Origin of the sequence: Streptosporangium sp. NPDC004379, from assembly GCF_042873875.1 — a bacterium.
GTDB lineage: Bacteria > Actinomycetota > Actinomycetes > Streptosporangiales > Streptosporangiaceae > Streptosporangium.
The window spans coordinates 1-54,495 of sequence record NZ_JBIAMC010000018.1; the positions used below are offsets into that span (position 1 = coordinate 1).

General features: G+C 72.0%; 60 protein-coding genes and 1 pseudogene (1 of these 61 only partly in view). 28 read left to right on the top strand and 33 right to left on the bottom strand.

Annotated elements, in window-relative coordinates:
• Positions 1–255: 255 nt before the first annotated feature.
• Positions 256–651, bottom strand: coding sequence for an NUDIX domain-containing protein (locus ACFYSC_RS30220; RefSeq protein ID WP_389968431.1), 396 nt, complete (start codon positions 649–651; stop codon positions 256–258).
• Positions 652–715: 64 nt separating this feature from the next.
• Here ACFYSC_RS30220 and ACFYSC_RS30225 point away from each other — a divergent pair, with 64 nt between their 5' ends.
• The 4 genes from ACFYSC_RS30225 to ACFYSC_RS30240 all read left to right on the top strand — a co-directional run bounded on the left by ACFYSC_RS30225 (position 716) and on the right by ACFYSC_RS30240 (position 3,525).
• On the top strand, positions 716–1,000 hold the full coding sequence (locus ACFYSC_RS30225; RefSeq protein ID WP_389968433.1) for a hypothetical protein: 285 nt from the start codon (positions 716–718) through the stop codon (positions 998–1,000).
• On the top strand, positions 988–1,536 hold the full coding sequence (locus ACFYSC_RS30230; RefSeq protein WP_389968435.1) for a GNAT family N-acetyltransferase: 549 nt from the start codon (positions 988–990) through the stop codon (positions 1,534–1,536). The genes ACFYSC_RS30225 and ACFYSC_RS30230 overlap by 13 nt, the downstream gene beginning before the upstream one ends.
• Positions 1,537–1,684: 148 nt before the next feature.
• Positions 1,685–2,572, top strand: a complete 888-nt coding sequence (locus ACFYSC_RS30235) for a hypothetical protein (RefSeq protein WP_389968437.1) — start codon at positions 1,685–1,687, stop codon at positions 2,570–2,572.
• 104 nt (positions 2,573–2,676) lie between these two features.
• The gene (locus ACFYSC_RS30240; RefSeq protein WP_389968439.1) at positions 2,677–3,525 is read left to right on the top strand and encodes a TIGR02569 family protein; all 849 of its coding nucleotides are present in this window, start codon (positions 2,677–2,679) and stop codon (positions 3,523–3,525) included.
• 86 nt (positions 3,526–3,611) lie between these two features.
• On the opposite strand, the gene ACFYSC_RS30245 is transcribed toward ACFYSC_RS30240, so the two are convergent.
• The 6 genes from ACFYSC_RS30245 to ACFYSC_RS30270 form a co-directional block, all read right to left on the bottom strand.
• A complete protein-coding gene (locus ACFYSC_RS30245) occupies positions 3,612–4,241 on the bottom strand; it encodes a TetR/AcrR family transcriptional regulator (RefSeq protein ID WP_389968441.1) in 630 nt (209 codons plus the stop codon).
• 91 nt (positions 4,242–4,332) lie between these two features.
• On the bottom strand, positions 4,333–4,548 hold the full coding sequence (locus tag ACFYSC_RS30250) for a (4Fe-4S)-binding protein (protein ID WP_362944429.1): 216 nt from the start codon (positions 4,546–4,548) through the stop codon (positions 4,333–4,335).
• Positions 4,545–5,741 (bottom strand): cytochrome P450, encoded by a 1,197-nt coding sequence (locus tag ACFYSC_RS30255; RefSeq protein ID WP_389968443.1) that lies wholly within the window; start codon positions 5,739–5,741, stop codon positions 4,545–4,547. The genes ACFYSC_RS30250 and ACFYSC_RS30255 overlap by 4 nt, the downstream gene beginning before the upstream one ends.
• A 233-nt stretch (positions 5,742–5,974) precedes the next feature.
• On the bottom strand, positions 5,975–7,135 hold the full coding sequence (locus ACFYSC_RS30260) for an epoxide hydrolase family protein (RefSeq protein ID WP_389968445.1): 1,161 nt from the start codon (positions 7,133–7,135) through the stop codon (positions 5,975–5,977).
• Positions 7,132–7,341, bottom strand: coding sequence for a hypothetical protein (locus ACFYSC_RS30265; RefSeq protein WP_389968447.1), 210 nt, complete (start codon positions 7,339–7,341; stop codon positions 7,132–7,134). The genes ACFYSC_RS30260 and ACFYSC_RS30265 overlap by 4 nt, the downstream gene beginning before the upstream one ends.
• Before the next feature lie 292 nt (positions 7,342–7,633).
• Entirely contained in the window at positions 7,634–8,440 is an 807-nt protein-coding gene (locus ACFYSC_RS30270; protein ID WP_389968449.1) for a putative protein N(5)-glutamine methyltransferase, read from the bottom strand.
• A gap of 99 nt (positions 8,441–8,539) precedes the next feature.
• Here ACFYSC_RS30270 and ACFYSC_RS30275 point away from each other — a divergent pair, with 99 nt between their 5' ends.
• The 8 genes from ACFYSC_RS30275 (at position 8,540) to ACFYSC_RS30310 (ending at position 15,626) form a co-directional block, all read left to right on the top strand.
• Entirely contained in the window at positions 8,540–8,941 is a 402-nt protein-coding gene (locus ACFYSC_RS30275) for a hypothetical protein (RefSeq protein ID WP_389968451.1), read from the top strand.
• On the top strand, positions 8,938–10,143 hold the full coding sequence (locus tag ACFYSC_RS30280; protein WP_389968453.1) for an epoxide hydrolase family protein: 1,206 nt from the start codon (positions 8,938–8,940) through the stop codon (positions 10,141–10,143). Before ACFYSC_RS30275 ends, ACFYSC_RS30280 begins: the two co-directional genes overlap by 4 nt.
• A 227-nt stretch (positions 10,144–10,370) precedes the next feature.
• Positions 10,371–11,597 (top strand): cation:proton antiporter, encoded by a 1,227-nt coding sequence (locus ACFYSC_RS30285; protein ID WP_389968455.1) that lies wholly within the window; start codon positions 10,371–10,373, stop codon positions 11,595–11,597.
• Positions 11,594–12,952, top strand: coding sequence for a TrkH family potassium uptake protein (locus ACFYSC_RS30290; RefSeq protein ID WP_389968457.1), 1,359 nt, complete (start codon positions 11,594–11,596; stop codon positions 12,950–12,952). The genes ACFYSC_RS30285 and ACFYSC_RS30290 overlap by 4 nt, the downstream gene beginning before the upstream one ends.
• Complete coding sequence (locus tag ACFYSC_RS30295; RefSeq protein ID WP_362944454.1) at positions 12,945–13,607, top strand: TrkA family potassium uptake protein; 663 nt, start codon at positions 12,945–12,947, stop codon at positions 13,605–13,607. The genes ACFYSC_RS30290 and ACFYSC_RS30295 overlap by 8 nt, the downstream gene beginning before the upstream one ends.
• Positions 13,608–13,749: 142 nt before the next feature.
• Positions 13,750–14,046 (top strand): type II toxin-antitoxin system Phd/YefM family antitoxin, encoded by a 297-nt coding sequence (locus tag ACFYSC_RS30300; protein ID WP_389968458.1) that lies wholly within the window; start codon positions 13,750–13,752, stop codon positions 14,044–14,046.
• On the top strand, positions 14,043–14,282 hold the full coding sequence (locus ACFYSC_RS30305) for a type II toxin-antitoxin system RelE/ParE family toxin (protein ID WP_389968460.1): 240 nt from the start codon (positions 14,043–14,045) through the stop codon (positions 14,280–14,282). The genes ACFYSC_RS30300 and ACFYSC_RS30305 overlap by 4 nt, the downstream gene beginning before the upstream one ends.
• 162 nt (positions 14,283–14,444) lie before the next feature.
• Complete coding sequence (locus tag ACFYSC_RS30310; protein WP_389968462.1) at positions 14,445–15,626, top strand: site-specific integrase; 1,182 nt, start codon at positions 14,445–14,447, stop codon at positions 15,624–15,626.
• 251 nt (positions 15,627–15,877) lie between these two features.
• On the opposite strand, the gene ACFYSC_RS30315 is transcribed toward ACFYSC_RS30310, so the two are convergent.
• Entirely contained in the window at positions 15,878–16,240 is a 363-nt protein-coding gene (locus ACFYSC_RS30315; protein WP_389968464.1) for a nuclear transport factor 2 family protein, read from the bottom strand.
• Positions 16,241–16,520: 280 nt separating this feature from the next.
• On the opposite strand from ACFYSC_RS30315, the gene ACFYSC_RS30320 reads away from it, so the two are divergent.
• The 3 genes from ACFYSC_RS30320 (at position 16,521) to ACFYSC_RS30330 (ending at position 18,311) form a co-directional block, all read left to right on the top strand.
• Complete coding sequence (locus ACFYSC_RS30320) at positions 16,521–16,976, top strand: Hsp20/alpha crystallin family protein (protein WP_389968466.1); 456 nt, start codon at positions 16,521–16,523, stop codon at positions 16,974–16,976.
• A gap of 239 nt (positions 16,977–17,215) precedes the next feature.
• Positions 17,216–17,887 (top strand): helix-turn-helix domain-containing protein, encoded by a 672-nt coding sequence (locus ACFYSC_RS30325; RefSeq protein ID WP_389968468.1) that lies wholly within the window; start codon positions 17,216–17,218, stop codon positions 17,885–17,887.
• 148 nt (positions 17,888–18,035) lie between these two features.
• Positions 18,036–18,311, top strand: coding sequence for a helix-turn-helix transcriptional regulator (locus ACFYSC_RS30330; protein WP_362944467.1), 276 nt, complete (start codon positions 18,036–18,038; stop codon positions 18,309–18,311).
• 107 nt (positions 18,312–18,418) lie between these two features.
• On the opposite strand, the gene ACFYSC_RS30335 is transcribed toward ACFYSC_RS30330, so the two are convergent.
• From ACFYSC_RS30335 to ACFYSC_RS30345, 3 genes are all read right to left on the bottom strand, one after another.
• Positions 18,419–19,654: an RNA polymerase sigma factor gene (locus tag ACFYSC_RS30335; protein WP_389968470.1), complete on the bottom strand. Its 1,236-nt coding sequence runs from the start codon at positions 19,652–19,654 to the stop codon at positions 18,419–18,421.
• A 6-nt stretch (positions 19,655–19,660) separates the two neighbouring features.
• Positions 19,661–20,011 (bottom strand): YciI family protein, encoded by a 351-nt coding sequence (locus ACFYSC_RS30340; protein ID WP_362944471.1) that lies wholly within the window; start codon positions 20,009–20,011, stop codon positions 19,661–19,663.
• A 110-nt stretch (positions 20,012–20,121) separates the two neighbouring features.
• Positions 20,122–21,036, bottom strand: a complete 915-nt coding sequence (locus ACFYSC_RS30345) for an aldo/keto reductase (RefSeq protein WP_389968472.1) — start codon at positions 21,034–21,036, stop codon at positions 20,122–20,124.
• A 63-nt stretch (positions 21,037–21,099) separates the two neighbouring features.
• Here ACFYSC_RS30345 and ACFYSC_RS30350 point away from each other — a divergent pair, with 63 nt between their 5' ends.
• On the top strand, positions 21,100–22,089 hold the full coding sequence (locus tag ACFYSC_RS30350; protein ID WP_389968474.1) for a winged helix-turn-helix transcriptional regulator: 990 nt from the start codon (positions 21,100–21,102) through the stop codon (positions 22,087–22,089).
• A gap of 105 nt (positions 22,090–22,194) precedes the next feature.
• On the opposite strand, the gene ACFYSC_RS30355 is transcribed toward ACFYSC_RS30350, so the two are convergent.
• From ACFYSC_RS30355 to ACFYSC_RS30400, 10 genes are all read right to left on the bottom strand, one after another.
• Positions 22,195–23,787, bottom strand: coding sequence for an MFS transporter (locus ACFYSC_RS30355; RefSeq protein WP_389968476.1), 1,593 nt, complete (start codon positions 23,785–23,787; stop codon positions 22,195–22,197).
• The gene (locus ACFYSC_RS30360; protein ID WP_389968478.1) at positions 23,784–24,299 is read right to left on the bottom strand and encodes an SRPBCC domain-containing protein; all 516 of its coding nucleotides are present in this window, start codon (positions 24,297–24,299) and stop codon (positions 23,784–23,786) included. The genes ACFYSC_RS30355 and ACFYSC_RS30360 overlap by 4 nt, the downstream gene beginning before the upstream one ends.
• A gap of 530 nt (positions 24,300–24,829) precedes the next feature.
• Complete coding sequence (locus ACFYSC_RS30365) at positions 24,830–25,543, bottom strand: M24 family metallopeptidase (RefSeq protein WP_389968480.1); 714 nt, start codon at positions 25,541–25,543, stop codon at positions 24,830–24,832.
• Positions 25,536–26,309 carry a BtpA/SgcQ family protein gene (locus ACFYSC_RS30370; RefSeq protein ID WP_389968482.1) on the bottom strand — a complete coding sequence of 258 codons (774 nt, stop codon included), beginning with the start codon at positions 26,307–26,309 and terminating at the stop codon, positions 25,536–25,538. The genes ACFYSC_RS30365 and ACFYSC_RS30370 overlap by 8 nt, the downstream gene beginning before the upstream one ends.
• Positions 26,310–26,353: 44 nt before the next feature.
• Positions 26,354–27,148 (bottom strand): energy-coupling factor ABC transporter ATP-binding protein, encoded by a 795-nt coding sequence (locus tag ACFYSC_RS30375; RefSeq protein ID WP_389968484.1) that lies wholly within the window; start codon positions 27,146–27,148, stop codon positions 26,354–26,356.
• Complete coding sequence (locus tag ACFYSC_RS30380) at positions 27,129–28,004, bottom strand: energy-coupling factor ABC transporter ATP-binding protein (RefSeq protein WP_389968486.1); 876 nt, start codon at positions 28,002–28,004, stop codon at positions 27,129–27,131. The genes ACFYSC_RS30375 and ACFYSC_RS30380 overlap by 20 nt, the downstream gene beginning before the upstream one ends.
• Positions 27,995–28,807 (bottom strand): energy-coupling factor transporter transmembrane component T, encoded by an 813-nt coding sequence (locus tag ACFYSC_RS30385; protein WP_389968488.1) that lies wholly within the window; start codon positions 28,805–28,807, stop codon positions 27,995–27,997. Before ACFYSC_RS30385 ends, ACFYSC_RS30380 begins: the two co-directional genes overlap by 10 nt.
• Positions 28,804–29,457, bottom strand: a complete 654-nt coding sequence (locus tag ACFYSC_RS30390) for a hypothetical protein (protein ID WP_389968490.1) — start codon at positions 29,455–29,457, stop codon at positions 28,804–28,806. The genes ACFYSC_RS30385 and ACFYSC_RS30390 overlap by 4 nt, the downstream gene beginning before the upstream one ends.
• Positions 29,458–29,469: 12 nt before the next feature.
• On the bottom strand, positions 29,470–30,402 hold the full coding sequence (locus tag ACFYSC_RS30395) for a carbohydrate kinase family protein (RefSeq protein WP_389968492.1): 933 nt from the start codon (positions 30,400–30,402) through the stop codon (positions 29,470–29,472).
• A gap of 92 nt (positions 30,403–30,494) precedes the next feature.
• Entirely contained in the window at positions 30,495–31,511 is a 1,017-nt protein-coding gene (locus tag ACFYSC_RS30400) for a LacI family DNA-binding transcriptional regulator (RefSeq protein ID WP_389968494.1), read from the bottom strand.
• A gap of 310 nt (positions 31,512–31,821) precedes the next feature.
• Between ACFYSC_RS30400 and ACFYSC_RS30405 the strand changes: the two genes are divergently transcribed.
• On the top strand, positions 31,822–32,136 hold the full coding sequence (locus tag ACFYSC_RS30405) for a hypothetical protein (protein ID WP_389968496.1): 315 nt from the start codon (positions 31,822–31,824) through the stop codon (positions 32,134–32,136).
• Here the strand turns inward: ACFYSC_RS30405 and ACFYSC_RS30410 are convergent.
• Positions 32,124–33,422 (bottom strand): MFS transporter, encoded by a 1,299-nt coding sequence (locus ACFYSC_RS30410; protein ID WP_389968498.1) that lies wholly within the window; start codon positions 33,420–33,422, stop codon positions 32,124–32,126. The two genes, ACFYSC_RS30405 and ACFYSC_RS30410, sit on opposite strands and share 13 nt — an antisense overlap.
• Entirely contained in the window at positions 33,419–33,907 is a 489-nt protein-coding gene (locus ACFYSC_RS30415; protein WP_389968500.1) for a MarR family winged helix-turn-helix transcriptional regulator, read from the bottom strand. Before ACFYSC_RS30415 ends, ACFYSC_RS30410 begins: the two co-directional genes overlap by 4 nt.
• Before the next feature lie 427 nt (positions 33,908–34,334).
• Here ACFYSC_RS30415 and ACFYSC_RS30420 point away from each other — a divergent pair, with 427 nt between their 5' ends.
• On the top strand, positions 34,335–37,136 hold the full coding sequence (locus tag ACFYSC_RS30420) for a cation-translocating P-type ATPase (protein WP_389968502.1): 2,802 nt from the start codon (positions 34,335–34,337) through the stop codon (positions 37,134–37,136).
• Positions 37,137–37,168: 32 nt separating this feature from the next.
• On the opposite strand, the gene ACFYSC_RS30425 is transcribed toward ACFYSC_RS30420, so the two are convergent.
• A complete protein-coding gene (locus tag ACFYSC_RS30425; RefSeq protein WP_389968504.1) occupies positions 37,169–38,083 on the bottom strand; it encodes an alpha/beta fold hydrolase in 915 nt (304 codons plus the stop codon).
• A 161-nt stretch (positions 38,084–38,244) separates the two neighbouring features.
• On the opposite strand from ACFYSC_RS30425, the pseudogene ACFYSC_RS30430 reads away from it, so the two are divergent.
• Positions 38,245–39,436 (top strand): annotated as a pseudogene (locus ACFYSC_RS30430) (sensor histidine kinase).
• Positions 39,433–40,092 carry a response regulator gene (locus ACFYSC_RS30435; RefSeq protein ID WP_389968506.1) on the top strand — a complete coding sequence of 220 codons (660 nt, stop codon included), beginning with the start codon at positions 39,433–39,435 and terminating at the stop codon, positions 40,090–40,092. The pseudogene ACFYSC_RS30430 and the gene ACFYSC_RS30435 overlap by 4 nt, the downstream one beginning before the upstream one ends.
• A gap of 39 nt (positions 40,093–40,131) precedes the next feature.
• On the opposite strand, the gene ACFYSC_RS30440 is transcribed toward ACFYSC_RS30435, so the two are convergent.
• The 3 genes from ACFYSC_RS30440 to ACFYSC_RS30450 form a co-directional block, all read right to left on the bottom strand.
• Positions 40,132–41,268, bottom strand: coding sequence for a M50 family metallopeptidase (locus ACFYSC_RS30440; RefSeq protein WP_389968508.1), 1,137 nt, complete (start codon positions 41,266–41,268; stop codon positions 40,132–40,134).
• A 181-nt stretch (positions 41,269–41,449) separates the two neighbouring features.
• Positions 41,450–41,665, bottom strand: a complete 216-nt coding sequence (locus tag ACFYSC_RS30445) for a DUF1918 domain-containing protein (RefSeq protein ID WP_362944498.1) — start codon at positions 41,663–41,665, stop codon at positions 41,450–41,452.
• 99 nt (positions 41,666–41,764) lie between these two features.
• Entirely contained in the window at positions 41,765–42,334 is a 570-nt protein-coding gene (locus tag ACFYSC_RS30450) for a hypothetical protein (protein WP_389968510.1), read from the bottom strand.
• A 224-nt stretch (positions 42,335–42,558) separates the two neighbouring features.
• Here ACFYSC_RS30450 and ACFYSC_RS30455 point away from each other — a divergent pair, with 224 nt between their 5' ends.
• The 4 genes from ACFYSC_RS30455 (at position 42,559) to ACFYSC_RS30470 (ending at position 45,252) form a co-directional block, all read left to right on the top strand.
• Complete coding sequence (locus ACFYSC_RS30455) at positions 42,559–43,200, top strand: response regulator transcription factor (protein WP_179828590.1); 642 nt, start codon at positions 42,559–42,561, stop codon at positions 43,198–43,200.
• A 52-nt stretch (positions 43,201–43,252) separates the two neighbouring features.
• Positions 43,253–43,660 (top strand): pyridoxamine 5'-phosphate oxidase family protein, encoded by a 408-nt coding sequence (locus ACFYSC_RS30460; protein ID WP_389968512.1) that lies wholly within the window; start codon positions 43,253–43,255, stop codon positions 43,658–43,660.
• 84 nt (positions 43,661–43,744) lie between these two features.
• Positions 43,745–44,605: a universal stress protein gene (locus ACFYSC_RS30465; RefSeq protein WP_389968514.1), complete on the top strand. Its 861-nt coding sequence runs from the start codon at positions 43,745–43,747 to the stop codon at positions 44,603–44,605.
• Between the two features lie 161 nt (positions 44,606–44,766).
• Positions 44,767–45,252: an anthrone oxygenase family protein gene (locus ACFYSC_RS30470; RefSeq protein ID WP_389968516.1), complete on the top strand. Its 486-nt coding sequence runs from the start codon at positions 44,767–44,769 to the stop codon at positions 45,250–45,252.
• 208 nt (positions 45,253–45,460) lie between these two features.
• Here the strand turns inward: ACFYSC_RS30470 and ACFYSC_RS30475 are convergent, their stop codons facing one another.
• From ACFYSC_RS30475 to ACFYSC_RS30495, 5 genes are all read right to left on the bottom strand, one after another.
• Positions 45,461–46,099, bottom strand: coding sequence for a LysE family translocator (locus ACFYSC_RS30475; protein WP_389968517.1), 639 nt, complete (start codon positions 46,097–46,099; stop codon positions 45,461–45,463).
• A gap of 60 nt (positions 46,100–46,159) precedes the next feature.
• Positions 46,160–46,399, bottom strand: coding sequence for a hypothetical protein (locus ACFYSC_RS30480; RefSeq protein ID WP_389968518.1), 240 nt, complete (start codon positions 46,397–46,399; stop codon positions 46,160–46,162).
• Positions 46,396–47,538: an anion permease gene (locus tag ACFYSC_RS30485; protein ID WP_389968519.1), complete on the bottom strand. Its 1,143-nt coding sequence runs from the start codon at positions 47,536–47,538 to the stop codon at positions 46,396–46,398. Before ACFYSC_RS30485 ends, ACFYSC_RS30480 begins: the two co-directional genes overlap by 4 nt.
• Before the next feature lie 96 nt (positions 47,539–47,634).
• Positions 47,635–48,216 (bottom strand): DsbA family protein, encoded by a 582-nt coding sequence (locus ACFYSC_RS30490; protein ID WP_389968520.1) that lies wholly within the window; start codon positions 48,214–48,216, stop codon positions 47,635–47,637.
• A gap of 278 nt (positions 48,217–48,494) precedes the next feature.
• The gene (locus ACFYSC_RS30495; protein WP_389968522.1) at positions 48,495–49,586 is read right to left on the bottom strand and encodes a hypothetical protein; all 1,092 of its coding nucleotides are present in this window, start codon (positions 49,584–49,586) and stop codon (positions 48,495–48,497) included.
• 398 nt (positions 49,587–49,984) lie between these two features.
• On the opposite strand from ACFYSC_RS30495, the gene trxA reads away from it, so the two are divergent.
• From trxA to ACFYSC_RS30515, 4 genes are all read left to right on the top strand, one after another.
• On the top strand, positions 49,985–50,428 hold the full coding sequence (trxA, locus tag ACFYSC_RS30500; RefSeq protein WP_389968524.1) for a thioredoxin: 444 nt from the start codon (positions 49,985–49,987) through the stop codon (positions 50,426–50,428).
• Positions 50,412–52,082, top strand: coding sequence for an FAD-dependent oxidoreductase (locus ACFYSC_RS30505; RefSeq protein WP_389968526.1), 1,671 nt, complete (start codon positions 50,412–50,414; stop codon positions 52,080–52,082). Before trxA ends, ACFYSC_RS30505 begins: the two co-directional genes overlap by 17 nt.
• Positions 52,083–52,398: 316 nt before the next feature.
• A complete protein-coding gene (locus tag ACFYSC_RS30510) occupies positions 52,399–53,559 on the top strand; it encodes a glutathione-independent formaldehyde dehydrogenase (RefSeq protein WP_389968528.1) in 1,161 nt (386 codons plus the stop codon).
• A 1-nt stretch (position 53,560) separates the two neighbouring features.
• Positions 53,561–54,133 (top strand): type 1 glutamine amidotransferase domain-containing protein, encoded by a 573-nt coding sequence (locus ACFYSC_RS30515; RefSeq protein WP_389968530.1) that lies wholly within the window; start codon positions 53,561–53,563, stop codon positions 54,131–54,133.
• 281 nt (positions 54,134–54,414) lie between these two features.
• Here the strand turns inward: ACFYSC_RS30515 and ACFYSC_RS30520 are convergent, their stop codons facing one another.
• Positions 54,415–54,495, bottom strand: partial view of a helix-turn-helix transcriptional regulator gene (locus ACFYSC_RS30520; RefSeq protein WP_389968532.1) — the 3' end only. Its footprint extends 903 nt past the window's final position; 81 of the gene's 984 nt are visible here — the last part of the coding sequence; its start codon lies off the right edge, out of view; it ends in the stop codon at positions 54,415–54,417.

Below are 54,495 nucleotides of genomic sequence, written 5' to 3' on the forward strand. Positions count from 1 at the left end.
CCTCAAGGAGCTGCAGGCCCTGCTGGCAGCCTGGACAGGCCGATGCCCGACCTGCCGCAGACGGCCGCCCTAACCACCTAACAAAGCACTACTAGCCCGGTTGGCGCCGTATCTGACGACGAATCCGCGTGATCATGAGCTTTGGCGACGCTCCGCGATGCCAGACTTACGGGACCGGTACCGGCGGAGCGCCTCCTGCCCGTCCGGAATGAACCGATGCCACCTCACGGCTTCGCTCAACTCGGCGGTCGTCAGTCAGCCTGCCCAACTCACCGCATGGGGATCGGGAGAGACGTCGCCGGTGATGACCGCTTCGTGCACCCCGAGCCAGTACGAGGCGATCTCGCCATGGCACAGGAACCTGACCACTTCACGCACCGGTACGTCGACGCCTAATTCCTCCGCGATCTCGCGCGCGGCCGCCGCCTGATAAGACTCCCCCACCCCGACGGCTCCGCCGAAGGTTACTTCGTAGTAGCCGGGATATCTGGACAATCCCTCAGCCCGCCGGCACACCAGGAACCTTCCCGGCTCATCACGGCAGACAGTGGTGGCGATGCGGTGCAGCCAGCCATGACGGACCGCATCATCCCGGCTGACGACGCCCAGCACACGGTCCTGATCGTCGACATGTTCCACCGGTTCGGTCACAGCGGCATGATCTCAGCTCCGGACCGAAGCCCGGAGCCCCCGGGCAGCCTGTAGCCGCGCCGGGATGAGGCCCATCGCCATGTCGGCTGAAGGGCCGGCCGACCTGTCGCCGCCGGGCGGGCCGGTCCTCGTCGTCGGTTCGACCGTTGAGGTCGAGGCGGAGCGGTACCCGCTCGGAAGAAGAAGTGGCGAGTTCGCGGCAATGGTCGCAGGGCAGAAAGCCCGCAGTCCGGTAGCGGCGACCGATCTCGGCCAGCCGCTCTTCAACGGCCGGCCGAGATCGACGGCCTACCCTCGACCGCGCCGATGCACGACCTGGATCGGTATCGTCGCCATGTGCCCGAGCTGATCGCGCCCACCACCCGGCTCCACGCCGCCTGGCTTGAGGCGCATACCGAATGGGGCCCCGGCGTCCACGAGGACGGTTTCGGACTTCTGCCGGCCGACGAGGTCGGTTCCCCGGCCGGGTTCGCGGCCTGGGTGGCGCGGCTGACCGGTGAGTCGGACCAGGCGGATGCCGGCGGGGTGGCCTGCGCGTACCGGTGGATCATCGAAGGCGACCGGGTGCTCGGCGGGATCGCGTTGCGGCACGGGGACGGCGAGGTGGTGCGACGGCTCGGCCACATCGGCTACGGCATCCGCCCGTCGGCGCGCCGGCGCGGGCTGGCCACCTGGGCGCTGGGCAGGATGCTCGATGAGGCGCGAACGCTCGGCATAGGCGAGGTGCTCATCGTCTGCGCGGCCGGCAACGCCGCCTCGGCGAGGACGATCGAGCGCTGCGGCGGCGTCCTCGAAGGCGTCCGGGACACCGAACTCGGCGCCGTGCGGCGTTACCGGATCGACCTCCAGCGGTCCCCCGGGGCGCCTTCCCCCACGGAGGCCTGAGTCGTCCCGAGCAAAGACGCCCCGAGAGCGGTCTTCACGTACAGGCGCGGGCGACCAGTCCGCGACCAGTGCGGAGCAATGAGCCGATCGTGTGCCGTACGTAGTTCTGCCGAGTGAACCGGGCCGCCCGCCGGCACGTCTACTGATCATGAGGGTGCTTGCGGCCGCGGTGCTTGTCCTGCTCGCGACGGCCTGTGGGGCCGCGCGGGCACCGGTCACCGCCGAGGAGTTCACCGACCGCGCCCGTGAGGTCGCCGACCACTGGCGGCGTTCGGCGGAGCGCGGGCCCTGGACCGCGGGGTTCGTCCCGCTGCGGAACCTGACCCTGGAGCCCGACTGGGAGCACACGCCCCGCTGGGTCGGGCGGAGCGCTATCAACAGCGCCTGGAGGCTGGAGACCGTGCTCCCGGTCGAGGCGCCCGCCCCGGCCGAGCTGCGCTGGGCCGACGGGGGCACGCTGAGCGTGCCGGTCCTGACGGCCGCGGTCGCCTACGCCGGGCTCAGCAAGCCCAAGTCCTTCGCCGACGAGAAGTGCCCGGCCGAAGGCTGCCGGCCATTGCGCGTGGTCGCGGTGGCGCGGGGTGAGGCCACCATGCCCAGCAGCCGGGGAGACGTACGGGTGCCGACGTGGGACTTCACCGTGCGGGGTGTGCCGGAGCCGTTCCGGCGGGTGGCGGTGGACCCGGCCGCGATGGGCGGACCGCCCCGGCCGCTGGACGGCGGAGTCCAGGAGGTGAGCGCCTACGAGGTCCGCACACCGACCGAGCTCCGGCTGAGCTACCTGCACGGCGTCTGCGACACGACGTACGGTGCGCGCGTCCACGAGACGCCCGAGGTGGTGGTCGTGGACGTCGACGTCCGGCCCGACGACGTGGAGATCTGTCCCGCGGTGGGGAAGACCGACCTGATCGGCGTGACGCTGCGCGAGCCCCTGGGCCACCGGGTGGTGCTGGACTCCGGCAGCGGGATTCCCCTGCTGCCGCGCAGCGGCGTCCGCCTGGCCGAGTTCCGGAACCACGACCCGCGCCGCTCCTGACCTTCGGCACTCCCGGCTGCGGTGTGGGACCGCTGTCAGCAGCTGAGGGTGACAGCGGCCTGTGCGCCACGAACCCGTCGGCCGAAGACTCTACGATCTTGAGTGTGGCACCTTCGGTTTCGCGGCCCCCGGAAGCGGTCCTCGCGGCATTCGGCATCCGCGCTGATCCAGCGGTGTTGCCAGGCGGCAAGGGGAACAGCTGGCGAGCCGATCAGGTGGTCCTCAAGCCCGTGGAGTTCCTGGCGGAGACCCTCTGGCGATCGGAGGTGCTCACCGCCCTGCCCGGCTCGGCCGACTTCAGAGTCGCCCGCCCCGTTCGGGCCCTGGACGGGGCATGGGTGGTCGACGGCTGGGAGGCGTCCCGGCTCATCGAGGGCGTCCCGGATGTCGGGCGTCAGGATGATGTGCTGCGCGCCGGCATCGCCTTTCACACGGCCATCGCGAGCCTGCCCCGTCCTGGATTCCTGGACTTCCGCGACGATCCCTGGTCCATCGGTGACCGTGTCGCATGGGAGGAACTGCCCATCCGGGCATGCCCGCCGGCCCTGAGCCTGCTGGAGCCGCTGGTGGGCGCTCGCCGCCCGGTCGATCTCGTCTCGCAAGCGGTTCACGGGGATCTGCCCGGCAACGTGCTGTTCGCGGACGGCCGACCACCGGCGATCATCGACTGGTCCGTCTACTGGCGTCCCGCATCCTGGGCGGCAGCGGTCGCGGTGGCCGATGCATTGTGCTGGTACGGCGCTTCACCCGCATTGGCCGCCCGTTGGTCGCATCTGCCGGCCTGGGGCCAGATGCTGGTCCGTGCTCTGATCTACCGGATCGTCACCCACGAGACGGCATTCGGCTCCCGCGGGTGGACACCCGACCAGGTCGCGGCACACCTGCCCACCATCGATCTCGCTGTCACCTATGCCGGCCACGGTGCCGGCCAGGCGCATCCCCGCAGTCCGTGACCGATACCCGGCACGCCCGAAACGATGAGACCACCGTCTCCTTCCGGCGCGCCGCGTGACGATGTCACGGGGACAGGGGGCGGGTCTCAGTGCTCGCAGGGGCCGGAGCGCTTCAGCGAGGAGTCGAGCAGGCCGGTGGGGGCGGGGCCGGGGAGCGGGTCGGCCGAGGGCAGCGTGCCGGCCAGCAGCAGGGCGAGGTAGCGGCGGGGGTCGGCGTGGCCGGCGTCGTCGGCGTGCACGGTGGCCAGCACCATCACCACCATCGCCGCGAGGTCGCGGACCATCAGGTCGGAGCGGACCAGGTCGCGCCGCTGGGCGTCGGCCAGCACGTCGCCGAGGGGGCCCATGAACCGCTCGGCGATGCCGACGGAGAACGCGCCGGTCTCGTGGGCCGCGGCGAGCAGGGGCCGGTGGGCGGCCAGGGTGTCCACCGTGGCGGCCAGGGCGTCGGCCAGCCCCCGCCGGGGGTCGGCGGCCCGGCGGGCGGCCAGCGCGAGCGGTTCGACCTCTTCGGCGAAGTAGGTGTGGAACGCGGCCCGTATCACGCCCTCGCGGTCGCCGAAGCGGCGGTAGACGGTCGCGATCCCGACCCCGGCCCGCCGGGCGATCTCCTCCAGCGGCGCCGCGGAGCCGGTCTCGCACAGCGCCGCGATCGCGGCGCGGACGATCCTGTCGGAGTTGCGGAGCGCATCGGCCCGGCGTCCCTGCCCTCGCACATCCTGAACGCTAGCAGTGTTCATGTTGTCGCCGGCAGTACGGCCGGGCGGTGGCCGGAGCGCGGGCCCCGGCCACCGCCTGGAAAAGCGGTCAGTCCTCCACCAGGGACAACGCGCCGGAGGGGCAGGCGCGCACCGCCCGGCGGGCGAGGTCGGCGTACTGCGCCGGTGGCTCCGGCTCCAGCAGCACCACCACGCCGTCGTCGTCCTGGTCGAAGAGCTTCTCGGCGGTCATGACGCACATGCCGGCTCCGATGCACACCTCGCGGTCGGCCCGGATGCGGACGGGCTTGTTTTCTTCGCTCACCAGGCCACCTTAAAAGAGCTGAGGCCGTAGACGACGTTGAAGGACCGGAAGGCGGGCTCGGGGTCGGCCTCCCGCAGGCCGGGGAAGCGTTCCAGCAGGGCGGGGAAGGCGATGCGCATCTCCATCCGCGCCAGCGGCGCCCCCAGGCAGTGGTGCACGCCGTGGCCGAAGGCGACGTGCCCCAGGCTGTCGCGGCCGATGTCGAGCCGGTCGGGGTCGGCGGCCAGGGCGGGGTCGCGGTTGGCGGCGGGCAGGGCGCAGATCACGATCTCACCCGCGGGGATGCGCTGCCCGGCCACCTCGACGTCGGTGGTGGTCACCTTGGTCATGCCGGAGTGCACGATGCTGAGCCAGCGCAGCAGTTCCTCCACCGCGGCGTCGATCCGCTCGGGCTCCTTGCGCAGCAGCTCCAGCTGGGCGGGGTGGCGCAGCAGGGCCAGCGTGCCGAGGGAGAGCATGTTGGAGGTGGTCTCATGGCCGGCGAGCAGCAGCAGGCTGCCGATGCCGGCGAGCTCGGAGTCCGTCAGGTCGTCGCCGTGCTCGCGTATCAGCATGCCGATCAGGTCGTCGCCGGGGTCGGCCTTGGCCCGGGAGACGAGCTCGCCGATGTAGGCCCGTGACTCCAGCGACGCCGCCGCCCGCTCCTGCGGGGACAGCGACAGGTCCAGCATCCGGCCGCTGCGCCGCTGGAAGTCGGACCGGTCGCCGTACGGCACGCCCAGCAGCTCGCAGATGACCAGCGACGGGATCGGCAGCGCGAAGTCGGTGACCAGGTCCGCGGGCGGGCCGGTGCGCTCCATGGCGTCCAGGTGCTCGGTGACGATCTCGTGGATGCGCGGCTCCAGCCTGCGCATCCGGCGGACGGTGAACTCCGGCGTCAGCATGCGCCGCAGCCGGGTGTGCTCGGGCGGGTCGAAGGCCAGCAGGTTGCCCGCCCGCAGCTCGGCGATCTCCTCGTCGGTGCGCTGCGGCATGCCGGGCATGCGGAAGACCACCTGCTGGGCGTTGCTGAACCGCTCGGCGTCACCCAGCACCGCGCGCACGTCGGCGAAGCGGGTGATGAGCCAGCCGTCGACGCCGAAGATCGTCTTGATCTTCCGCACGCCCTCCTCGTCGCGGATCGCCGCCAGCTCGGGGGCGGGGTCGAACTCCGCCCGCCGCATGTGCAGCGGCAACGTCATGGACTCGCTCATGCCATCTCCCGGGACTCGTCGCGAGTGATCATCCGCCGAAAACGATAGCAACCTATCGTTTACTACTCCAGGATACGGCCCTCGGGAAGGATCGGAACGGGAATCGGCGGCAGGAGACCGATCTTCGTTCCGGTTCGGGGACGGGTCTCGTTTTTCCTGTTCAGCGAGCCGCACGGCCCTCGGCATGCCTGTCGGGCATCCGCCTGCTGAGCCCTGTCCCCGACCCCCGGCCACTATCGGAACAGGCGGAAGAAGGCGCGGACGTCGTCGACGAACAGGTCTGGTTCCTCCATCGCGGCGAAATGTCCGCCTCGATCGAACTCCGACCAGTGGACGATGTTGTCGTTCCGTTCGGCGAGTCGCCGGACAGGACGGGCCAGGTCGGCGGCGAAGACCGCCACGCCGGTGGGTGTCGTCAGGGGCCCGGTGCGGGGCGGACGGGTGGAGTGGGCGTGCTCCCAGTAGTGGCGGGCGGATGACCCGGCCGTCGCGGTGAGCCAGTAGAGCATCACGTTGGTCAGGAGCCGGTCGCGAGAGATCGCCTCTTCGGGCGCCTCGGAGCAGTCCGTCCACTCTTTGAACTTCTCCACGATCCAGGCGAGTTGCCCGGCCGGGGAGTCGGTGAGCCCGTAGGCCAGTGTCTGCGGACGGGTGCCCTGGATCTTCGCGTAGCCCGACATCTCCGGTTCGGCTCGTATCAGCCGGTCAAGCCGTTCTCTGTCGTCGTCGGTGAGCTCCGCGGCTTCGGCCGGGTCGCTGGGAGGGAGCGTCACAAGGGTGTTGAGGTGGATCGCGGCGACGTGGCCGGCGTCGATGACGGCCAGTTCCCGTGTGATCGCGTGCCCCCAATCGCCGCCCTGGGCGCCGTAGCGATGGTAACCCAGGCGCCTCATCAGCTCTGCCCAGGCGCCGGCCACGCGCGGTATGTCCCAGCCGCCTTCCCGGGTGGGGCCGGACAGCCCGTATCCCGGGATGGACGGGATGACCAGGTGGAAGGCGTCGGCCGGGTCGCCGCGGTGGGCCCCGGGATCGGTCAGGGGCTCGATGACGTCGAGGAACTCGACGATGGATCCGGGCCAGCCGTGGGTGATCAGCAGGGGAAGGGCATCGGCCTGCGAGGAGCGGATGTGCAGGAAATGCACGTTGGCGTCGTCGATCGTGGTGGTGAACTGCGGGAAGCGGTTGAGATGTGCCTCCTGCGCCCGCCAGTCGTAGGTGGTTCGCCAGTACTCGGTCAGCTCCCTGAGGTAGGCCGCCGGCACTCCCTGGGACCAGTCGCCGACGGGATCGTCGGGCCACCTGGTCGCGGCGAGGCGAGCGGCCAGGTCCTCCAACTCCTCCTGGGGGACGTCCAGGACGAAGGGCCGGATTCCTCCCTCGTCATGTCCGCTCATTCGGCGGTCTCCTGCGATTCGGTCCCGCCGACGAGCGCGCGTGCAGCCGCCGCCTCGGCGCCGTCCCGTTCCCGGTGACCTCCGCCCCGGCGCCGGACCTGTTCGTTTGCCGGCGGGGCGAGGATCTCACGAGTCCGTAGCGCGTCATGGCGCGCAGCCGCGGTCGGCAACGTGAGTCGACATTCAAGATCGTCAGGAGTGAACATGATCCGAGTATTACGTCAAGACAGCTTGACGTCAAGCCAGCTTGACAAATGAATGGCGCGCCTGCCACTCCCGCGGACGAGAAGCGTCCGGCATCGAGAAAAGACGGCTCCTGAACAAGATCGATGAGCGGCGGCTCGCGGCCGGAACGGCGCCGGATCATGCGCGTCTTCGCCGCACTCGCGGGGTTCATCCGCGAGCTCATCGTTCAGGGCGCTGCGGGACCCGCGCGCCGGAGCGGAATCCGGCGCGCGGGTCCATCCCGGATCCGCGCGGATCCGCGCGGATCCGGGCTCAGGCGGGGAGGGCGCCGATGACGGCGGTGGCGTCGAGGTCGTCGCAGTGGGCCACCCGGGCGGCCAGCCCGGCGGCGGTGACGGCCTCGGCGGCGGACGCGGCCTGCCGCTCACCGGTCTCGATCAGCAGGCATCCGCCCGGGGCCAGCCACCCCGGCGCGGCGGCGGCCACCCGCCGCGCGACGTCGAGCCCGTCGGCGCCGCCGTCCAGCGCCACCGCCGGCTCGTGCAGCCGGGCCTCCGGCGGCAGCAGCCCGATCGAGGCGGTGGGCACGTACGGCGGGCTGGCGATCACCACGTCGACGCGGCCGCGCAGATCGTCCGGCAGCGGCCCGTACAGGTCGCCCTCGTGGACCCGGCCGCCGAGCGGGGCGAGGTTACGGCGGGCGCAGCGCACCGCGGCGGGCTCGACGTCGACGGCGTGCAGCTCGGCCCGGCCCAGCGCCGCGGCCAGCGCGGCCCCCAGCGCACCGGAGCCGCAGCACAGGTCCACCACGACCGCCCCGGGACGGGTCAGGGCGGCGGCCTGGCGGATGAGGAACTCCGAGCGCGGACGCGGCACGAAGACCCCCGGCTCCACGGCGAGACGCAGGCCGCAGAACTCCGCCCAGCCCAGGACGTGTTCCAGCGGCAGTCCTGAGACGCGCCGCTCCACCATGGCGGCCAGATCGTCCGGGGTGCGGGCGGCGGAGATGAGCAGGTCCGCCTCGTCCTCGGCGAAGACGCAGCCGGCCGAGCGGAGCCTGCCGGCGACGGCGGAACGGGACGGCGAGGAAGAAGAGAAGGATGAAGGGGAAACCGACACGGGACAGCCTTTCGGAACGCCGATGGGCGCTCCCGCCGTCACCTCTGTTCGGAGGGGCCGTACGGCGTGCGGAGGGAGCACCCGGCCTGTAACAGCGGAATGGGGCTCACCTCCTTCGGTCGATCATCACCTGGGACGGTCACCGTACCAGACGCCGCCCGCGCGGAGGCCGGACGGCCCTTGACGACTCTGCGGCGCGGCTACAACTACAACCGGGGTGTGGACAAGGTCGGCAACCTCGACATGGGGCTGGTGTTCCGCTGCTACCAGCAGGACGTGGAGCGGCAGTTCGAGGCCACCCAGGAACGCCTCGTCGGCGAGCCGCTGGTCGACTACATCTCCCCCACCGGCGGCGGCTACTTCTTCGCCCTGCCCGGGGTCAAGGACCCCTCCGACTGGCTGGGCCGCTCCCTGTTGCAGGGCTGGGCCGTACGGCGGCACGCCCTCCGGACGATCGCGGAAGCTGTTCTTCCGCGATCGTCCCTAGCGTCGGCCGCATGACATCCACCGGCGGCCTCCGCCCGTTCCGCATGCACATCCCCCAGGCCGACCTGGACGACCTCCGCTCCCGGCTGACCCGTACCCGCTGGCCCGGCCGCCGCCCGGCCTCCGACGGCTGGAGCCGCGGCGTCCCGGCCGGCTACCTCGAAGAGCTCGCCGGCTACTGGGCCACCGAGTTCGACTGGCGGGCGCAGGAGGCGGCGCTGAACGAGATCCCGCAGTTCACCACCGTGATCGGCGGGCAGACGATCCACCTCCTGCACGCCCGCTCCCCCGAGCCGGACGCGCTGCCGCTCGTCCTCACCCACGGCTGGCCCAGCTCGCCGGTGGAGTTCCTCCGGTTGATCGGCCCGCTCACCGACCCCCGCGCCCACGGCGGCGACCCCGCCGACGCCTTCCACGTCGTCGCGCCGTCGCTGCCCGGCTACGGCTTCTCCAACCCCGTCGGCGAGGACGGTTTCGACCTGTTCGGCGTCGCCCGCCGCTGGGCGGAGCTGATGAGCCTCCTGGGATACGAGCGCTACGGCGCGCAGGGCACCGACGTCGGCTCGGGGGTGGCGGGCATGCTGCCCATGGTCGCCCCCGGGCGGGTGACCGGCGTCCACCTCAGCGGCACCGGCGCCGCGCCGCCGTTCGGCCCGGCGCTGGACCCGGAGACGCTGCCGGAGGCCGACCGGGCCCGCGCGCAGCGGTTCAACCGGTACCGCGCCGAGGGCCTGGGCTACCTGACGTTGCAGTCGACCCGCCCGCAGACCCTGGCCTACGCGCTCAGCGACTCCCCCGCCGGCCAGCTCGCCTGGATCGTGGAGAAGTTCCACGAGTGGACCGACCCCGCCGCCGAGCTGCCCGACGAGGCCGTCGACCGCGACCAGCTGCTCACCAACGTCAGCCTGTTCTGGTTCACCGGCTCCGGCGCCTCCTCCGCCCACGCGGTGTACGAGGGGATGCGCGCCTGGCGGGCCTTCGACGCCGAGCAGGAGGCCCGGCGCGAGGCGGGCCAGGAGCCGCGGCAGGAGGGGCCGGCGGGACCGCCGACCGGGGTCGCGGTGTTCGCCGCCGACAGCACCATCCGGAGCCTGATGGACCCGCACGGGCGGATCCGGCACTGGTCGGAGTACGGCCGGGGCGGCCACTTCGCCGCGATGGAGGTCCCCGGCCTGCTCACCGACGACATCCGGGACTTCTTCCGGCCGCTGCGCTGACCCGCGGCCCGCGTCGTCCCCGGGCGGAAGCCGTCCCTCGGCGGGCCATCCGCCCGCGGGGCGGTTCCCGCCCGCTCCGGGATCGAGTCCGGCACGCCCGGTCCGGGGCGGGCGGGTCCGGGGTGATGTCGTGGCCGTGGCGGCGGAGTTGTTAGGGTGTGCGGCGGAGTGCCGGGAAGTCTGGTCGGCGTGCCTGCACCCTGTCCGCCACCCCTGGAAGACACCTCATGGTCCTGCTTCTCGCGTTCGCCGCGCTCCTGCTTCTCGCGGTCCTGATCTCCAGCCTGGCCAACCGGACGATCCTGTCGACGGCCGCGCTGTTCCTGGTCGCCGGGTTCGTCCTCGGCGACGGAGTGCTGGGCGTGGTGCCCCTGGCCGCCGGCGACGAGGTGGTGTCCACCCTCGCGGAGCTGGCGCTGTTCGCGGTGCTCTTCACCGACGGCATGCGCGTGGGCTGGCAGGATCTGCGCGGCGCCTGGCGGCTGCCCGGCCGGGCGCTGGGCTGGGGCCTGCCGCTCACCCTGATCGTCACCGCGCTGGCCGCCCACTACGTGGTGGGCCTGGGCTGGATCGAGTCACTGCTCCTCGGCGCGATCCTGGCGCCCACCGACCCGGTGTTCGCCGCCGCCCTCGTCGGCAACGAGAAGGTGCCGCCCCGGCTGCGCCAGCTGCTCAACGTCGAGTCCGGCGTCAACGACGGTCTGGCGCTGCCGTTCGTCATGGTGTTCCTGGCCGTGGCGGTGGGCTCCGGCGACCTGCACCTGGGCCCTCTGGCCCTGGAGCTGGGCGTCGGCGTGCTGATCGGCGTCGCCGTGCCGTGGCTGGCGATCAAGCTGGAAAGCAGCCGCTGGTTCGCCGCCTCCCACCACTACGAGCCGCTCAACGCCGTGGCGATCGGGCTGCTGGTGCTGGCGCTGGGCAAGGTCACGCACGGCAACCTGTTCCTGGCGGCGTTCTGCGCCGGCATCACCGTGGCCACCTTCGGCGAGCGTCAGCGCGAGTCCTTCGAGCAGTTCGGCGAGCTGATCGCCGAGCTGCTCAAGCTGGCGGCGCTGCTGGTCTTCGGCGCGCTCATCTCCCCCGCCCTGCTGGGATCGGTCGGCTGGCAGGGCTGGCTGTTCGCCGTCCTGGCCCTGGTGCTGGCCCGCCCCCTGGCCATCTGGGTCTCCTTCATCGGCTCCCGGCTCACCACCCGGGAGGTCGCGGCGGTGATGTGGTTCGGGCCCAAGGGCTTCGCCTCGGTCGTCTACGGCCTGATCGTGCTGGCCTCCGGCATCGCCGCCGCCCAGGAGGTCTTCCAGCTGGTGGCGGTGACGATCGTGCTGTCGATCCTGCTGCACTCCTCCACCGACGTCGTCGTGGCCCGCTCGTTCGACGACGAGCACGACGCACCCGCCTGGTACGGCACGGCCCGCCGGATCCGCTCCCGTTTCTCCGGAGCGAAGAGCCCATGACGCGCTCCAGCCTCACCCGGGCCGTCCTGGCCGGCTTCCGGCATCCGGCGCAGGTCGTCGCCGCCGCCTTCGCCGCCGCCGTCGCGACCGGCACCGCGCTGCTGTCGGCGCCGTTCGCCACCACCGACGGCAGACCCGCCGATCTTCTGGACGCGTTCTTCACCGCGACCTCCGCCGTCTGCGTCACCGGGCTCGCCACCGTCGACACCGCTCAACACTGGTCGCCCATGGGCGAGGTCGTCATCCTGGTGCTCGTGCAGGCCGGCGGGCTGGGCATCATGACCCTGGCGACCCTGCTGGCCGTTCTGGTCACCGGGCGGCTGGGCCTGCGCGCCCGGATGCTGGCCCAGGCCGAGACCAAGACCATGCAGCTGACCGGGCTGCGCCGCCTGATCGGCCAGGTGGTGGCGTTCAGCCTGACGGCCGAGGTGATCACCGCCGTGGTGCTGGCGGCGCGTTTCTCCGCCGGTTACGGCGAGCCGTTCGGCCGCGCGGCGTACCTGGGCGTCTTCCACGCGGTGTCGGCTTTCAACAACGCCGGGTTCGCCCTGTGGCCCGACAGCCTCGTCCGTTTCGCCGCCGACCCGTGGATCTGCCTGCCGGTCGCGGCGGCCGTCATCGTCGGCGGGCTGGGTTTCCCGGTGGTGTTCGAACTGGTGCGCTCCTGGCGGCGGCCGCGGACCTGGTCGGTGCTGACCCGCCTGACCGTGACGATCACCGTGCTGCTGCTGGTCTTCGGCACGCTGACGATCACCGCCGCCGAGTGGTCCAACCCCGCCACCCTCGGCGCGCTGGACCGCGACGACCGGCTCCTGGCCGGCTTCTTCACCGGGACGATGCCGCGCAGCGCCGGGTTCAACAGCCTCGACATCACCCAGCTGCACCCCTCCAGCCTGCTGATCATCGACGTGCTGATGTTCATCGGCGGCGGCAGCGCCGGCACCGCCGGCGGCATCAAGGTGACCACCTTCGGGGTGCTGGCCTTCGTCGTGTGGACCGAGCTGCGCGGCGAGAGCCGGGTCAACGTCGGCCGCCGCCGGCTGGGCGAGGGCGTGCAGCGCCAGGCGCTGGCGGTGGCGCTGCTGGGGCTGGCGCTGGCGGCGGGAGCGACGTATCTTCTGATGCTGCTCACCCCCCACCGCCTGGAGCTCGTACTGTTCGAGGCGATCTCGGCGTTCGCCACGGCCGGCCTGTCCGCCGGCGTCACCGCGGAGCTGGCCTCGCCCGGCCAGGTGCTGATCGCGCTGCTGATGTTCATCGGCAGGGTGGGGCCGCTGACCTTGTTCTCCGCGCTCGCGCTGCGCGAGCGTACCCGCCGCTACGAGCTGCCCGAGGAGAGGACCATCGTTGGCTGACAGCAGGAACGACGCGGTGGTGGTGATCGGCCTGGGCCGCTTCGGCGGCTCGCTGGCCCTGGAGCTGGCCCGCGGAGGCACCGAGGTGCTGGCCATCGACAGCCGCGCCAAGATCGTGCAGTCCATGGCCGGCCGCCTCACCCACGTGGTGGCGGCCGACTCCACCGACCTGGAGGCATTGCGCCAGCTCGGCGTCGCCGACTTCCACCGGGCGGTGGTGGCCATCGGCACCCACCTGGAGTCGAGCATCCTGACCACCTCCCTGCTGGCCGAGCTGGAGGTCGACGACATCTGGGCCAAGGCCGTCAGCCGCGAGCACGGGCGCATCCTGCAGCGCGTCGGCGCCCACCACGTGATCCTGCCCGAGCACGACATGGGCGAGCGGGTGGCCCACCTGCTCAACGGGCGGATGCTCGACTTCATGGAGGTCGACGACGACTTCGCGCTGGCCAAGACCCGCCCGCCGCGCCAGTACGTCGGCGTCCCGCTGGGGCAGACCAACCTGCGCCGCAAGCACGGGGTGACGGTGGTGTGCGTCAAGAGCCCGGGTGAGGAGTTCACCTACGCCGGCGCCGACACGGTGCTGACCTACGGCGACGTCATCGTCATCGCGGGCCGGACCGGCCAGGTCGAGCGGTTCGCCGACCTGCCCTAGTTCGGGGCGGCACGGATTCCGGCGTCGAGGGCGTCGGCGCGGGTTCACCGGCGGAATCCCGCGAATCCTTGCCGACGAGAACCAGGAAGGTGTACACCCTGGACACCCCGTGCAGGATGTACATCTTGTATATGGTGGGGCCATGACGAACGACGCACTGGGCATCGTCGAGGCCCGCAACAACCTCGGTGTCCTGGTGGCCCGCGCCGCCCATCGCCGCGAGGCCACCCGCATCCGCCGCTCCGCCAGCGAACGCGCCGTCCTCATCTCCGAAGAGGACTACGAAGAACTGCTGCGCCTGCGCCGGGAGCAGGAAGTCGCCGGCGTCGCCGCGGCGATCGCCGCCCACGGCCGCGGCGAGACGGACATGGCGGCCTACGACAGCGCGGCCGACCTGTACGCCGACCTCGGTCTGCCCGCCCCGGGCGAGCACGCTTGAAGCGCCGTCTCCTGCTCGCCCCCGCCGTGCGGGAGCTGCTGCGCGATGCCTCGCCGGGCCTGCGCGCCACGATCGCCGACACCCTCCTCGACCTCACCGCCGACCCCGAGCCCATCGGGGCCCGGCCGTACGGCGGCATCCCGGACGCCTTCGAGCTCCGCGCCGAGACGTTCCGCCTGATCTACACCCGGGGCGGCGACCACGTGTCGGTGTGGGTCCTGCAGATCAACACCTGACTCGCGCGAATCCGCCGCTCCCGGCGCCTGGGCCCGCCCACGCCGATGCGAGCCGGGGCGCGGTAGCATCCGCCGTGGTCACCTCCGGCCCGCCGGGCCGGGTGGGCCGCGGGGGCTGCCGGGGTTTCGTTGGGATTCGCATTCACGGGGCGGGACGGCTGCATGGCTCGGGAGCATCGAGGCGACGATGACGGCGCGGACACGACCGGCGCGGCGGACGGGCCGGTCCTGGACGGCGTCGCCCTGCCGGCGAGCCCTGCGCCCGGCGGGCCCACCCCGGGCGGGCTCGTCCCGCAGGGGCCCGCCCCGCGGGGGTCCGTCCCGGCGGAGCGTGGGCCGTTCACGCCGGAGGGTCTCGGGAACCCCGCCGACGACGTCCTGACCGAGGAGGCGGCGCGGCTCGTGGCGGCCGCCCCGGCGGCCAACACCAGGCGCGCCTACGACCGCGCCTGGAAGACCTACCTCACCTGGTGCGCCGGCGGCGGCCGTACCCCGCTGCCGGCCAGCGCCGCCACCCTGGCCAGCTTCGTGGCGCACCTGGCCGGGCGCGGCATGGCCCCGGCCAGCGTGGAGCAGGCGCTGGCGTGCGTGCTGTCGGCGCACGGCCGGGCCGGGCTGGCCAGGCCGCACACCACCGCCGCCCGCGACGTGCTGCGCGCCCACCGCCGCGCCTGGGCGGGGGCGGGCAACACGGTCCGCCAGGCCCCGCCGATCACCGTGGAGATCCTGCGCGACCTCGTCCACCACACTCCCGCCGACACGGCGGTGGGGCTGCGGGACCGGGCGGCGCTGGTCCTGGGTTTCGCGCTGATGGGCCGCCGCTCGGAGCTGTCGGCACTGGACCAGGAGCACCTGACGTTCGGCGCTCGCGGCGTGGAGGTGTTCATCCCCATGTCCAAGACCGACCAGGACGCCGCCGGCGCGACCGTCTCGGTCCCCTACGGCTCGCACCCGCAGACCTGCCCGGTGCGGGCCGTGCAGGCGTGGCTGGGCGAGCTGCACGCGCGCGGCCTCACCGGAGGACCGCTGCTGCGGCCGGTCGACCGGTTCGGCCGGATCGCCGGCACGCCGGGCTGGGCCGGCCGCGGCGGGCCGAGGCTGTCGGGCACCACGCTCAACCAGATCGTCAAGGACGCCGCCCGCCGCGCCGGCCTGGCCGACGCCGAACGCTACAGCGCCCACAGCCTGCGCGCGGGCGGGGCGACCACGCTGGCCGAGGCGGGCGTGCCGGCCGCGCGCATCGCCCTGCAGGGGCGCTGGCGGCCGACCTCGCCGACCGTGCACGGCTACATCCGCGCCGTCGACCGCTGGCGTGACAACCCGATGGGCCGCGCCGGGCTGTGACGGCCCGGTGCAGGGTCTCAACGATCTCGGTACCGATCCGGCACATATGTCAGATCGGTGAGACAGCCTTTCTGCGAGAGGGTGTCTCTGATCCCTCTGACGTCAATCCTTTCGCGCATGAGCCGGGATGCCACGATCCAGTCCTCGGTCTTGCCGAGATGGCCTGGCTTCCAGCGCCGCCCCCGCGGGAGCGGCCGAACCTCGCCGGCGACCATCCGGCCGGCCGGTCGCCGGACGACGTGCCGGCCATGTCAATCGGCCGTGCCGGCGTGCACGGCGATGATTCGCCAGCCGTGCGTCTCGCCGTACAGCCAAGTACGGGTGTAGCGCATCCTGGCCGCGAACGGCGCTCCCGAGACGGTTCCTTCGACGGTGCCGAGAAACCACGTCACCCCGGTGCGCCCATCGGCGAGCACGGTCAGCTCCTCCTCGTCCACCCTCGTCATCACCTGCGTCCGGGTGCGGTGCAGCTCCAGGTCGTCCGCCTTGGTCGCAATGTTCGCACCGAAGGTGAAGATCAGCCGATCATCCAGCAGCCGATCCAGCGCCTCGACGTCTCCAGCGAGCTGCGCGGCCTGGAGTCGGCGCTCGGCATCCCGCAAGTCCTCCATCATGAGGGTCACCCTCCCAGCCGGCGCCGTATCCGCGCCAGGACGTTCACGCTCGGCTGATCTTTGCGGTCCGATCCAGGGACTCCGATCGCCGGTGAGTGGGTGTCGGGTTCAGAAGGCTTCTCGTCGCGGAGCCGTACGAACTCCGCCGCGCCGGGCGGGACAGGATGGTTCCGGCGCGGACGAAGGACCCGGCCTTTAGGGACCTCCGGCCTTTGCGCGCACCGGACGCGGCGGCGTGCAATTGGGATGAGAGAAATCCCGATCAGTCACGGAGGACCAGATGAGCATGCTGATGCGTCAGGAGCGGGGTCTCTTCCCCGAGCTGCTCGACTGGCTGGACGCCCCGTTCGCCACCATGCGCACGCAGGGACAGGGCATACGTTTCGAGGACTACCTGCACGGCGACCGATACGTGCTGCGGGCCGAGCTGCCGGGCATCGAGCCGGACGACATCGAGATAGACGTGAACAACGGGGTGCTGACGATCCACGCCGAACGCCGGGTCGAGGAGAAGGAGCGGCACCGGACGGAGTTCCGCTACGGCTCCTTCACCCGGTCCATCGTCCTGCCGCCCACGGCCGACGAGAAGGACGTCGAGGCGACCTACGACAAGGGCGTCCTCGAGGTCAGCCTGAAGCTCGGCGCGCCGGAGGAGAAGAGCAGGCGCATCCCGGTCCACGCCAAGAAGGCGGTCCAGGCCAAGGCCCAGACCGGCAGGCAGTCCGGCAAGCAGTAACGACCCGGGGAAGGCGGCTCCCGGAGCCGGGACGTCCCGTGCGGCCGCCCACCCCGCGGGCGCATCCGGTGCGTGCGGCCGCTTCGGGGTGGGATATCCACCTCCAGCGGGGTATGCCGCCTGCGGCAGGCAGACCGGCGGGAGCGGGGCCGGCCGGAACCGGGCGCCGGTGCGGACGCCCGTCCGCACCGGCGCCGTCTGCTGCCGGATGCGGGAGGACCTCAGTTGGGAGGATGTACATGAGTGAACGCCAAGCCGCCCCCGGCGACCTGGGCCGGCGGGTGGCGCAGCGCCGCGGTGAGCTCGGTCTGGACCGCCGGCAGCTGGCCGACCGGGCGGGGATCGACCCCGGATACCTCGACTACCTGGAGGCGAGTGCGGCGTCGGCGTCCACCGAGACGGTGAACAAGCTGGCCGCGGCGCTGGAGACAAGCAGTGACGAGCTGCTCGGCGGGACGATGGACCTGCCGCCCGGCCGCGGCCGCCCCGCCCCCCGCCCGGTGCTGGAGAAGCTGGAGCCGGCCGAGTGCCTGCGGCTGATCGCGCCTGGCGGCGTGGGGCGGGTGGCCTTCGCCCAGCCCGACGGCCCGACGATCCTGCCGGTGAACTACGTGGTCCACGACGGCTCGGTGGTCTTCCGGACCGCCTCCGGCGGCCCGCTGGACGACGATCTGCGCACCGGAGTGCGGGGCGTGGAGTTCAAGGTCGCCTTCGAGATCGACCGGCTCGACGAGGCCGGCCGGGAGGGCTGGAGCGTGCTGGTGCGCGGCGGCGCCCACCACGTCTCCGACGAGGAGCGGGCGGCGGTCGCCGCGGTGGACGTCCGGCCGTGGGCGGGCGGCGAGCGCGAGCTGTTCGTCAGGATCTCCCCCACCGAGATCAGCGGGCGGCGCATCCGGCACGCCTCCTGAGGCGCCGCGCCGCGTGGACGACCCACGTGCCCGCGGACGCGGGCCGCGCCGGGGAGGCCGGGGCGCGTCCGCCCGCGCGCCCCGCCGGCGGCCCCGATCCCCGCACCGGTATTAGTATCCCGGCGTGGCCGGGATTAGTATCGCAGGCATGGTGAGAACCCCATTGACCCCGTGGGAGCGGCAGCGCGGGGAACGCTTCGGCGCGATACTGCGCCGCGCCCGCGGCGGCCGCAGCATGGTGGAGGTCGCCGCGGCCGCCGGGGTGTCGGCGGAGACGCTGCGCAAGATCGAGACCGGCCGGGCGCCGACCCCGGCCTTCTTCACCGTCGCGGCGCTGGCCGCGGCCCTGGGGATGTCCCTGGACGAGCTGGCCGCCGCCTGCGCGTCCGGCACCGGGGAGGAGGGACGGGCCCTGTCGGCCTGACCCCGCCACCGGGCGCACGCCTCGGACACGGGAGGACGGGCGCGCCCGGGGCCGGGCCGTCCCTACCGGGCCGCGCCTGCTGAGCGGCGGCGGAGAGCGGCGGCGGCTCAGCCGGCGCCGGGCAGCCGCCGGCCCCGCCGCAGGAACCGCACCTCGGCGGCGTTGCCGCACCGGGCGATCGCCGCCTCGTACGCCGTCGCGGCCTCCTCCCCCCGCTCCAGCCGCTCCAGCAGGGCGGCCCGTACGGCGTGCCACAGGTGGTAGCCGTCCAGGCCCAGGCCGTCCACCAGCGTCAGCGCCGCCCGCGGCCCTTCGACCTCGGCGACGGCGACCGCCCGGTTGAGCGCCACCACCGGCGTCGGCGCCACCGCCAGGAGCTGGTCGTACAGGGCGAGGATCTGGCGCCAGTCGGTGTCCTCCGCCTTCCGGGCGTCACCGTGGACCGCCTGGATGGCCGCCTGGATCTGGTACGGGCCGGGCCGGCCCAGCCGCAGGCACCGGCGGACGATGTCCTGTCCCTCGGCGATCAGGGTGCGGTCCCATCGGGTGCGGTCCTGTTCGGCCAGCACCACCAGGTCGCCGCCGGGCGTGGTGCGCGCCTCGCGCCGCGACTCGGCCAGCAGCATCAGCGCCAGCAGCCCCGCCGCCTCCGGCTCGTGCGGCATCAGGCCGGTCAGCAGCCGGCCCAGCCGTACCGCCTCGGCGCAGAGCCCGGAGCGGACGAGCAGATCGCCGCCGCTGGCGGCGTAGCCCTCGTTGAAGATCAGGTAGATCACCGCCAGCACCGCCCGCAGCCGGCCGGGCAGCTCGGCGGCGGGCGGGACGCGGTAGGCGATCCCGGCGTGGCGGATCTTGGCCTTGGCCCGTACCAGCCGCTGGGCCATGGTCTGCTCCGACACCAGGAAGGCGCGGGCGATCTCGGCGGTGGTCAGCCCGCCCAGCAGCCGCAGCGTCAGCGCCACCTGCGCGCCGGTGGCCAGCGCCGGATGGCAGCAGGTGAAGATCAGCCGCAGCCGGTCGTCGGGCACCCCGTCCTCGTCCCAGGGCGCCTCCTGCCGGGGCCCGCGGGCGTGCAGCAGGGCCGCCTGGGCGTGCCGATCGGCGCGCAGGGCCTCCCGGCGCAGCCGGTCGATCGCCCGGTTGCGGGCCGTGGTGATGATCCACCCGGCGGGGCTGGGCGGCACCCCGGCCGACGGCCAGCGCCGCGCCGCGGCGGTGAACGCCTCCTGCACGGCCTCCTCGGCGACGTCCAGGTCACCGAACAGGCCGGTCAGCACGGCCACCGCGCGGCCGTGCTCGGCGCGGAAGGTCCGCTCCAGCTCACTGAGGACGGGGCCGGTCACGGGCGGTCAGCCGGCGGGCTCGTCGAGCAGCGGCCGTACCTCCACCGGCAGGGTGGTGGCCCGGGCGTAGCGGCGGCCCCACTCCAGGGCGGTGTCCAGGTCGGGGGCCCGGATGACGGTGAACCCGCCGAAGTGCTCCTTGGCCTCGGCGAAGGGGCCGTCGCTGAGCAGGGTCTCACCGTCGGTGACGCGCACCACGGTGGCGGTGGCCGGGGGGTGCAGGCCGGCGGCGAACACCCAGGCCCCGGCGGCCCGCAGCTCCTCGCCCAGCGCGTCCACCTCCCGCATGACCGGCTCCAGCACCTCCGGCGGCGGGGTGCCCTCCGGCTGATACATGCTGATCAGGTATCGCCTCATCCGGTCTTCCTCCTCGGGGGTCCTGGGCCGGCCCCTTTCCGGGCCGGCCCCTCATCCTCTACACGAACCGGCCGCGCCGGAATCGACAGATGCGGCCGCCGGAATCGGGATCAGGTTCCGCGCCGGTGGAGGCGCTCCAGTACGGCCAGCTCCTCCCGCGACAGGCGCAGCGCCCCGGCGGCCACGTTCTCGGCGAGATGGCCGGGATCACCGGTGCCGGGGATGGCCAGCACGTGTGGCCCGCGGTGCAGCGTCCAGGCCAGCCGGACCTGCGCCGGGCTCACCCCCCGTGCCCGTGCCACGGCCAGCAGCTCGGCGTCGTCGCCGCCGCGCGCACCCGCTTCGCGGCCGGTGCCGGCGATCGAGTAGAACGGCACGAACGCCACCTTCCGCTCGCCGCAGAGGCGCAGGAACTCGTCCTGCCAGGACGCGGCGCCGATGCCGTACAGGTTCTGCACGCACACCACCGGCGCGATGGCCTGGGCCTCGGCTAGGTGCTCGGGCCGGACGTTGGACAGGCCCAGGTGGCGGATGAGCCCGGCGTCGCGCAGTTCGGCCAGCGCGCCGAACCGCTCGGCGATCGAGTCGGTTCCCACGATGCGCAGGTTCACCACGTCCAGGTGGTCGCGGCCCAGCTGGCGCAGGTTCTCCTCCACCTGGCCGCGCAACAGCCCGGGCCCGGCGTGCGGCAGCCACTCCCCCGACGGGCCGCGGCCCGGCCCGACCTTGGTGGTGATGACCAGGTCGTCCGGGTACGGGGCCAGCGCCCGGTTGATCAGCTCGTTGGCCGAGCGCAGCGAGGAGAAGTAGAACGCGGCGGTGTCGATGTGGTTCACGCCCAGCTCGACCGCCCGGCGCAGCACCGCGACCGCCTCCTCGCGGTCGCGCGGCGGGGAGCCGGGCGCGAACGCCGCGCCGCGCTGGGGCAGGCGCATCGCGCCGAATCCGATCCGGTTGACCGTCAGGTCGCCGAGCGTCCAGGTGCCCGACGCCGCGGCGGTGATCGTCTGTGAGGTCGAAGTCATATCCGGATGATCCGCGCCCGGTAGGCTGGCCGCGATCGATTCACACATGCTGCAATCCTGGGGGTGGCCGCCCTGGCTGAGCTGGCGTTCTCGGCCGATGATCTGGCGCAGATGCGTTTCGCCGTCTCGCCGATGTGGGAGGTGGGGACCAGCTTCAAGCTGCTGGTCTCACACCTGGATCATCCGGTGCACCGCCGCTGGATGCACCAGGTACGGCCGCGCGTCGCGGCGGCCAGGCTGGAGCGGGGCTGGCTCGCCGAACTGATCGGGCCCGGTGGTTACGTCCCCGACTTCCTCAACCCGGCGCCGGCCGGACCGGCCCCCGATCTGGCCGGGGAGCTGACCGCGATCCTGGCCACCCCCGCGGGGCGGGTGCGTTGCGACCTCGATCGCCTCGCGCAGCGCCGGGGAGCCCTGGGTCCCCGGCTGCGGGCCCTGTACGCCGACCCGCGGGCCCACCTGCCCGCGCTCGCCGAGGAGGTCGAAACCTACTGGGAGACGGCACTGGCCCCCTACTGGGCGCGGATCCGGGCGGTGCTCGACGCCGACGTCTTCCACCGGGCCCGGCAGTTCGCCGAGCACGGCGCGGGCCGCCTCCTCAACGAGCTGCACCTCTCGATGAGCTGGGACGACAGCACACTGCGGCTGACGCGCAGGCGGGCCCTGCCCCGCGAGACGGCCGGAGCCGGGCTGCTGCTGGTCCCCTCGGCGTTCACCGGGCCGGGCCCGCTCACCCGGGTGACGCCGCCGGAGCCGCCGCAGCTGGCCTATCCGGCGCGGGGCGTCGGCACGCTGTGGCGGCCCCGCCCCGCCGCCAGGTCCGGCGCCGTCGCCGCCGTGCTCGGCCGCTCACGGACCCTGCTGCTGACCGAACTGGAGGCACCGGCCTCCACCACCGAGCTGGCCCGCCGTACCGGGCTGTCGCCCTCGGGGGTGTCGCGGTACCTGACCGCGTTGCGCGACGCGGGCCTGGTCAGCGCGCACCGGGCCGGCCGCTCGGTGCTCTACGCCCGCACCGCCGTCGCCGAGTCCCTCCTCGGCGCCCGTCCCTGACCCGTCCCCGACCCGCCGCGAGCCCGTCCGGAGAACGCCGGAGCCCAGGGGTCATCAGTGCTCACTGATGACCCCGGGGCTCCGGCGGCCCTTCCCCCGCCGCCCTCACCCGGCCGCGGGCTGGGGCACGGCCGTCCCCTCGGCCGTCGTGCCGGCGGTGGTCCCGGCGGGGTCCGGGTCCGGGGCTCCGCCGCGGCGGAAGGCCAGCGCGGAGACGACCGCCAGGACGGTGAAGACGGCGGCCCCGAGCCAGGCGACGGTGGTCAGCCCACCGGCGAAGGCGGTGCGGGCGCCCTCCAGCAGCTCGGCGCCCGCCGCGGCGGGCAGCCGGCCGGCCGCGGCCACCGCGCCGGCGACGCTCTCGCCCGCGGCGCCGGCGGGGACGCCGCCCGGCAGGGCCTCGGCCAGCCGGTCGCGGTAGACGAACGCCGCCAGGCTGCCCAGGGTGGCGACCCCCAGGGCCACGCCGAGCTCGCCGCTGGCCTCCGACAGCGCGGCCGCCGCACCGGCCTTCTGCGGCGGGGCCGAGCCCAGCATCAGGTTCATCGTCATCGGCATGGGCAGCGCGACGCCGCCGGAGGCCAGGATGAGGCCCGCCACCAGCAGGTACAGCCCGCCGGTGCCGGAGATCTGGGTGTGCAGCACCAGCCCGCACGCCGCCGTGGCCAGCCCGGCCGACATCACGTACGCCGGGCGGATCCTGCGGGCCAGCAGCGGCGCCAGCAGGGAGCCGGCGATCATCGCGATGTTCTGCGGCACCAGCCACAGCCCCGCTTCCAGCGGCGACAGCCCCTCGACGGCCTGCAGGTAGGTGGTGGACATCAGCGTCACCCCGGCCATGATGATCCCGGCCAGCAGCATGACGCCCAGCGCCGTGCTGAAGGAGCGGCTGGACAGCAGGCGCAGGTCCAGCAGCGGGTCGGCCAGGCGCCGCTGGCGGCGGACGAACAACACGGTGAAGACCGCCCCGGTGGCGACGGCCGCGGCGGGCAGCGGCTGCCAGCCGCCGCGGGCCGCCTCCTTGAGGCCGTAGATGACCGGCAGGATCGCCGCCAGTGACAGCGCGACGCTCGTCAGGTCCACCCGGCCGGCGCCGGGGGCGCGGTACTCGGGCAGCAGGCGGGGGCCCGCGGCCAGCAGCAGCGCCATCACCGGGACGGCCGGCAGGAACACCGAGCCCCACCAGAAGTGCTGCAGCATCAGCCCGCCGACCAGCGGGCCCAGGGCCATGCCGCCCATGAAGCAGCTGAACCACACACTGACCGCCAGCTGCATCTGGCGCGGGTCGGTGAACATGTTCCGGATCAGGGCCATGGTGGAGGGCATCATCGTCGCCCCGGACACGCCCAGCAGGGCGCGGGCGGCGATCAGCATCGCCGGGGTGGTGGAGAAGGCGGCCAGCACCGCGGCGGCCGCGAAGACGACCGCGCCGATCAGGAGCAGCCTGCGGCGGCCGATCCGGTCGCCGAGCGTGCCCATCGTGACCAGGAACCCGGCGAGCATGAACGAGTAGATGTCCAGGATCCACAGCTGCTGGGTGGCGTCGGCCCCCAGCCCGGCGCTCAGGTGCGGCAGGGCCAGGTACAGGATGCTGACGTCCAGCGACAGCAGCAGCGTGGGCAGGGCCAGTACGGCCAGCGCGGTCCACTCCCGGCGCGTGGCCCGCGCTCCGGGCGCGGGGAGGGCGGTGGCGGTCATCGTCCGGTCTCCTGGCCGGCCGGGTGCCCGGCCAGGTGCTCGGCCAGCCGGTCGAAGAACAGCAGCCAGCCGTCGCGGGCGGCGCGGGCGTGCGCGGGGTCGGTGTTGACGCCGGCCTGGTGCATGCTCATCCGGGTGCCACCGGTGACATCGGCGACGCCGCCGAGTTCGACGGTCACCACCGAGGCCGGCGCGCCGTCGCGGTTTCCGGGGTCTCCGGTGGTGAACACCAGCCGGCCGGGGGCGCAGACCTCCAGGTAGCGGCCGCCCAGGGGGTGCTCGCCGCCCTCGGGGGAGAGCAGGCGCACCTGCCAGGCCCCGCCCGGCTCGGCGTGCATCGTGATCTGCTCGGGGACGACGGTGAACTCGCGCGGGCCGAACCATCGGGCGAAGCGCTCCGGCTCGGTCCAGGCGGCGAAGACCGCCTCACGCGGCGCGTCGAAGACACGGGTGATGGTGTACTCGCACCGGCCGTCGGTGCCGGCGTCCGGTGCGGTCGAAGTGGTGGTCATCGCCTCGTCCTTGGTCGGTGTGTCGTGGAGGGGAAGGCCCGCGCGGCCGGGGCGGGCCCGCGGATGTCCCCGGCCGCCCCGTTCTTCCGGGGTGCCTTCACCCTCTCACCGAAAATTTTTTTTGTCAAGAACGTCTCAGTTGTCGGATCTCCCTGTGTCTCCGGGAGCGGCAACGGGGCGCGCCGCACCCTTACGGAAGGACCACCCGCCCTGGTCATCGGCGCGGAGGGCGGATCCGCGGGGCGGCGCGGATGTCGGCCGAAAGCCGGTCGGGGTCGACGGGGGCGGGCTGCGGGGTGCCTGGCCGCCACGGCCGGCCGGGTCCGCGGGTTGCGTCCACGGAGGTGGTGTACGAGTTTCCCCTCGGCGGGAGAACCGTCCACCGGACGCCCCGCCGTTTATCGATCAATGACACTTTCTTTTGAGGACGGGCAGGTCACGACCGCGGGTGCCACCTCACACCGCTTCCGCGACGCGCGGGAGGCCGGGCACGAATCACCCCGATCGCCATGAACGGCGATCCTCGGCGGTCAAAGGGAGATCAGATGACATGCGGTGTTTCCGAACCAGATGACGTCTTCCCGCTTGGCCCCGTAGAGGTGGTTGCCGATGAACGGTTCCACGGCCCACGCCCCCCGCATCACGCTCGTGTTCCATGCATCGATGTAACCGTCGCCGTACGAGGTGCCGACGCCGAGCGAGTGGCCGATGTTCGACAGCCGATCCAGCAGGAGATAAGGCGTCTCGGCGAGCTCATGCCGGAACACCTCGAAGAGGTCGCAGGCGCGCATGCCCGGTGTGGCGGCGGCCAGCACCGTCCGGTGGATCTTCTCTACCGCTTGGAGCGCTGATCGCTGGGCGGGGTTCGCGCCGTGCTGGAATGTGCGGGTGCAGTCTCCCCACCCGCCGCTTGATGTGACCGGGTGGACGTCGACGATACCGATGTCGAGGTTCCAAAGAACCCGGTCGCCAGGAGTGTCGGTGGGAAAGCAGCTCAGTGTTCCGGCGCCGAAGCCGACGGTCGTGGGGCTCCAGACACCTGTGGCGCCCAGATCCCGGAGGATCTCCCCCGCGCGGGTGTGCACCACCGCTTCCGACTCGCCCGGCCGCGCGGACGCGGCGATGGCCTGGGCCGCGCGGATGGCCAGAAGCTGGGCTTCGACCAGCTCATCAGGAGGGAGGTCGGGGAGCCCTCGTCCTCCGGCGCCGCTGGAAGTCTTTGCTCGGCCGATGCGGTCAGGCATCGTTCGCCACCCGCGTCAGCGAACGCCGGGGGCGCACATCCCGGATCGCACGGACGAACTCGCGGACATGGCCGCGGTCGACGTGGCCTGTGTCGGTGTACGTGTCCTTGAGATAGCTCCCGACGATGACCGCGTCCGCGTGGACGAGCTGAGCCCTGCAGTTCATCGGTGTGACGCCGGCCCCGACGACGAGAGGGAAGCCGTGGCCGAGACGATGGCGGAACTCCTCGATCTTGTCCGGCGGGGTTTCCATCCCGGTGCCGTCGCCGGTCACGACGACTGCGTCACATCGCGACGCGGCCAGAGCGAGGTCCTCCTCGAGGGACCGGCCCGACAGGTACGGCTGGTACTTGAAACGGACGCCGCCGAGCACGTGACTTGTCGTCTTCGCCCGCTCGTCGTCGAGGCGCGACGCGAAGGCTGAGTCGTCGCCCGGGGCCAGGTGCCCGGCCACCGAGTCCATCTGGATGAAGAGCGCGTGGAAGTCACGCGCCATCTCGAACGCCGTCCAGTCCTGGCCCAGGATGTTGATGCCGAAGCGAATCTCGGGCGCGGTGTCGGTGAGGTAGCCGCACACGCCGGCCACGTCATCGACGCTGCCGAAGTAGTTCTCGACGATCACCGCGTCCACGCCTTCGGACCACAGGACGTCGATCTCTCGTTTGGCGATCTCGAGCTTCCGTGCCGGGGTGTCGCCCGTCAGGTGGAGCATGGCGAAGATAGGGGTCTGGGTGGTGAACTCGTCGAGGAAGGTGCGCTGTCGCATCCGGGAGATCTCCTAGGGGTGTGCCGTCTGGTGGTCATGGGTGGTCAGGGGATCAGGGGAAGCACGTCGGCGATCCGGGTGGCCCGGTCGGTCAGATTGAGGTTGCGGGCGAGTTGAGCCACTTCCAGGCGCTGAAGCCGCGCACGAGCCAGCACGTCGTCGTCGGCGAACACGTCGTCGGCGGACCCATCGGCGATGACGGTCCCGTTGGCCATGGCCACGACGCGGGGGAAGGCATCGGCGACGAAGCGCATGTCGTGTGTGATGGTCACGACTGCGATGCCCTCGCTCTGCAGCCGATCCATCATCGCCAGTAGCTGTCGTGTCCCCGGCCGGTCGAGTCCCGCCGTCGGTTCGTCGAGGATCACGTAGTCGCACGTCCCCACCAAGATGGCCGCGATGGCGACGAACTTCTTGATAGGGAAGGGCAGATCATTGGGATTGCTGCCGAAATAGCGATCGATCCCCGCGATCTCGGACGCTCGCGTCACCCGCTCCGCGGTGAAGGCGGCGTCCCAGCGCAGGTAGCGCGGCATCAACGTGAGTTCGGCCTCGACATCGCTGGCGAAGACCTGGTCGTTGGGGTTCTGGAAGACATAGCCGACATGCCTGGCGATCTGAGCCGTCGTCCTCGTCGCGGTCGGCAGCCCGTCCACGGTGATGGTCCCGCGGGTCGGTTTGAGCAAGCCGTTCATGAGTTTGACCGTGGTGGTCTTTCCGGCGCCGTTCTGGCCGACGATCGCCAGACGTTCACCTCGGTCGACGGTGAGGTTGACGCTCTTCACCGCCGGGGTGCCGTCGGGGTAGGCGTAGTGGACGTCATGCAGTGTGATGGGCATGGATCTGGGCGTCTCTCATCCTCGCGGCGACTGCGGCCTCCGCTTCCCGGCGTGTGATCGGTGTACTCCCAAGGCCTCTGCCTGCCGCCTCCAAGGCGAAGGCGAGGTCGGTCACCTCGGGGCGCGGGACATCCGCGGCATCCATCGCGGACGAGGCGAGCACCTGTGGTGTGGGGCCTTCGGCGAGAACCCTCCCGGAGCGCATGACGACGAGCCTGTCGGCGAACTGAGCCATCAGGTCCATCTTGTGCTCGACGAGCACGACCGACTTCCCGCGGGCTTTGAGGTCGGCGATGATCTCGAAGACCGCATGCGATGACTGCGGGTCCAGCTGGGACGTCGGCTCGTCGATGACGAGCACGTCGGGGTCCATGGCGATGATCGATGCGAAGGCGACCTTTTGACGCTGCCCGCCCGACAGCTCATTAGGGTTCTTCCGGAAGAGGGCGGTGATGCCCATCTGCTCACCGACGGATGTGACGCGGTCGAGCATGTCGCTGCGGCTGATGCCCAGGTTCTCGAGTCCGAAGGCGATCTCCTCGAAGACCGTGTCCTTGATGCCGCTGATCTGTGTGAAGGGGTTGTCGAAGACGCACCCGATGGCGGTGGCGAGTTCGGTGGAGTTCCAGTCGCTCAGGTCCTTGCCGAGGATCTCCACCTTTCCCTCAAGCCTGCCCTGGTGGAAGTACGGGATGATGCCGCGCAACAGGCCGCACAGGGTGCTCTTCCCGCTGCCGTTGACTCCGACGACTCCGTAGAGCTGACCGCGCTCGAGTTTCAGTGTGATGCCCTCAAGAGCCGGCTTGTCGGCGTACGCGTATGTGAACGTGACGTCTTGGAGGTTGGCTAGGTCCACAGGAGTCGCGCTCCGATCACTGCTAGACACGTGGCGGCCATGAGCGCCGTCGCGGCCCGCTCCCAAGCAGAGACCGGCCTCAGCTGAAGGACACGGGTGTGCGGAATGCCTGAGTTGAAGGCGCGTGCGTCGAGCGCGATGGCCCGTTCCTCCGTCTGGCTGAGGGCGGTGATGAACACCGGTGCCAGGACGGGAACGAATGCCTTGGCGCGCACCCAGAGGTTGCCTTCCGTCTCGATGCCCCGGGATTTCTGCGCGTCCATCACCACGCGAGCGCTGCGACCTAGATCGGTGATGGCCTGGAAGGATGCGAGCAGGATGTAGGTCGCCTGTGGCGGCATTCCTCTCGACTCCAGGGCCAGCATGAACGTCTTCATCGAGACGAGGACGAAGTACAGGGTCAACGCCCCGCACACCGTCATCACGGCCAGGGCGAAGTTCGTGCCCTCGCGGACTCCCTCCCAGGTCGGGGCCAGCGGTCCCAGCTCGAAGAGCACCCGGTCGCCGTCAGCGAATGCCGCACGGAGCACGAAGAGCACCAGGCCCACCCCCACCATGAGTTTCGCGTAGAGCTTGGTGAAGGGGCCGCCCATCCCTGCGACCACGGCGATACCGAGAAACGCCGCGCACCCGGACACCAGGCCGAAGGGACGGGGTGTCGCCAGGGCCAGAAGGCCGATGGACGCGAGCACCACGGCCAGGTTCAACGGGTGCATGTCCCGTACCCGGTTTCCGTGTGAGACCACGAAGTCGAAGGTCTCGACCGAAGTGGTGTTGGTGCCTGCCGGCGATGGGGTGCTCACATCCGTCCGCCGCCAGTCGGCCGCGAGGCGGCGAAGACCGGTGCCGATGTGACGCCCTTGGCTCGCAGGTACACCCCGCCAAGGGGCAGCTTCGCGAAGATGCGCTGGGGGATGCCCCTGATGATCATGTAGACCATCAGCATCGTGGGCACCTTGTCGAGGAAGTCCATGGGCACCTGGGCCACGAAGTTCGCCGTCGTGACGTCCAGCCCGGCGGTCATGAGCACCCCGACCACGAGGGCTCCGCCGCCCACGGCAAGGCCGCCGAAGGCCCACAGGGTGAGCAGTGCCCCGAGGAAGCCTCCGATGAGCGCGAAGGGGATCGCGCTCGCCAGAGCCTTCCACAGCACGGTGAAGACGCCTCGTCGCCCAAGCCATCCGGCCAGCAGACCGAACATGACGCTGAGGACGCCGAAGGCCAGTGTGGGTGGCGAGGTGATGGAGTTGATTCCGTTGGAGACGAGACCGACGAAGGCTCCGGGGATGCCTCCGCACAGCGCCCCTACCAGGACCGTACCGATGCTGTCGAGGTACACGGGCAGCTTCAACAGGAGCGCGAGCTGGCCGCCCACGAAGTTGATGGCGATCCCGATGGGAATCATGAAGATGGTCAGCCGCCCGTAACGGGAGAAGAAGGAAGTTCTCGACATTAAATTCCTCTGTCATGTGTTCGAGGGTTGGTGGACCGTTGAGAGGCGGCCGCTGCGTGCCATGAAGTCGCGGACCGTCGCTTCGTCGAGCATTCCTCCGCGAGCCCCGACCTTTCCGACGGACAGGGCTGCAGCGGCGTTGGCGAACTCCGCTGCGTACCGGAGGTCGTCCGAAACGAGGTAGGAGTAAAGGAAGGAACTGGTGAAGGTGTCTCCGGCACCGGTCACATCGACGACATCGACCTTGTGGCCGGCGACGTTGAACTGTCCGTGCCTGCCGAAGACCCTGCACCCCTCGCTGTCGTCGGTGACGACGACGGCGAGGGCGCCACGGTCGAGCAGGGCATGAATGCTTTGACCGCACTCCGCGAATCGCCGGTAGCCGATCGCGTTCATGAATACGATGTCGCAGTGGTCGATCAGGGGCGACGGATGGTTCTCGAGGTTGTAGACGTCGAGGTCCATGACGATCTTCGTTCCGCCCGCCCGGACGGCGGCGAGGACTTCGCTTGCCCCTCGCTCCCCCATCCGGAAAGGCGTCGCATCGGTCACCGTCGTGACCAAGTAGGCGGCCCCGGCCATGTGTTCGAACGCTGCCGGCGTGATCTCGGTGCGCGTAATGCCGAGGGTGGGGATCAGAACTATGTGCTGGTCGTCCGCCAGCAGAATGATGCACCGCGAGTCGGGCACCTCATCGTCGAGGATGACATGGCGGGTGTCCAGCCCCACCGCCTCCAGCTGAGCGAGCAACCGCCGGGTCAGTTCGCCTGGGTTCAGCTGGGACATGAAGGAGGTGCGCACGCCATAGTTGGCGAAGATCGCCGCGGAGTTGGCGACCATGCCGCCGAACTGTGGTTCCAGAGGGCGGACTATGACCTTGTCGCCAGCGACCGGGAAATGTGGTGTCCGATAGTACTCGTCCATGGCGACGTCACCGAAGAACACCGCATAGCGCGCATCCTCATAAGAATGTCCGGGCCGTTCATCCGTTCCGATCTGCGGTGCGCGGCGGCCTCGCCCGTCCTGGTCGGGCGTACTCATCGCCGACCCGCTTTCACCGGGCCGGTCGAGTCCCGCACCACGAGTTCGACGGGCAGCTTGAGCTGTTGGCCGTCGAGTTCCTCCAGGCCTTCCAGGGCGTCGATCAAAGCATCTGTGGAGACCTGCCCGAGGGCCGGGACGTCCTGGCGCACCGTCGTCAAAGACGGGAAGCAGTACTCCGCCGCCATGACGTCGTCGAAGCCGACGACTGAAACGTCCTCCGGCACCCGTATGCCGGCCCGCCTCAGCTCGTGCAACGCGCCTATCGCCATCAAGTCGTTGACCGCGAACAGTGCAGTGATGTCACCGCTTCGCAGCGAGCGGGCGTAGGGTGCCACGGCAAGCGCGCCGCTGGCCTCCGTGAACTGCCCCCATGCCGTGGCGGCAACCGTGCCCCCGCCCTCCTCCCAGCACCGTTGATACGCGGCGACACGGCGCGTGCTCGAAAACGGCTCTCCCTCGGCGCCCAAGATCAGGACCCTGCGGTGTCCCAGCTCCAGAAGGTGCTCGGCCACCAGACGGCCGCCTGCCTCGTTGTCCGAGATCACGGACTTGAGCCTGGTTCCCTCGATCTCCTCGTCAACGAAGACCAGCGGCATCGCTCCGAGTAGATCCGACAGTTCCTGGTCCGTCGGAGGGGCGCCCGCCGCGTACACGATCCCGTCGACGGCGCGCGAGTGGACCATCTGGAGGTAGGTCAGCTCGCGCTTCGAGTCGAACCCTGTGGTGCACAGGATGACGTTGTAACCGCGCCGCACCGCCGCCGCCTCGACACCATGGGCCAACTCGGCGAAGTAGCCGATAGAGATGTCCGGAACCACCAGGGCGATCACTCGTGTCACACCCATGGCAAGGCTCTGCGCCGAGCGACTCGGCACATAGCCGAGTTCGGCCATGGCTGCGGCGACGCGTTCCTTGACGGCGAGACTGACCTTCCGCTTGCCGCTCAGCGCATGCGACACCGTCGTGGGGCTGACCCCTGCGCGTGCCGCAACCTCTGCGATCGAAGCCAACTCACGGTCCTTTCAGTCAGGCACAAGGTTTGCAAAGCGCTTTGGCAAAGCGTTTTGGCAGACGGTAGTCGTCTCGGGCGACTCTTGGCAAGAGCCCTCGGCCGGAAGATGCCGGGGGGTGCCAGCGCCCTGTTCAGGCAGTTCATCGGCGGAGAGGGCGGTCTGCGGGTTTCCGGCGGCTTGCCGTCGCCAAGACCGTCCGGACCCGTGTTGCGCCTCGCACGCCGGGTGGATCATCCGCACCGGGCCGCTGAACGACGAGGCTCGTCCGCGCGAGGCCGTCCGGGACGCCCAGCTTCCGGTCTCGCAGGTGTCGCCGGCGCTCGGCGCCTACGGGGCCGGATCGGTCCCGGTCGCGGTCGTGCTGCCGCGTGTGCTGTCCCGCGTCCCGCACCGGGCGGCGATGGTCGCCGGCGCGTTCGCACTCGTGCCGGTCTTCGTCCTGCTGGCCGCGGGGGCGGGGATGACGGTGACCGCGACGGTGACGGGCGGGCCGGCGCCGGCGGCCGCGATCACCGCGCTGCGGGGTGCGGGTCCCGGTCCGGCGGCCCGCCGGACCGGGAGACGCCGCGCACCGAACCCGGCTCGCCGGGTGTCAAGGCCCAGGACGGATCAGGACGCCTGACCGGCGGCCGTCGCGCCGACGGCTTCGGGGGCGGCAGGCCGCCCGGCGGCGGACGGCGTGCGGTAGGCCCGCAGGGGGGCGTTGGCCGCGGCCACGGCGGCGACCGCCAGGAAGGCGGACAGTCCGCCGAAGACCAGGGAGAAGGGGGCGGAGGTGACCGACGCCAGCAGGCCGCCGCGGAAGTTGCCGAGCTCGGGGCCCGCGACACCGATGACGTGTTCCACCGAGGAGACCCGCCCCCGGTACGCGTCCGGGGTCTCCAGCTGGACCAGGGCGCCACGGGTGACGACGGACACGGTGTCGGCGGCGCCCGCCACGGCCAGGCAGCCGAGCGCCAGCCACAACGGCCCCGCCAGGCCGAAGCAGGCCAGCGCCAGGCCCCAGACGCCGGCCGCGGACAGCTGCACCAGGCCGCCACGGCGCCAGCGCGTCACCGTGCCGGAGAGCAGACCGGCCGTGATCCCCCCGACCGCGACGGCCGAGAGGAACAGGCCGAGGGTCCGCGGGTTGCCCCCGAAGCGGATCTCGTTGACCAGCGGGAAGAGCGCGACGGGCATGGCGAGCAGTGTCGCGGCCAGGTCGGTGGCCATCGAGCCCCACAGCGTCGGGCGGCGCAGGACGATCCGCCGGCCGCCGCGCTCGGGCCGGCGCCTGCCGCCTGCCGCGCCGGCGCCTTCGGGCCGCATGGCGGGCAGGCGGATCACCGCGAGCATCGAGACCGCCGTGGCCACGGCCTGGGCGGCGTACGCGGCGGGGAGGTCCCAGCGGGCGATGATCAGCCCGGCCGTCGCGGGCCCGGCCAGCATCGCCGCCTGGAAGGAGACGTTGGTCAGCGCGAGACCGCCCGCCACCTGGTCGTCCGGCAGCAGCCGGACCGGGAGGGCGCGCCGGGCGGGAGCGCCGAGGGCGCTGCAGCCCGTCCCCACGGCGACCAGGGCGAGCAGCAGCACCACGTTCCGGTTGCCCGCCAGGGCCTGGGCGCACAGCCCGGCGGCGGCCAGCAGCTGGCCCGCGGTGGTGGCCCGCACCACCGCACGGCGGTCGACGGCGTCGGCCAGCGTGCCGCCGAGCAGCCCGAACAGCACCATCGGCAGGCCGGTGGCCAGCCCGATGGCGCCGGTGCCCACCGGGCTGCCGGTCAGGTCCCAGACCTGCGCCAGCACCGCCACGGTGGCCATCTGCCCGCCGAGCTGGGATGCCGCGGTGCCGATCCACAGGTCGCGGAACGGCCGGCTGCCGCGCAGGGGGCGGGTGTCGAGGAACCGGAGACGGATCCGCCCCCTCATCGCGGCGGCTCGACGAGATGGTGGAGGATCCGCCGCCGCATCGGCCGTCGCTCCAGCGCCCGCCGTACCTCCTCGACGACGGCGGTCATCGGGTACGGGATCTCGCGGTCCAGTTCGGCGACCGTCGCGTGGGTGGCGCGCCACTCCGCCTCCAGGAACGGCACCAGCGATCGGCCTCGCTCGGTCAGGTCGATCCGCCGGGTGCGGGCGTCGGGGCCCGGCTCGGAGGTGACCAGCCCCTCCTTGCGCATGGCGGCGACGGTCTGGCTGATCGCGGAGTGCGAGCGGTTCAGGGACTGCGCGAGCTCGCGGATGGTCAGGGGCCCGGTGTGGGCGAGCCTGATCAGCGGATAGGCGAACCGGGGCCGTACCCCCTCGATGCCACGCTCGACGTAGACCTGCTCGATCTCGGCGTCCATGGCCGCCAGAAGCTCGTGCAGTGCGTGCCAGGGATCGGGGAGCGCCGTGGGGTCCAAAGATGTCACAGCGCTAATATAACAGCGCTGCGATAAATTGGGCCCGCGATCGGCCGCGAGCCGGCCGGGCCCTACTCCGCGACGAGCCTCCGCAGGAGGTCGCGCAGGGATTCCTGCGAGGGCTCGCAGGCCATCCTGCCGGCCAGCTCGCGCGGTGATCGGGTCGGACGGCTCCCGGAGCGCGACGACCTGGGTGGCGGTGAGGCCCAGCTCCTCGGCGACACGGCGCGCGTGACCGTCGAACCTCCGCGCGAACCGGCGGGCCGGAGGTCGCACTCATCGGGGGACGACCTCGCCCCGCCCTCCCCGATGGCCTGGGCGCCTGGGACGCGGCGGGGACTTTGGCCCCTGCCGCCGCACCCGTAAGGCCCCTACCGCCGCCGTCCCGCCGGTCGGCACAATCGGCGCAGACCACCGAATCCGGGGGGATGGCCACATGCTCGTGCAGGCGACCGGGTCCGCGGAGCAGGCCGCGGCGGACGGGCTGGACGTCGCCGACGCCGCGGCCCTGCCGGTGCGGCGGGTGCGCGACCTGCTGCGCACCGGCGACGACGGCCTCGGCGCCGCCGAGGCCCGCGACCGCCTGGCCCGGGCAGGGCCGAACGCGGTGCGCACCCACCGGGCCCGCCGCACGGCCGTCCTGCTGCGTCAGCTGCGCTCACCGCTGCTGATCCTGCTCGCCCTGACCGCGGCCGCGTCGTTCTTCCTCGGCGAACCCGCCGACGCCCTCATCATCGGGGTGATCCTGACCGCGTCGGTGGGGCTGGGCTTCGCCAACGAGTACCGCGCCGAGAAGGCCGCCGAGACGCTGCACGCGCAGATCCGCCACCGCTGCACCGTCTGGCGCGACGGCCACCCCCGCCTCGCCGAGGTGACCGAACTGGTCCCGGGCGACCTGGTGGAGATCCGGCTGGGCGAGGTGGTCCCGGCCGACCTGCGGCTGGTCACCGTCACCGGCCTGGAGTGCGAGGAGTCGGCCCTGACCGGCGAGTCGCTGCCGGTGGCCAAGTCCACCGGCCCCCTCCCGCCCGGAACGGCGCCGGCCGAGCTGACCTGCTGCGCGCTGATGGGCACCGTGGTGCACGCCGGCTCGGGCACCGGCCTGGTCGTGGCCACCGGCGGCCGGACCCGCTTCGGCCACATCGCCCTGGAACTGGGCCACGCCCACCCCGAGACCGCCTTCCAGGCGGGGCTGCGCCGGTTCTCCATGCTGCTGGTCCGCGTCGCCGCCGCGCTCACCGCGGTGATCTTCATCGTGAACGTGGCGCTGCACCGGCCCGTCATCGACGCCCTGCTGTTCTCCCTGGCGATCGCGGTCGGGATCTCCCCGCAGCTGCTGCCGGCCGTCGTCACCACCGGCCTGGCCGCCGGCGCCTCCCGGCTGGCCCGCTGCAAGGTCCTGGTCAAACGCCTGGTGTGCATCGAGGACCTGGGTGACATCGAGGTGCTGTTCACCGACAAGACCGGCACCCTCACCGAGGGCCGTCTCAGCTTCATGCGCGCCCTGGGCCCCGACGGCCGCCCCGCCACCGGTCCGCTGGAGCTGGGCCTGCTGTGCAACGAGGCCGTCGTCGACTCGCCGGACTCCCCCGCCTCCCCCGGCTCCTCCTCGGCCCCTGCGGCCCCCGCCGGGCTCGCCGGCTCCGGCGGTACGGCAGGCCCCGCCGGGCCCGGCGCGGACGTCGCGGGCGGCAACCCCCTGGACGCCGCGCTGTGGCGCTCCCCGGCCGCCGCGCCCGCCCGCGCCCGCCTGGCCGGCCACCGCCGCCTGGCCACCCTGCCGTTCGACCACCGGCGCCGCACCGCCTCGGTCCTGGTCGAACACGACGGCCACCGTACGGTCATCACCAAGGGGGCGCCGGAGGCGGTGCTGCGCCGCTGCGCCCCCATCGGCGAGCAGGCCCGCGCCGCACTGGAGGCGGAGTTCACCGCCGGCAACCGCGTCGTCGCGGTCGCCGTCCGCGACGCACCCGCCGCCACCGCCCTGACCCCCGCCGACGAACGCGACCTGACCTTCGCCGGGCTGCTGGTGTTCCTCGACCCGCCCAAGGCCGACGCCGGCCAGGCCCTGCGGCGCCTGGCCGGCCTCGGCGTCACCGTCAAGGTCCTCACCGGCGACAACCCCGTCGTGGCCGCCAAGGTCTGCGCCGACCTGGGCCTCGCGGCCGGGCCGGTGCTGACCGGCGCCGACGTCGACGCCGCCGGCGACGCCCGCCTGGCCGCCCTGATCACGCAGACGACCGTCTTCGCCCGCGTCAGCCCCGAGCACAAGTCCCGCATCGTGCGCCTGGCCCGCGGCGGCGGCCTGGACGTGGCCTTCCTCGGCGACGGCGTCAACGACGCCGCCGCCCTGCACGCCGCCGACGTCGGCATCTCCGTCGACTCCGCCACCGACGTCGCCAAAGACGCCGCCGACGTGCTGCTCCTGGAAAAAGACCTGGGAATCCTGGCCGACGGCGTGCTGCAGGGCCGCCGCATCTTCGCCAACACCATGAAGTACGTCCTGATGGGCACCTCCAGCAACTTCGGCAACATGTTCAGCGCCGCCGCCGCCTCGCTGCTGCTGGGCTTCCTGCCGATGCTGCCCTCGCAGATCCTGCTCAACAACCTGCTGTACGACACCAGCCAGCTGGCCATCCCCACCGACGACGTCGACGCCGAGCAGCTGGAGCGGCCCGCCCGCTGGGACGTGCCGCTGATCCGGCGTTTCATGCTGTTCTTCGGCCCGATCAGCTCGATCTTCGACGCCGTCACCTTCACCGTGATGCTGGGCCTCTTCCACGCCGGCCCCCCGCTGTTCCGCACCGGCTGGTTCGTGGAGTCCCTCGCCACCCAGACTTTGGTGATCTTCGCCGTCCGGACCCGCCGCGTCCCGTTCTTCCGCAGCCACCCCAGCGTGCCGCTGCTGCTGGCCGCCCTGGGCGTGGTGACCGCCGGGGCGCTGCTGCCGGCGACCCCGCTGGCCGCCTTCCTGGGATTCCAGCCGTTGCCGGGGCCGTTCTTCCTGGCCCTGGCCCTAATGACGGCCGCCTACCTGACGCTCATCGAGCTGGCCAAACGCCGCTTCTACCGCACGGCGCCGGCGGCGCCCGCCGGGCGCCGCCGCGTCCCCGGCCACCGCGTCCACCGCCGTGCCAGCCGCTTCAGCACCGCCGCCCTCCCGCCCCGCCGCGTCCCTCCACGGGCCACCCCGGCCGCTTCGGCCCCGCCGGATCCCTCACCGAGGCCGGCGGCCTGAGGCGTCACGGCCGACCGGCCCGGACCGGCCGATCACTCACCGTCCGCCCGGCGTGCGGCCTGCGCGGTGACGCGTTCGACGGCCTGGACGGCGACATCGGGCCGGTCGAGGTAGATGTGGTGGCCGCTGCCGGTGGCCGTGCTCAGCGTGGCGGCGCCCGACAGCGCGAGCCACCCGCGCTGGCCCGCGGCCCACGCCTTCTCCAGGCGCGGCCCGTATCCGGGAACGGCCGCGAGGTACCGCTTCCCGTGCTGGATCACCTCCACCGGGATGTTCCCGGCGGAACGGACCTTCCCATCGCTGATGACGAGCCTCTCCGGGTTCTCTCCCTTGAACACCGCGAGGGTCTGCGCGCGCAGCTCGGCCGCCGGACCGGTGGCGGAAGCGGGGATCGCCTTCGTGATGTCCTCCACCATGGTGGAAGGGGTGGCGTCCATCAGGACCAGCCCCTTGACCCTGTCGCCGTGGCCGGGGGCGTACCGGGCGGCGATCAGCCCGCCCAGCGAGTGGCCCGCCAGGACGACCGGCCGGTCACCGGCGACACGGCCGATCACCCCGGTCAGGGTCTCACCGACGCCGGAGAGGTCCTGCGGGCCCTGCGGCCGGTCGCTCGCGCCCGAGCCCAGCCGGTCGTAGGAACAGACCCGGTTGTGCTCGCTCAGCGTCTTCTGGAGCGCGGCCATCTTGCCCAGGCCGTCGCCCGCCCCGAGCAGCAGGATGACGACCGGGCCGTCTTCCTCCGGGTCACCCGAACAGGACACGTTCACCGACCGGCCCCCGACAGTGATCCTCTCGGGCCCGGAGACCGGGGCGGGACCGGCCGTCCGCGTGGCGGAGGCGAGGGGATCCCAGTTCTCCAGCTCCTCACCGTCGCAGCCGGCGGCCCCCACGCCGAGCACGACGCAGCCCAGCACGGCCGCAACGGATGACTTGGTCCTGCACAGCATGAGGTCCTCCAGTGAAGGGGGTCGACGCCGGGACGGCGCACACGCACGGCGGTACGGCGGCGAAAGCGGACGCGACGCCGTGGCCGTGCCGCAACGCTAGGGATCCGGCGGCCCGGAGTCGTCCCCGCGCGGTGGACATCCGCCGGTAGCTCGCACGGGGGATGGGCGCGGGCCACCGGATCCCCTACGCTCCCCCAATGATCGATCTGTGGCGGCGGCGCGACGTCGTGGTCCGGGACCTGCCGTTCGGGGTGCTGGTGGCCGTCGCGTCGCTCCTGCCGGCGCTCCACGGCAAGGGGACGCAGGTCGGCGATCTGCCGGCCCGCCCCTTCGACGCGGCGGCGTTCGCCGTGATCGCCCTGGAGTGCCTTCCGCTCGCCGTACGCCGACGGTGGCCGGCCGTGTGCCTGGCCCTGGTGTCACTCGGCTTCGCCCTCGACCAGCTGCGCGCCTACCACGTGCTCGCGAGCAACGTGATGCCCATCGCGCTCATCAGCGCGGGCGCCCATCTGGAGCGCCACCGGCGCCTCACCACGGTCCTGCTCTCGGCGGCGTACGTGGCACTGGCCTTCGCCCTCGACCGGCTCGGCGCGGCCGAACGGATGGAAGGATACGTGGTCTTCTACCTGGCCCTGGCCCTGGCCCTGGCATGGGGCGTCGGGGCCCGGCTGCGCTCCGCCCGCGCCGCCGAGGCGGAACACCGCCGCCACGTCGCCGAGGCCACCCGCGCCGCCGAACGCACCCGCATCGCCCGCGAGCTCCACGACGTCGTGACGCACCACGTGACGGCGATGGTCGTACAGGCCGAGGCCGCACGCTACCTGACCGCCTCCCCCGACCGCCTCCCCCGACCGCCTCGACGCGACACTGAGCGCCGTCACCGGCACCGGCCGGCGAGCCATCGCCGACCTGCGGCACATGCTCGACCTGCTCAAAGCCGACCACGACCCCGATACGGGCGTCTCCTCCGCCGGCGGACTCCACACCCTCGTGGAACAGACCCGCCAGGCCGGGCAACCGGTGGAGTTCACCGAGGAGGGCGGCCCGGCGGAATCAGCGGGCAGCGCCGAACTCGTGACCTACAGGGTCGTGCAGGAGGCCCTGACGAACGCGCTCAAACACGCCTACGGCAGCCGCACCGTGGTCCGGGTGCGCTACGGGGACAAGGAGATCAGCGTGGCGGTGAGCACCGACGGCTCCGGCTCGCAGACCGGCTCTCCCGGCGGAAGCGGGCGAGGCCTGGCCGGGCTCCGCGAGCGGGTGGACGCCCTGGGCGGCGAGTTCGGCACGACCCGGCGGGCGGACGGCGGCTTCGCCGTACGGGCCCGCATCCCCGCGGGAGACCCGTCGTGACCACACCGATCCGGGTCCTGGTCTGCGATGACCAGGCGCTGATCCGCACCGGCTTCGCAACGATCATCGGCGCGCAGCCCGACATGGAGGTGGTGGGCGAGTGCGGCGACGGCCGCGCCGCGGTCGACCTGGCCCGCCGGCTGAACCCCGACATGGTCGTGATGGACGTGCGGATGCCGGTGCTCGACGGCATCGAGGCCACCCGCCTGCTGGCCGGCGCCGGAGTGGCCGACCCCGTCAAGGTGCTCGTGGTGACGACGTTCAACCTGGACGAATACGTCTACGAGGCGCTGCGCGCCGGAGCGAGCGGCTTCCTGCTCAAAGACGCCCCGCCCGCGCAACTCCTGCACGGCATCCGCACCGTCGCCGCCGGCGCCGCGCTGCTGGCCCCGGAGGTGACCCGCCGGCTCGTCGGCCGGTACGCGGCCCGCATCCGCCCCGCCGAGGGCGCGGCGGACGACCTCCCGCTGACCCCGCGCGAGCTGGAGGTGCTGCGCCTCATCGCCGAAGGCCTGTCCAACGGCGAGATCGCCGCCACCCTGGTGATCAGCCAGGAGACCGTCAAGACGTACGTGTCGCGCATCCTCACCAAACTCGACCTGCGCGACCGCGTGCAGGCGGTGGTCTACGCCCACCGCAGAGGCCTGGTGACCTGAGCCGCCCCGCCCGGCCGGTGGCGGACCGGCGGGACGCGCCTAACCGGGACGGCCCGGCACCTTCGCCCCGGCACGCAGCGACGCCTGAAGCATGATCCTCGCCACGTCCGCCGCGGTGACCATGCCGACCACCCGCCCACCCTCGCACACCACCGCGGCCACCTCCCCACCGCCGGCCGACAGCACCCCCACCGCCGGATCCTGCGCCTGCAGCACCCGCCCCGCCGGCAACGGCCGCATGACCTGCGAGACACGCACCTCACCGCGCCGCTCCACCGGCACCGCGCACAACGCCGCCAGCGACACCGTGCCGACCGGCGCGCCGGAGAAGTCCACCACCGGAAAAACGCTCTGCGCCGACCGCAGCGCCACCGACTCGGCGAAGACGCCCACCTCCAGCCACGCCGGAGCCTGATCCACCCCGGCGGTCATCACCTCCCGCACGCTCAGCCCCTCAAGACCCGCCTGCGCCGCCCGGGCCATCCCCTCACCGCGGGCGCTGCCCGACAGGAACCAGCCGACCAGCGCCGTCCACAACCCGCCGACCGGCGACCACACCAGCGTCTGCACCACCCCCGCGGCGATCAGCGCCATGCCCAGCGACTGCCCGGCCCGCGCCGCCACCCGGTCGGCCCGCCCCCGGTCCCCGAAACGCCGCCACAGCACCGCGTGCAGCACCCTGCCACCGTCCAGCGGCGCACCCGGCAGCATGTTGAAGACCGCCAGCACCCCGTTGACCGTCGCCAGCCACACCAGCGCCGACCACACCAGCGGCACCCCCCGCGCCGCCGCCGACACCGCCAGCGCCACCAGCGCCACCACCGCGCTCGTCACCGGCCCCGCCAGGCTGATGCGCAGCTCCGCCCGCGGCGAGCCCACCTCGCCCTCGAACTCCGTCACCCCGCCCAGCAGCCACAGCGTGATCGACTTCACGCTCACCCCCGCCCGGCGGGCCACCAGGGCGTGCGCCAGCTCATGCGCCAGCAACGAGGCGAAGAACACCGGCGACGTCACCGCGGCGGCCACCCAGTACAGCTGCGGCGCCAGCCCCGGCGCCGAGACGGGCAGCACCGCCGTACCCAGGATCATCGCGATCAGCGCGACGATCAGCAGCGCGGACCAGTGGACCCCCACCGGCACCCCCGCCACGCGTCCCAGACGCAGCGTCGGATTCACCCCTCAAGCCTGAACCGTCGCCGCGCCCCGGTCCAGAGACCTTCGCCCCCCGCCCACCGGGACCTTCGGGCCGCACCCACCCGCCACCGCGCGGACGGACCACCCCGCCCCGGGAAAAACCCACCGGCCGACGCCACCCCCACCCACGAAGCGAAGGAGGCGGCGCCGACCGGCGCGCCGATCACGGCGCCGGAAGTACGGCCTCACGCCCCCGCCCGGCCTCCACATGCGCGTCCGGACCGGGGAACACCAGACTCTCGTGCTCGGCGCCCTCCCAGCGCACCACATACGGCGGCTCCCCACCGGGATGACGCAACTCCACGATCACCCCGATCCGCCGCCCCTCACCCGTATGGGCCCCCTCAACGATGAGCCGGTCCCCCACCTGAGCCTTCATCGCACACCCTTTCCACTCGCGCCCCCACACGAAAAGGGCGATCCCCCTCCTCGCGAACCCGGCCGGCGGCCGGGAAGAACCACACCGCCCCCGCGCACCTCACGCCTGCCGCCTGCGACGCCAGCGCTGGTCGGCCAGCGCCCACGCCCGCTCCCACTCGGCCGCCCGGTGCCGGTTCAACAGCCCCCGCGCCCCCGCGAGCCCCAGGAGCAGAAGCGCCGCGGCCCACCCCACCAAGGTCACCACCGCGAACACCGTGTCCAGGACCGTCTTGACGTGACTCTGCGGCGCCGACGTCGGCCGCCCCGAGGCATCCAGCCACACCCGGGTGCCCGCCCCGGCCCGCACATCCGGCGGCAACGTCACCCGCGCCGTGCGCACCACCCCCTCGGCCGTGCTCCAGCGCACCGTCCGCAACCGCCACTGCGGCCCCGTCTCCGGCGCCTTAGGCCCATCCACCACCTGCGCGCCCACCGGCACCCGATGCCCCGGACCGCTCAGCTCCGCCCGCATCCCCCCGGCGTACACCTGCCGGCCCAGCGCCATCGCCGGCCACAGGCACGCCACGAACAACGCGACGGCCACCAGCAACGCCACCGTCTCCAGCCGGTCCGAACCCCTGCGCAGCGGATTGCCGTCGAACCGGTGCAGGTTCAGGTGACACCTCACCCACCGAGTAACGCAGCGCATCGGGCCACCTCCCGCGGCCGACATTCACAATCCCCAGCATTCGCCCCATTTCCAGCGTTCGGTGCGCCACACCCCACCTGCCAGGGTCTTTTGACGCCCCCGCCCGGGACCTTAGACCCCCCAGACCAACCCTCGCCCCACCCACGCCCAACCCGGGACCTTCGTCCCTACCACCCCCGCCGCCCGGCCGCTACCGTGCACCTATGATCCGCGTGTTCCTCGTAGACGACCACGAAGTCGTACGCCGGGGCGTCGCCGCCCTGCTCGAATCCGAAGGCGACATCGACGTGATCGGCGAAGCCGGAACCGCCGAATCCGCCATCGCCCGCATCCCCGCCCTCAAACCCGACGTCGCCGTCCTCGACGTCCGCCTGCCCGACGGCAGCGGCATCGACGTCTGCCGCGAAGTCCGCTCCAAGATGCCCGACCTCGCCTGCCTCATGCTCACCTCCTTCGCCGACGACGAAGCCCTCTTCACCGCCGTCATGGCCGGCGCCGCCGGATACGTCCTCAAACAGATCCACGGCTCCGACCTCGTCGGCGCCGTCCGCACCGTCGCCGCCGGCCAATCCCTCCTCGACCCCCAGACCACCGCCTCCATGCTCGCCCGCCTGCGCGACCAGGCCGCCCGCAAAGACCCCCTCGCCGCCCTGTCCGACCAGGAACGCCACATCCTCGAACTCATCGGCGAAGGAATGACCAACCGCCAGATCGGAGAACGCCTCTACCTCGCCGAGAAGACCGTCAAGAACTACGTCTCCAACCTCCTGGCCAAACTCAACATGCAACGCCGCACCCAAGCCGCCGCCCTCGCCGCCCGCCTCAAGGCCGACCACCACGAATGACAGGACCTTCGCCCCTTACCCCACACCCCACACGATCGGCACCCTGGACCCCATGACAGTCGACTCCGCCGGCCTGCACGTACTCTCCCGCCAGGAGTGCATGCGACTGCTGTCAACCACCCCCATCGGCCGGATCGTCTTCACCGACCGCGCCCTGCCCGCCGTCCAGCCCGTCAACTTCTGCCTCCACCACGGCGACATCGTCATCCGCACCAACGCCGGCTCCAAACTCGCCGCCGCCACCCGCCACACCGTCGTCGCCTTCGAAGCCGACGACTTCGACCCCCGCACCCGCACCGGCTGGTCCGTCACCGCCGTCGGCCGCGCCCGCGCCGCCCGCGACCCCGACGAGATCACCCACCTGGCCGCCCTGCCCCTCACCCCCTGGGCACCCGGACAACGCGACCACTACATCGTCGTCACCGCCGAACACCTCTCCGGCCGCCGCATCTGGCGCTGACCACCCCCGGGGGACTTTCGCCCCTACCCCCACCCACCCCCGGCCACCACCCTGAAAGAACCACCCCCACGGCCGGGAGGGACCATGACACAACCCGTCATCGCCGGCGCCGACGGCTCAGCCCCCTCACTACGAGCCGTCATGTGGGCCGCCCAGGAAGCCGCCCTCAGAAAAGCACCCCTGCTCATCGCCCACACCGCCCTGCGCTGGACCAACGACGTCCCCCTCGCCCCCCAGCCCCACCACTGGGGAGCAGCCGCCGAAGCCACCGCCTGGGAACTCCTGAGCCAAGCCGCCGAACGCGCCCAGACCGGCACCGACGTCCACACCGTCACCACCGACATCCTCGACGGCCCCGCCGCCGAAGCCCTCGCCGACGCCGCCCGCCACGCCCAACTCCTCACCGTCGGCACCCGCGGCCGCGGCGGCTTCGCCGGACTCCTCCTCGGCTCCGTCAGCCGCGACCTCGCCACCCGCTGCCCCTGCCCCCTCATCGTCGTCGGCCCCCCACCCCCCTGCCAGAGCACCCACATCGTCGTCGGCGCCACCGGAGAACCCGGCCAGGAACCCGTCCTGAGATTCGCCTTCGAAGAAGCCCGGCTACGCGGCCGCCCCCTGCACGCCGTACACGCCTGGACCCACCCCCACGCCACCCCCGGCCGCCCCCAGCCCCTCGTCTACGACATCGACGCCGTCGGCCAGGAGGAAACCCTCCTCCTCGCAGAAGCCCTCGCCGGCTGGCGCGAGGAATTCCCCGACGTCACCCTCACCGAAGAAACCCTGCACACCCACCCCGCCAAAGCCCTCATCGACGCCTCCCACAACGCCGAACTCGTCGTCGCCGGCGCCACCGCCCGCCGCACCGCCACCCTCGGCCCCACCACCTCCATCCTCCTCCACCACTCCCACGCCCCCATCGCCGTCATCCGCCACCCCCCGGCCTGAAAACCCCCCACACCCCGCCCATCCACCGGCGTACCGCCGACTACCACCCACGTCGTAGCCCGCCAGGCCACCGAACCCGGCCCGAGCAGCGCAGAGGAGTAGAGCAGAGGACTCCACGGGCAGGACGCCACCGAACCCGGACCGGACAACGATTACCGGTCATGAGAACCCCAGCCGGATACATCCACGCGGCGGCGCTACTGGCCACCGGCCTGCTCGCGGGCGCCTTCGGATACGGCGCGGCCAACGTGATCCCCACATTCCACGCCGTCCCACTCGACGTACGCCTGACCTTCCACACCACGATGATGAACGTCAACGAGCCGGTCATGCAGAGCGCGATGGCACTGGCCATCCTCACCACCTTCGGCCTGGCGATCACCCGCCGCGGCCTGACCCGCCGCATGGCACTCGGCGCCGGAGCACTGACGCTGACCTCACTCCTGATCACCGTCTTCGGCAACGTCCCCCTGCACGCCCACTTCCGGAAATGGGTCCTCAACCCGATCCCGGAGAACCACGCCCAGATCTTCCAACGATGGGAACTGTTCCACACCCTGCGCACCCTGACCGCACTGGCCGCCTTCATCCTGACCATTCTGATCGTCACCGTCACCACCAGGCCTACAGCGACCGGGAACCCATGAACGACGGCACCACCTCCCCGTGTCACCCAGCACCCCACGATCGACGACGCATCAGCCGACACCACCAACCCCTCCACCGGCACCGACGGCCCTTTTTGGTTGAGGCTGTCTTTAGTCGCTATTTACTGATTTTTTGCATTAAGTGATGACCTTTACAAAGTAGATCATGAAATCGGCGAACGATCCCCGCAGCGGCCCGGTCCCGCCCTCAGCGGCTCTCCGTCACCAGCCGCAGACCGAAACCGATCAGCACCACCCCCGACAGCGCCTCCAGGCGGCGCCGTACGGCGGGCCGCCCGAAGACCAGCCGGGCCCGCCCCACCATCCAGATGAACAACCCGTACCAGACCGTGTCGACCAGCACCCACACCACCGCGAGCATCGTCAGCGTGAGCGGCACGTCGGCGCCGTACGGCACGAACTGCGGCAGGAACGACATCGCGAACACCGCCGCCTTCGGGTTGGCCAGGCAGGTGCTCAGCCCCAGCAGGTAGGAGCGCCGCAGCCCCCCGCCGCTCTCGCCCACGGGCCCCTCCCCTCCCCCACCGCCGTCCCGCCCCTCCCGCCGACGCCGGGCGTTCCACAGCGACTGGGCGCCCATGAGCAGCAGCACCGCGGCCCCTGCCGCCCGCATGACGTCATAGGCCACCTCCGAGGCGACGACCAGCGCCGACAGGCCGAACGCGGCGGCCAGCGCCCACAGCAGGATGCCCGTCTCGTTGCCGACGGCCGCGGCCAGCCCCCGGGCCCGCCCGGCGCGCAACGTCTGCCGCAGGATGATCGCGGTGCTGGCGCCGGGGACCATCGCGACCACGAAACACGAACCGATGAAAGCCAGGAGGAACATGCCCTCATCGTCGCGACCGTGATCGGCGCGGGCAACCGCTTAACCGCCCGTCACGCCCCCTCACCCCGCATTCCCCTGGCCGGTCAGCATCAGCCACAGTCCCACCGCCACCCCGGCCACCGCCGTCAGGAAACACACCGACGCACAGACCCACCCCGCCGACCGGCACCCCCGCTCCCGCCGCGTCGCCGAGACACCCGCCAAACCCAGCGCGTACACCGCCACCCATCCCACCCCGCCGGCGAACGCGACCACCACCACCCGCAGGAACTCCCCCAGCTCCCCGGCGAACACCGTCACACCCCCTCCTCCTCCCACTTCATCCGGTGCCCCGCCCGCTCGGCGTTGACATTGGAGGCGTTCACCGGACGCCGATCAGCCGCCACGTAGAGCCAGAACCCCGCCATCAGCACCAGAAGGAACATCAGCCCCACCCCCTGCGTCCCACCGACCCACTGCGATCCCCACCACATCAGCGCCCCCAGCACCGCCGCCCCCGGCAACGTCATCAGCCACACCCCCGCCACTCCCGTGACCACCCGCCACCGCACCTTCGACGCCCCCCGGCGCATCCCCGCGCCCACCACCGAACCGCAGCACACCTGCGTCGTCGACAACGGAAACCCCGAATCCGACGCCACCAGGATCAACGCCGCCGACCCGCTCTGGGCCGCGAACCCCTCCATGCTCCCGATCCGCACCAACCTCCGGCCCACCGTACGGACGATCCGCCACCCCCCGACGAACGTCCCCGCCGCCATCGCCGCGGCGCTGCTCACCACCACCCACCCCGCAGGATCCTCACCCGCACCCGCCGCACCCCCGGTGACCAGCGCCAGCATGATCACACCCATCGTCTTCTGCGCGTCGTTCGTCCCGTGCGCCAGCGACACCAGTGACGCCGAACCGATCTGCCCCACCCGGAAACCCCGCTCCCGCACCCTCGCCGGCACTCCTCGCGTCACCCGCCGCACCACCCGCGACCCGGCGCCCGCCACCAGCATCGCCGCCACCGGGGACAGCAACGCCGGCAACAGCACCAGCGACGCCACCCCCACCCCCTTGACGGCCGACGCCCCCACCGCCACGAACGCCGCCCCCACCAGCCCGCCGACCAGCGCGTGCGACGAACTCGACGGCATCCCCAGGTACCACGTCACCAGATTCCACAGCATGCCGCCCATCAGCCCCGCGAAGACCACAGGCAACGTGATCACACCGCTGTCCACGATCCCCCCGGCCACCGTCGCCGCGACCTTCAACGACAGAAAGGCCCCGGCGAAGTTCAACGCGGCCGACAGTCCCACCGCCGCGTACGGCCGCAACGCCCCCGTCACCACCGACGTCGCCACCGCGTTCGCCGTGTCATGGAATCCATTGGTGAAGGCGAAGACCAATGCCGCGGCCACCACCATCAGCAGCAAGGGTCCCGTGTCCATGCCAACCCCATGGACACTTAAAAGCCCCAATAACCTGGGGAAATAGTAAGAAGCCCTAAAAATCCCATATGAGGCGAAAGACCTCCAACCTCCGCCTCACCCCCGCCCGGCCTCCAGCACAGCCCCCACGATCGACGACGCATCAGCCGACACCACCAACCCATCCACCAGCACCGACGGCGTCGCCTCCACCCCCGCCCGGCCCGCCATCGCCGTCACGAACCCCACCCACTCCGAATAGACCCCCGAGCGCACACACCCGCCGAACGACCCGCTCTCCACACCGGCCGCCTCCCCCGCCTCCACCAGCTCCTCATCCGACAGCCCCGGCCCGCCCTCGGCCGGCTGCGACCCGAAGAGCACCCGCGCGTACTCGACGAACCTCCCCGCGTCCGCCGCGCACCCCGAAGCCGCCGCCGCCCGCGACGAATACCGGTCCGGCGACAGCGAGTCCAGAAACCCCATCGGGTGATACACCACGCTCGCCACCCCGTCCACCGCCAGCCGCTCCACCACCGGCCCCGCCGACTCCTCGAACCTCCGGCAGAACGGACACAGGAAATCGAGGAAGACGTCCACCGTCACCGGCCCCGCCCCCACCACGATCCCCGCCCCGTCGGCCGACGCCCCAGCCGGCACCCGCTCCGGCCGCGCCACTCCCCCCGGCCACACCGCCATCACGCCCCCCGCACCCGGTACGGTCACCGGCCCCGCGCCCGTGACCCCTCGTGTTCCTACCCGCGATCCGCGGTTCGCCGTCCCAGCGCGACCCCTCTTGCTTTTTCGAGCTCTTCAAGAACAAGCAGGACGACTGTGAAAAGGTCGTTCTCAAACCCTGACGGCCACCCGCATCGGGCCGTCGCGGCGAGCGCGGTGGCCCGATGCGGGTCTGCCCGGCGGCACTGGTCCGCGATGCCCGCCCGGAGGTGCGGACGGGCCCTGCCCCGGGGCGGGGACTACGTGTCCTTGTCCTCCTGCCAGCCGCCGGGTTCGGGGTGGTAGCCGTAGGCGGCGGCCCGCACCGTGTCCTCGTCCTCCAGCCCGGAGCCGATCGCACCGCCGACGGTGGCCAGCGAGCTGATGATCCAGGCCAGTGTCAGGTAGTCGGTGAAAGCGACCGGCCGCTGCAGGGTCTGTTCCAGCACGGATGTGTCGATCAGCAGTGCCGCGGCGAGTATCGTCCCGATGAACAGCACCAGATAGGACACCGAGGCGGCCAGGGTGAGGGTGAGGACCGTGCCCAGGTTGAACAGCCGGGCCAGCTCAGCCGGTGTCTCCCGGTCCGGTTTCTCCCACAGGTCGTGGGCGACGATCAGCCAGGCCACCAGCGCGGTCAGCCCGAAAAGCATGATCACGGTGAGGCGGAGTCCGCCGAGCGCGTCGCCCATCTGCCAGATGGTGTCGGTCGTGAGCGCGAACGCGGCCGCGCCGAAGGCGCCGACCAGCAGTTTGGACAGACCCAGCAGGGCGCGCCCCGGGCGGTTGGCCCGGACCATTCCGATCACCAGCCGCAGCCGCCCGATCAGCCGCGAGGCGACATAGCCCAGCTCCCCGGCATCGGCCCCGCCGACCACCCGGTGAACGGCGGCGACCCGGCCAGCCGGCCCGGCCGGCACCCGCTCGTCGGAAGCGTCGGAGAGGAGCCGGCCCACGAGCCCCGGAACGGCCGCGCGGAGCGCTCGCAACTGGCCCAGCCCCAGTGCGGGCAAGGACACCATCGCGACCCGGCGCCGGGTGGACGCCTGCGCGATCAGCGGCACCCGCTCGGTGTGCAGCGGCAGATCGGTCAGGCAGATCGCGACGTCCCACCGGGCTTCGGCGCGGCGGCGGGCGAGATCGTCGAGTAGCGCCTCGACGCCGCCGTCGCGGCGGGGAGCCACGTCGCCCCAACTTTCCCGGACGGTCCATCGCACGTCCGGGTCCACCCGCTCGGCGAGCCGGTCGGCCAGCTCGGCGGTGAGCCGCGCGACCACCTGGGCCGGATAGTCGGGCGGGGTCGCCACGAGTCCGACGACGATCTCCGGCCGACGCTGATCACTGGTGGCCATTGACGCCCCTCACCGGTAGCCGGGAGAAATCCCAGGACTGACTACCCGTTGTCGCGCGACAACATGCGCCATATATCGGGTTATGCGACAAATGGGAGCTATATCCCGTTCAGTGCCGGGTCGGCCATCGAACCCTCCTTCACGTTCAGAACACACGAACACGGCAGAAAGGGATCACACGCGGAGATGGTCACCGGTCGGCGTCGGGGGCGCCGTGAAGCGCCTCCGGCGGCGGAGATAGCTTCGGGATGTGAAGAAAGCTGAGCAGCGGCTCCTCACCGAGCGGCCGCCGAGACCGGTGAACCGGTCGTCGGCGACGCCTTCGACGGGGCGGTCGTCCATGTCGCGCTGACCGGCGGCACACCCTCGGTGACGTACGAGAATCCGGAGGTCTGACCATGCGGGCACAGGTCAGGGACGCGAGCGTCGTCCCATGTGCGAAATGCGGACGGAAGAACCGGCTGCCCCGTGCCGCTCCGGGGATCCCGCGGTGCGGCAACTGCCACCAGCCGCTTCCCTGGATCACCGATGCGGGGGACGACGACTTCGGCGAGGTCGTCGAGGCGGCCCGGATCCCGGTGGTCGTCGACTTCTGGGCGCCCTGGTGCGGGCCGTGCCGCCTGGTCAGCCCGGCGCTGGAGCAGGTCGCGGCCGATCTGGCCGGCCGCCTGAAGCTGGTGAAGGTGAACGTGGACGAGGCGCCCCGGCTCTCCGAACGCTTCACCGTACAGGCCGTCCCGACGCTTGTCATGATCGATCAGGGCCGGGTGGTCACCCGGCGGGCGGGCGCGGCGCCCGCTCCCGTCCTCCGCGAATGGGTGGACGATGCGCTGGCCGCCTGAGCTCCGCGAGACGCCGGACCCGCAGGGGGCCTACCCGCGGCTGAGTGACGCGCAGCTCCAGGCGCTGGCCCCGCACGGCGAGCGGCGCCGGGTCCGCCAGGACGAGGTCCTGTACGCGGAAGGCCTCCCGTGCACCGAATTCTTCGCGGTCCTGGCCGGCAAAGTGGCGACGGTCGAAGGATTCGGAGTCGACGATCAGGTGATCGGCGTCCACGGGGCGGGCCGGTTCCTGGGAGAGCTCAACGTGCTCACCGGCCAGGTCGGCTTCGTCACCGGCGTGGTCGCCGAGGACGGTGAGGTCCTCGCCGTGCCGGCGGACGCGCTCCGCCGCCTGGTCGCCGAGGACCCGGCACTCGGCGACCTCATCCTGCGGGCCTATCTCATCCGCCGCACGATGCTCATCGGACTGGGGGCGGGTTTCCGCATCATCGGCTCCCGCTTCTCGGCCGACTCCCGGCGGCTGCGGGAGTTCGCGGCACGCAACCGGCTGCCTCACCGGTGGATCGACCTCGAGCAGGACGAGGAGGCGGAGCGGTTCCTGCGAAGCATGGGCGTCACCCCGCAGGAGACCCCGGTCGTGATCTGGGGTGGCGAGAGGATGCTTCGCAACCCGAGCAACGCGGAGCTGGCCCGCGCGATCGGGCTCCCCGCACCACAGGTGCAGCAGACCCGATGCGACCTGCTCGTCGTCGGGGCCGGTCCGGCGGGGCTGGCGGCGGCGGTCTACGGGGCGTCGGAGGGCCTGGTGACGGTGGTCCTGGACGATGTCGCGACAGGTGGCCAGGCGGGCACCTCCTCGCGGATCGAGAACTACCTCGGCTTCCCGTCCGGGATCTCCGGCGGCGAACTGGCGGAGCGGGCGGTGATCCAAGCCGCCAAGTTCGGCGCGCGTTTCCGCGTCCCCGCACAGGCCTGCGGACTGCGCCTGGACGCGGGCGACCACATCGTCACCCTGCGGGAGGGCGGCACGATCCACGCGCGCGCCCTGCTCATCGCATCCGGTGTCCGCTACCGGAGGCTCGACGTGCGGAACCTGGAGCGGTTCGAGCCCACGAGCGTCTACTACGCGGCGACCATGTTCGAAGCCCAGATGTGCGAGCGCGACCCGATCGTCGTCGTAGGAGGAGGCAACTCGGCCGGCCAGGCGGCCCTCTTCCTGGCCGGGCACGCCGCTCACGTCCGGCTGCTCGTGCGGGAGGACACGCTGTCCAGGAACATGTCCCGCTATCTGGCCGCCGAGATCGAACGGCATTCCCGGATCGAGATCATGCTGAACACCGAGGTCCGGGAGCTGACGGGGGAAGGGAAGCTCGCCGCGGTCGTCGCCGAGAACAACGTCACCGGCGAGCGTTCCACGGTCGAGGCACGCGCGATGTTCGTCTTCATCGGCGCGGAGCCGTACACCGCCTGGCTGGCCGACGAGATCGCACTCGACCCGCGAGGCTACATACTGACGGGCGCGGACGCCGCCCGGTCAGGTAAGGAAGGCACGCCCGACTCCGCCGGCCGGCCGTTCCCGCTGGAGACGAGCAGGGCGGGCGTGTTCGCGGCCGGGGACGTGCGGAGCGGGTCGATCAAGCGGGTGGCCGCGGCGGTCGGCGAAGGCGCCATGGCCGTACGGCTGATCCACGACCACCTCCAGACCGGAGAGTGACTCCGGGCCGGAAAGAGACCTCCGTGGCCGCCATGGCGGTGTCGCGATTCGCACGCGGCGGGTATCACCGTCCAGCGGCCCCGGCCCCGGCGGCGGCGGCGGATCACCGCGTAGTTCTCCGGCACCGCTCGGTGGCGCCGTCCCGTATGGCCCTCGCGGGATCAGACCACCGCTCCGGACCCCCCACATCATGACGATGAGCAACCGTCTGGACACCGAACGCATCCAACTGTGGGTTCAGGGGGTTTTCGGGGGGTATTCGACCCTGAAGGGACCGCCCGGGGGGAAGGGAGGCGCCTGCGACGGGGAGGTGGGCATGAAGGCAGTGGTGTACGAGGGACCACGACAGGTCAGTGTCAAGGATGTGCCGGACGCGCGGATCGAGCGGCCGACCGACGTCCTGGTACGGATCACATCGGCGAACATCTGCGGCTCGGACCTGCACATGTACGAGGGCCGGACCGACTTCGAGCCCGGCCGCTCGTTCGGACACGAGAACCTCGGTCAGGTGATCGAGGTCGGCAACGGGGTCGACAAGGTCCGGGTGGGCGACTGGGTCGTCCTGCCGTTCAACATCGCGTGCGGGCATTGCAAGAACTGCGAGCGTCAGCTGACGAACTACTGCCTGACCGCCCAACCCGAGCCGAAAATGGCCGGCGCCGCGTACGGCTTCGCCGACATGGGCCCGTACGGCGGCGGACAGGCCGAGCTGTTGCGTGTGCCCTGGGGGGACTTCAACTGCCTACGGCTGGGTGAGGACGCCGAGGAGCGCCAGACCGACTACGTGATGCTCTCCGACATCTTCCCGACCGGCTACCACGCCACCGAGATGGCCGGCGTGAAGCCCGGCGACCAGACGGTCGTCTACGGCGCGGGCCCGGTCGGGCTGATGGCCGCCCTCTCAGCGACCATCAGAGGGGCGAGCAAGGTGATGATCGTCGACCGCCACCCCGACCGGCTGCGACTGGCCGAATCGATCGGCGCGATCGCCATCGACGACTCGAAGGTCGACCCGGTGCAGGCCGTTCTTGACGAGACGATGGGGCTGGGCGCGGACAACGGCTGCGAATGCGTCGGCTATCAGGCGCACGAGCCCGACGGCCGGGAGAAGCCCGATCTGACAATGAACCGGCTGGTCGCCTCGGTACGCTTCACCGGGAAGATCGGCGCCGTCGGCGTCTTCGTGCCCCAGGACCCCGGAGCCGGTGACGAGCTGGCCAAGCAAGGCAAACTCGCCTTCGACTACGGCATGTTCTGGTTCAAGGGCCAGCACATCGGCACCGGCCAGGCCCCGGTCAAGAAGTACAACCGGCAGCTGCGCGACCTGATCGCCGCAGGCAAGGCCGAACCGTCCTTCATCGTCAGCCACGAGCTGCCCCTCGACCGTGCGCCGGAGGCCTACGAGCACTTCGACAAGCGAGACGAGGGCTGGACGAAGGTCGTCCTGCACCCGGCGACGGCGGGGGCGGGTGCTTGACATGGCCGGAGAGCTGAACGGACGCCGGATCGCCATCCTCGCGGCCGACGGGGTGGAGCGAGTGGAGCTGGAGCGGCCGCGGCGAGCGCTGGACGACGCCGGCGCCCGCACCGTCGTGGTGTCCATCACCAGCGGCGAGATCCAGGCGCGCGACCACGACCTCGAGGACGCCGGCACCTTCCCGGTGGACCGGCTGGTCGGCGAGGTGTCGGTCGACGACTACGATGCGCTGCTCCTGCCGGGCGGGACGGTGAACCCGGACAAACTGCGGATGGACCCCGCTGCGGTGCGGTTCGTCCGGGACTTCGTCCAGTCGGGCAAGCCGGTCGCCTCGATCTGCCACGGCCCGTGGAACTTCGTCGAGGCCGACGTCGCGCGGGGCCGCCGGCTGACCTCGTGGCCGAGCGTGCGCACCGACCTGCGCAACGCCGGGGCCGACGTGGTCGACGAGCCGGTCGTCACCGACGGCAACATCACCACGAGCCGGTCGCCCGACGACCTGCCGGTCTTCTGCGAGCGCATCGTGCGGGAGTTCGCCAAAGGGCCGCAGGCCACCGCCACACCCCGGACGTGACCTCGTCGATCACGAACGTGCGTCCGCTGTCATCCCCGCCGGCGGAACCGGTGTCCGTCCACGCACCGCGGTGACGGGGATGACCGCCTCCGCGTCGCCGGCGACGCCGGTCTCAGCGGCGATGACACCGAGGTCGGCACCTCGGCCCTCCGCCACCTGACGGCCGGGGACGTGGTCAGGGGCGGAGTGCCTGAACGGCGGCACCGCCGCCCCGCATGCCCTCTGAGCACCGGAGGGCACACCCCCTCATCGTCGCGGCCGTGATCGGCGCGGGCGACCGCCTAACCGCCCGCCTCGCCGTACAGGGTGACGAGCGCGGCGGCCGTCTCGGCCATCAGGGCCCGCAGCTCCGGCGGCTCCAG

Excerpts from the sequence above, each read along its gene's own strand:
- ACFYSC_RS30225 (WP_389968433.1), top strand. The coding sequence starts at position 716 with ATGAGGCCCATCGCCATGTCGGCTGAAGGGCCGGCCGACCTGTCGCCG.
- ACFYSC_RS30235 (WP_389968437.1), top strand. The coding sequence starts at position 1,685 with ATGAGGGTGCTTGCGGCCGCGGTGCTTGTCCTGCTCGCGACGGCCTGT.
- ACFYSC_RS30255 (WP_389968443.1), bottom strand. The coding sequence starts at position 5,741 with ATGAGCGAGTCCATGACGTTGCCGCTGCACATGCGGCGGGCGGAGTTC.
- ACFYSC_RS30260 (WP_389968445.1), bottom strand. The coding sequence starts at position 7,135 with ATGAGCGGACATGACGAGGGAGGAATCCGGCCCTTCGTCCTGGACGTC.
- ACFYSC_RS30265 (WP_389968447.1), bottom strand. The coding sequence starts at position 7,341 with ATGTTCACTCCTGACGATCTTGAATGTCGACTCACGTTGCCGACCGCG.
- ACFYSC_RS30275 (WP_389968451.1), top strand. The coding sequence starts at position 8,540 with ATGGGGCTCACCTCCTTCGGTCGATCATCACCTGGGACGGTCACCGTA.
- ACFYSC_RS30280 (WP_389968453.1), top strand. The coding sequence starts at position 8,938 with ATGACATCCACCGGCGGCCTCCGCCCGTTCCGCATGCACATCCCCCAG.
- ACFYSC_RS30285 (WP_389968455.1), top strand. The coding sequence starts at position 10,371 with ATGGTCCTGCTTCTCGCGTTCGCCGCGCTCCTGCTTCTCGCGGTCCTG.
- ACFYSC_RS30290 (WP_389968457.1), top strand. The coding sequence starts at position 11,594 with ATGACGCGCTCCAGCCTCACCCGGGCCGTCCTGGCCGGCTTCCGGCAT.
- ACFYSC_RS30300 (WP_389968458.1), top strand. The coding sequence starts at position 13,750 with ATGACGAACGACGCACTGGGCATCGTCGAGGCCCGCAACAACCTCGGT.
- ACFYSC_RS30310 (WP_389968462.1), top strand. The coding sequence starts at position 14,445 with ATGGCTCGGGAGCATCGAGGCGACGATGACGGCGCGGACACGACCGGC.
- ACFYSC_RS30315 (WP_389968464.1), bottom strand. The coding sequence starts at position 16,240 with ATGATGGAGGACTTGCGGGATGCCGAGCGCCGACTCCAGGCCGCGCAG.
- ACFYSC_RS30320 (WP_389968466.1), top strand. The coding sequence starts at position 16,521 with ATGAGCATGCTGATGCGTCAGGAGCGGGGTCTCTTCCCCGAGCTGCTC.
- ACFYSC_RS30325 (WP_389968468.1), top strand. The coding sequence starts at position 17,216 with ATGAGTGAACGCCAAGCCGCCCCCGGCGACCTGGGCCGGCGGGTGGCG.
- ACFYSC_RS30330 (WP_362944467.1), top strand. The coding sequence starts at position 18,036 with ATGGTGAGAACCCCATTGACCCCGTGGGAGCGGCAGCGCGGGGAACGC.
- ACFYSC_RS30340 (WP_362944471.1), bottom strand. The coding sequence starts at position 20,011 with ATGAGGCGATACCTGATCAGCATGTATCAGCCGGAGGGCACCCCGCCG.
- ACFYSC_RS30345 (WP_389968472.1), bottom strand. The coding sequence starts at position 21,036 with ATGACTTCGACCTCACAGACGATCACCGCCGCGGCGTCGGGCACCTGG.
- ACFYSC_RS30355 (WP_389968476.1), bottom strand. The coding sequence starts at position 23,787 with ATGACCGCCACCGCCCTCCCCGCGCCCGGAGCGCGGGCCACGCGCCGG.
- ACFYSC_RS30360 (WP_389968478.1), bottom strand. The coding sequence starts at position 24,299 with ATGACCACCACTTCGACCGCACCGGACGCCGGCACCGACGGCCGGTGC.
- ACFYSC_RS30365 (WP_389968480.1), bottom strand. The coding sequence starts at position 25,543 with ATGCCTGACCGCATCGGCCGAGCAAAGACTTCCAGCGGCGCCGGAGGA.
- ACFYSC_RS30370 (WP_389968482.1), bottom strand. The coding sequence starts at position 26,309 with ATGCGACAGCGCACCTTCCTCGACGAGTTCACCACCCAGACCCCTATC.
- ACFYSC_RS30375 (WP_389968484.1), bottom strand. The coding sequence starts at position 27,148 with ATGCCCATCACACTGCATGACGTCCACTACGCCTACCCCGACGGCACC.
- ACFYSC_RS30390 (WP_389968490.1), bottom strand. The coding sequence starts at position 29,457 with ATGTCGAGAACTTCCTTCTTCTCCCGTTACGGGCGGCTGACCATCTTC.
- ACFYSC_RS30410 (WP_389968498.1), bottom strand. The coding sequence starts at position 33,422 with ATGAGGGGGCGGATCCGTCTCCGGTTCCTCGACACCCGCCCCCTGCGC.
- ACFYSC_RS30420 (WP_389968502.1), top strand. The coding sequence starts at position 34,335 with ATGCTCGTGCAGGCGACCGGGTCCGCGGAGCAGGCCGCGGCGGACGGG.
- ACFYSC_RS30425 (WP_389968504.1), bottom strand. The coding sequence starts at position 38,083 with ATGCTGTGCAGGACCAAGTCATCCGTTGCGGCCGTGCTGGGCTGCGTC.
- ACFYSC_RS30445 (WP_362944498.1), bottom strand. The coding sequence starts at position 41,665 with ATGAAGGCTCAGGTGGGGGACCGGCTCATCGTTGAGGGGGCCCATACG.
- ACFYSC_RS30455 (WP_179828590.1), top strand. The coding sequence starts at position 42,559 with ATGATCCGCGTGTTCCTCGTAGACGACCACGAAGTCGTACGCCGGGGC.
- ACFYSC_RS30460 (WP_389968512.1), top strand. The coding sequence starts at position 43,253 with ATGACAGTCGACTCCGCCGGCCTGCACGTACTCTCCCGCCAGGAGTGC.
- ACFYSC_RS30465 (WP_389968514.1), top strand. The coding sequence starts at position 43,745 with ATGACACAACCCGTCATCGCCGGCGCCGACGGCTCAGCCCCCTCACTA.
- ACFYSC_RS30470 (WP_389968516.1), top strand. The coding sequence starts at position 44,767 with ATGAGAACCCCAGCCGGATACATCCACGCGGCGGCGCTACTGGCCACC.
- ACFYSC_RS30475 (WP_389968517.1), bottom strand. The coding sequence starts at position 46,099 with ATGTTCCTCCTGGCTTTCATCGGTTCGTGTTTCGTGGTCGCGATGGTC.
- ACFYSC_RS30485 (WP_389968519.1), bottom strand. The coding sequence starts at position 47,538 with ATGGACACGGGACCCTTGCTGCTGATGGTGGTGGCCGCGGCATTGGTC.
- ACFYSC_RS30490 (WP_389968520.1), bottom strand. The coding sequence starts at position 48,216 with ATGGCGGTGTGGCCGGGGGGAGTGGCGCGGCCGGAGCGGGTGCCGGCT.
- ACFYSC_RS30495 (WP_389968522.1), bottom strand. The coding sequence starts at position 49,586 with ATGGCCACCAGTGATCAGCGTCGGCCGGAGATCGTCGTCGGACTCGTG.
- trxA (WP_389968524.1), top strand. The coding sequence starts at position 49,985 with ATGCGGGCACAGGTCAGGGACGCGAGCGTCGTCCCATGTGCGAAATGC.
- ACFYSC_RS30505 (WP_389968526.1), top strand. The coding sequence starts at position 50,412 with ATGCGCTGGCCGCCTGAGCTCCGCGAGACGCCGGACCCGCAGGGGGCC.
- ACFYSC_RS30510 (WP_389968528.1), top strand. The coding sequence starts at position 52,399 with ATGAAGGCAGTGGTGTACGAGGGACCACGACAGGTCAGTGTCAAGGAT.
- ACFYSC_RS30515 (WP_389968530.1), top strand. The coding sequence starts at position 53,561 with ATGGCCGGAGAGCTGAACGGACGCCGGATCGCCATCCTCGCGGCCGAC.